43 protein-coding genes (2 of these 43 only partly in view) are annotated in these 57,671 nt (G+C 65.5%); 18 read left to right on the top strand and 25 right to left on the bottom strand.

From position 1 onward, the window contains the following. From F1609_RS02795 to F1609_RS02785, 3 genes are all read left to right on the top strand, one after another. Positions 1-1,560, top strand: partial view of a sensor histidine kinase gene (locus tag F1609_RS02795; RefSeq protein ID WP_167074395.1) — the 3' portion only. Its footprint begins 222 nt before the window's first position; only the last 1,560 of its 1,782 coding nucleotides appear in the window; the start codon falls outside the window, past its left edge; its stop codon occupies positions 1,558-1,560. Further along, positions 1,557-2,897, top strand: coding sequence for a sigma-54-dependent transcriptional regulator (locus tag F1609_RS02790; protein ID WP_370661589.1), 1,341 nt, complete (start codon positions 1,557-1,559; stop codon positions 2,895-2,897). The genes F1609_RS02795 and F1609_RS02790 overlap by 4 nt, the downstream gene beginning before the upstream one ends. Before the next feature lie 113 nt (positions 2,898-3,010). After that, positions 3,011-5,728, top strand: coding sequence for an alpha-1,6-glucosidase domain-containing protein (locus F1609_RS02785; RefSeq protein WP_167074393.1), 2,718 nt, complete (start codon positions 3,011-3,013; stop codon positions 5,726-5,728). A 2-nt stretch (positions 5,729-5,730) separates the two neighbouring features. On the opposite strand, the gene F1609_RS02780 is transcribed toward F1609_RS02785, so the two are convergent. From F1609_RS02780 to F1609_RS02765, 4 genes are all read right to left on the bottom strand, one after another. Further along, on the bottom strand, positions 5,731-7,584 hold the full coding sequence (locus F1609_RS02780) for a glucokinase (RefSeq protein WP_167074391.1): 1,854 nt from the start codon (positions 7,582-7,584) through the stop codon (positions 5,731-5,733). Positions 7,585-7,774: 190 nt separating this feature from the next. After that, positions 7,775-9,427, bottom strand: coding sequence for an alpha-amylase family glycosyl hydrolase (locus tag F1609_RS02775; RefSeq protein WP_167074389.1), 1,653 nt, complete (start codon positions 9,425-9,427; stop codon positions 7,775-7,777). A gap of 35 nt (positions 9,428-9,462) precedes the next feature. Beyond that, positions 9,463-11,094, bottom strand: a complete 1,632-nt coding sequence (locus tag F1609_RS02770) for an alpha-D-glucose phosphate-specific phosphoglucomutase (RefSeq protein WP_167074387.1) — start codon at positions 11,092-11,094, stop codon at positions 9,463-9,465. Positions 11,095-11,151: 57 nt separating this feature from the next. Beyond that, a complete protein-coding gene (locus F1609_RS02765; RefSeq protein ID WP_196785389.1) occupies positions 11,152-12,483 on the bottom strand; it encodes an MFS transporter in 1,332 nt (443 codons plus the stop codon). 166 nt (positions 12,484-12,649) lie between these two features. Between F1609_RS02765 and F1609_RS02760 the strand changes: the two genes are divergently transcribed. From F1609_RS02760 to F1609_RS02750, 3 genes are read left to right on the top strand one after another with little or no spacing between them, the layout of a single operon-like run. Continuing rightward, positions 12,650-13,939, top strand: coding sequence for an MFS transporter (locus F1609_RS02760; protein WP_229421581.1), 1,290 nt, complete (start codon positions 12,650-12,652; stop codon positions 13,937-13,939). 51 nt (positions 13,940-13,990) lie between these two features. Further along, positions 13,991-14,539 (top strand): hypothetical protein, encoded by a 549-nt coding sequence (locus tag F1609_RS02755; protein WP_167074386.1) that lies wholly within the window; start codon positions 13,991-13,993, stop codon positions 14,537-14,539. After that, positions 14,505-15,140 carry a hypothetical protein gene (locus F1609_RS02750; protein WP_167074384.1) on the top strand — a complete coding sequence of 212 codons (636 nt, stop codon included), beginning with the start codon at positions 14,505-14,507 and terminating at the stop codon, positions 15,138-15,140. Before F1609_RS02755 ends, F1609_RS02750 begins: the two co-directional genes overlap by 35 nt. A gap of 137 nt (positions 15,141-15,277) precedes the next feature. Here the strand turns inward: F1609_RS02750 and F1609_RS02745 are convergent, their stop codons facing one another. Both F1609_RS02745 and F1609_RS02740 read right to left on the bottom strand, forming a co-directional pair. After that, the gene (locus F1609_RS02745; protein WP_167074382.1) at positions 15,278-17,137 is read right to left on the bottom strand and encodes a DEAD/DEAH box helicase; all 1,860 of its coding nucleotides are present in this window, start codon (positions 17,135-17,137) and stop codon (positions 15,278-15,280) included. 256 nt (positions 17,138-17,393) lie between these two features. Beyond that, positions 17,394-20,129: a TonB-dependent receptor gene (locus F1609_RS02740; protein ID WP_167074380.1), complete on the bottom strand. Its 2,736-nt coding sequence runs from the start codon at positions 20,127-20,129 to the stop codon at positions 17,394-17,396. Positions 20,130-20,713: 584 nt separating this feature from the next. Here F1609_RS02740 and F1609_RS02735 point away from each other — a divergent pair. Both F1609_RS02735 and F1609_RS02730 read left to right on the top strand, forming a co-directional pair. Beyond that, positions 20,714-23,020, top strand: a complete 2,307-nt coding sequence (locus tag F1609_RS02735) for an amylo-alpha-1,6-glucosidase (RefSeq protein ID WP_167074378.1) — start codon at positions 20,714-20,716, stop codon at positions 23,018-23,020. After that, positions 23,020-25,866: an MGH1-like glycoside hydrolase domain-containing protein gene (locus tag F1609_RS02730; RefSeq protein WP_229421579.1), complete on the top strand. Its 2,847-nt coding sequence runs from the start codon at positions 23,020-23,022 to the stop codon at positions 25,864-25,866. The genes F1609_RS02735 and F1609_RS02730 overlap by 1 nt, the downstream gene beginning before the upstream one ends. Positions 25,867-25,927: 61 nt before the next feature. Here the strand turns inward: F1609_RS02730 and F1609_RS02725 are convergent, their stop codons facing one another. The 9 genes from F1609_RS02725 to F1609_RS02685 form a co-directional block, all read right to left on the bottom strand. Next, complete coding sequence (locus tag F1609_RS02725) at positions 25,928-27,439, bottom strand: ATP-binding response regulator (RefSeq protein ID WP_167074571.1); 1,512 nt, start codon at positions 27,437-27,439, stop codon at positions 25,928-25,930. A gap of 17 nt (positions 27,440-27,456) precedes the next feature. Beyond that, a complete protein-coding gene (locus F1609_RS02720; protein WP_167074376.1) occupies positions 27,457-28,848 on the bottom strand; it encodes an ATP-binding protein in 1,392 nt (463 codons plus the stop codon). Continuing rightward, the gene (locus tag F1609_RS02715; RefSeq protein ID WP_229421575.1) at positions 28,848-29,864 is read right to left on the bottom strand and encodes an ATP-binding SpoIIE family protein phosphatase; all 1,017 of its coding nucleotides are present in this window, start codon (positions 29,862-29,864) and stop codon (positions 28,848-28,850) included. The genes F1609_RS02720 and F1609_RS02715 overlap by 1 nt, the downstream gene beginning before the upstream one ends. Then, positions 29,861-30,274, bottom strand: coding sequence for an anti-sigma regulatory factor (locus tag F1609_RS02710; protein WP_243492266.1), 414 nt, complete (start codon positions 30,272-30,274; stop codon positions 29,861-29,863). Before F1609_RS02710 ends, F1609_RS02715 begins: the two co-directional genes overlap by 4 nt. Before the next feature lie 28 nt (positions 30,275-30,302). Beyond that, positions 30,303-30,659, bottom strand: coding sequence for an STAS domain-containing protein (locus F1609_RS02705; RefSeq protein WP_167074372.1), 357 nt, complete (start codon positions 30,657-30,659; stop codon positions 30,303-30,305). Positions 30,660-30,662: 3 nt separating this feature from the next. Beyond that, positions 30,663-31,529, bottom strand: a complete 867-nt coding sequence (locus F1609_RS02700) for an STAS domain-containing protein (protein WP_167074370.1) — start codon at positions 31,527-31,529, stop codon at positions 30,663-30,665. A gap of 354 nt (positions 31,530-31,883) precedes the next feature. After that, positions 31,884-33,608 (bottom strand): methyl-accepting chemotaxis protein, encoded by a 1,725-nt coding sequence (locus tag F1609_RS02695; protein WP_167074368.1) that lies wholly within the window; start codon positions 33,606-33,608, stop codon positions 31,884-31,886. 126 nt (positions 33,609-33,734) lie between these two features. Then, on the bottom strand, positions 33,735-34,256 hold the full coding sequence (locus F1609_RS02690; protein WP_187362891.1) for a GNAT family N-acetyltransferase: 522 nt from the start codon (positions 34,254-34,256) through the stop codon (positions 33,735-33,737). A gap of 18 nt (positions 34,257-34,274) precedes the next feature. Continuing rightward, the gene (locus tag F1609_RS02685) at positions 34,275-35,549 is read right to left on the bottom strand and encodes an amidohydrolase family protein (RefSeq protein ID WP_167074366.1); all 1,275 of its coding nucleotides are present in this window, start codon (positions 35,547-35,549) and stop codon (positions 34,275-34,277) included. Positions 35,550-35,771: 222 nt separating this feature from the next. Here F1609_RS02685 and F1609_RS02680 point away from each other — a divergent pair, with 222 nt between their 5' ends. The 3 genes from F1609_RS02680 to F1609_RS02670 all read left to right on the top strand — a co-directional run bounded on the left by F1609_RS02680 (position 35,772) and on the right by F1609_RS02670 (position 40,179). Further along, on the top strand, positions 35,772-36,533 hold the full coding sequence (locus F1609_RS02680; protein ID WP_167074364.1) for a phasin family protein: 762 nt from the start codon (positions 35,772-35,774) through the stop codon (positions 36,531-36,533). Positions 36,534-36,641: 108 nt separating this feature from the next. Beyond that, the gene (locus F1609_RS02675) at positions 36,642-38,393 is read left to right on the top strand and encodes an ABC transporter ATP-binding protein (protein WP_167074362.1); all 1,752 of its coding nucleotides are present in this window, start codon (positions 36,642-36,644) and stop codon (positions 38,391-38,393) included. Then, a complete protein-coding gene (locus F1609_RS02670) occupies positions 38,383-40,179 on the top strand; it encodes an ABC transporter ATP-binding protein (protein ID WP_167074360.1) in 1,797 nt (598 codons plus the stop codon). Before F1609_RS02675 ends, F1609_RS02670 begins: the two co-directional genes overlap by 11 nt. Here F1609_RS02670 and F1609_RS02665 read toward each other — a convergent pair. Together F1609_RS02665 and F1609_RS02660 are read right to left on the bottom strand one after the other, a co-directional pair. After that, positions 40,176-41,750 (bottom strand): hypothetical protein, encoded by a 1,575-nt coding sequence (locus tag F1609_RS02665; protein ID WP_167074358.1) that lies wholly within the window; start codon positions 41,748-41,750, stop codon positions 40,176-40,178. The two genes, F1609_RS02670 and F1609_RS02665, sit on opposite strands and share 4 nt — an antisense overlap. Further along, on the bottom strand, positions 41,750-42,616 hold the full coding sequence (locus tag F1609_RS02660; protein WP_167074356.1) for an ABC transporter ATP-binding protein: 867 nt from the start codon (positions 42,614-42,616) through the stop codon (positions 41,750-41,752). Before F1609_RS02660 ends, F1609_RS02665 begins: the two co-directional genes overlap by 1 nt. A 293-nt stretch (positions 42,617-42,909) precedes the next feature. Here F1609_RS02660 and F1609_RS02655 point away from each other — a divergent pair, with 293 nt between their 5' ends. Beyond that, positions 42,910-45,006, top strand: a complete 2,097-nt coding sequence (locus F1609_RS02655; RefSeq protein WP_167074354.1) for a tetratricopeptide repeat-containing diguanylate cyclase — start codon at positions 42,910-42,912, stop codon at positions 45,004-45,006. Between the two features lies 1 nt (position 45,007). Further along, positions 45,008-45,757, top strand: a complete 750-nt coding sequence (locus tag F1609_RS02650) for a hypothetical protein (protein ID WP_167074352.1) — start codon at positions 45,008-45,010, stop codon at positions 45,755-45,757. A gap of 7 nt (positions 45,758-45,764) precedes the next feature. Here F1609_RS02650 and F1609_RS02645 read toward each other — a convergent pair whose 3' ends face one another. Next, the gene (locus F1609_RS02645; RefSeq protein ID WP_167074350.1) at positions 45,765-46,088 is read right to left on the bottom strand and encodes a hypothetical protein; all 324 of its coding nucleotides are present in this window, start codon (positions 46,086-46,088) and stop codon (positions 45,765-45,767) included. A gap of 120 nt (positions 46,089-46,208) precedes the next feature. On the opposite strand from F1609_RS02645, the gene F1609_RS02640 reads away from it, so the two are divergent. Beyond that, entirely contained in the window at positions 46,209-48,449 is a 2,241-nt protein-coding gene (locus F1609_RS02640; RefSeq protein WP_167074348.1) for a molybdopterin-dependent oxidoreductase, read from the top strand. A gap of 273 nt (positions 48,450-48,722) precedes the next feature. After that, entirely contained in the window at positions 48,723-48,950 is a 228-nt protein-coding gene (locus F1609_RS02635) for a hypothetical protein (RefSeq protein ID WP_167074346.1), read from the top strand. 24 nt (positions 48,951-48,974) lie between these two features. Here the strand turns inward: F1609_RS02635 and F1609_RS02630 are convergent, their stop codons facing one another. The 4 genes from F1609_RS02630 to F1609_RS02620 all read right to left on the bottom strand — a co-directional run bounded on the left by F1609_RS02630 (position 48,975) and on the right by F1609_RS02620 (position 50,898). After that, a complete protein-coding gene (locus F1609_RS02630) occupies positions 48,975-49,898 on the bottom strand; it encodes a hypothetical protein (protein ID WP_167074344.1) in 924 nt (307 codons plus the stop codon). Between the two features lie 4 nt (positions 49,899-49,902). Beyond that, positions 49,903-50,028: a hypothetical protein gene (locus tag F1609_RS35000; protein WP_267876763.1), complete on the bottom strand. Its 126-nt coding sequence runs from the start codon at positions 50,026-50,028 to the stop codon at positions 49,903-49,905. 64 nt (positions 50,029-50,092) lie between these two features. Beyond that, positions 50,093-50,284, bottom strand: coding sequence for a hypothetical protein (locus F1609_RS02625; RefSeq protein WP_167074342.1), 192 nt, complete (start codon positions 50,282-50,284; stop codon positions 50,093-50,095). 146 nt (positions 50,285-50,430) lie between these two features. After that, a complete protein-coding gene (locus F1609_RS02620; protein ID WP_167074340.1) occupies positions 50,431-50,898 on the bottom strand; it encodes a cache domain-containing protein in 468 nt (155 codons plus the stop codon). Between the two features lie 189 nt (positions 50,899-51,087). On the opposite strand from F1609_RS02620, the gene F1609_RS02615 reads away from it, so the two are divergent. Continuing rightward, complete coding sequence (locus F1609_RS02615) at positions 51,088-52,152, top strand: M29 family metallopeptidase (RefSeq protein ID WP_167074338.1); 1,065 nt, start codon at positions 51,088-51,090, stop codon at positions 52,150-52,152. Position 52,153: 1 nt separating this feature from the next. On the opposite strand, the gene F1609_RS02610 is transcribed toward F1609_RS02615, so the two are convergent. Next, positions 52,154-53,083, bottom strand: a complete 930-nt coding sequence (locus F1609_RS02610) for a LysR family transcriptional regulator (RefSeq protein WP_267876762.1) — start codon at positions 53,081-53,083, stop codon at positions 52,154-52,156. 109 nt (positions 53,084-53,192) lie between these two features. On the opposite strand from F1609_RS02610, the gene F1609_RS02605 reads away from it, so the two are divergent. Both F1609_RS02605 and F1609_RS02600 read left to right on the top strand, forming a co-directional pair. Next, positions 53,193-54,032 (top strand): phytanoyl-CoA dioxygenase family protein, encoded by an 840-nt coding sequence (locus F1609_RS02605; RefSeq protein WP_167074336.1) that lies wholly within the window; start codon positions 53,193-53,195, stop codon positions 54,030-54,032. A gap of 13 nt (positions 54,033-54,045) precedes the next feature. Further along, a complete protein-coding gene (locus F1609_RS02600; RefSeq protein ID WP_167074334.1) occupies positions 54,046-54,864 on the top strand; it encodes a sugar phosphate isomerase/epimerase family protein in 819 nt (272 codons plus the stop codon). A gap of 14 nt (positions 54,865-54,878) precedes the next feature. Here F1609_RS02600 and F1609_RS02595 read toward each other — a convergent pair whose 3' ends face one another. Further along, entirely contained in the window at positions 54,879-57,191 is a 2,313-nt protein-coding gene (locus F1609_RS02595; RefSeq protein WP_167074332.1) for a sensor histidine kinase, read from the bottom strand. Between the two features lie 296 nt (positions 57,192-57,487). Continuing rightward, positions 57,488-57,671: the 3' portion of an HD-GYP domain-containing protein gene (locus tag F1609_RS02590; RefSeq protein WP_167074330.1), read on the bottom strand. 902 nt of this gene lie beyond the right edge of the window; 184 of the gene's 1,086 nt are visible here — the last part of the coding sequence; its start codon lies off the right edge, out of view; the stop codon is at positions 57,488-57,490.

The raw sequence follows: 57,671 nt of genomic DNA, 5'->3' as shown, positions 1-57,671 counted from the left end.
GCGCAACCCGGCGAGCGCGCGCGCATCGACCAGGTCAACCGCAGCTTGCAGGCGATTGCGCGCCAGTCGCGGGTCGGCGCGATCTACCTGATGGACCGCGACGGCAACACGCTCGCCGCCAGCAACTGGGACCTGCCGCTTACCTTCGTGGGCCGCAACTTCGGCTACCGTCCGTATTTTCGCGAAGCGCTGGCCGGGCGCGCCGGCCGCTTCTACGGCATCGGCAGCACCACCAGCGAGCCAGGTTACTTCATCGCCCAGCCGGTGATGCGGGGCGCGCGCGTGCTGGGCGTGGTCGCGGTCAAGATCAGCCTCGACGAATTCGCCCGCAACTGGGCCGGTGCCGAAGACACGATCGTGCTGGCCGACCGCGCCGACGTGGTGTTCCTGTCCAACCGGCCGCAATGGAAGTACCGCAGCCTGCGCGCGCTCTCCGCCACCACCCAGCGCGAGCTGGCCAGCACCGATCAATACGCGCGCCGTCCAATCGCGCCCATCGACGGGCAGCTGCCGCCGCACGCGGCGCGCCAGAGCGGCCCCCTTGGCTGGAAGCTGATGCTGTTCCCGGCGCCGGAGCGGGTGCGGCGCACGGCCGCCTTGTGGGCGCTGGCCGCCGCGCTGGTGGCGGCCAGCGCCATCGTCGCCGCCTGGGCCTTGTACCAGCGCCATCGGCGGCTGGAAGAGCGCCAGGCAGCCAGCGCCGCCTCGCAGCGCGCCGCCGGCGAACTCGATCTGCGGCTGGCCGAGCGCACCGCGCTGCTGCGCCAGGCCAACGACGACCTGGAAGCGCGCTACGCCACGCTCAAGGAAACCGAGCAGGTATTGCGTTCGACCCAGGACCAGCTGGTCCAGGCGGGCAAGCTGGCGATGCTGGGCCAGATGGCGGCGGGCGTCACGCATGAACTGAACCAGCCGCTGGCCGCGATCCGCGCGTTCGCCGACAACGCCCGTACCTTTCTCGAACGCGGCCAGCAGGCGCAGGCCAGTGCAAACCTGACCCACATCAGCGACGCCAGCGCGCGCATGGGCGCCATCATCGGCCAGTTGAAAGGTTTTGCGCGGCGCAGCGACGCCGTGGCGACGGTCGACATCGCCCAGTCGCTGGCCGCGTCGGCGTTTTTGCTGCAGGGCGAATTCAAGCGCCTCGGCGTCGCGCTGGCGCTGCCGCCGCCGGTTCCACTGCTCATCACCGGCGACGCCGTGCGCATCGAACAGGTCATCATCAACCTGCTGCGCAATGCGCTCGACGCGGTCGATGCGGTCGAAAATGCCCAGGTGCGCGAAGTGTCGGTCACGCTTGCGCAAATTGACGGTTACGCCGTGGTGCGCATTACCGACAGTGGCGCAGGCTTGTCCGACAGCGTGGCCGCGCACCTGTTCGAACCGTTCTTTACCACCAAACCATCGGGCAAGGGCCTCGGGCTCGGGCTCGCGATATCATCGTCGATCGTGCAAGCGATGAACGGCCAGCTCGAAGGCAGCAACCGCCCCGACGGCGGCGCCCGGTTCGACGTGCGCCTGCCGCTGCCGGGCCGGGAAAACAAGGAGGGAAACGAATGAAGACCATGCAAGCCATCCTGGTGGAAGACGAAGCGCCGCTGCGCCTGGCCACGACCCAGACGCTGGAACTGGGCGGTTTTTCCGTGAACGCCTACGCCAGCGCCGAAGAAGCGCAAGGCGCGCTCGATGCCGCGTTCGATGGCGTGATCGTCAGCGACGTGCGCCTGCCCGGGCGCTCGGGCCTGGACCTGCTGGCGCAAGTGGTGGCGCTGGACGCGGAACTGCCCATGATCATGGTGACCGGCCATGGCGACGTGGCGATGGCGGTCGGCGCCATGCGCGCCGGCGCCTACGACTTCATCGAAAAACCGTTCGGCGCCGAACGCCTGCTCGATGCGGTGCGGCGCGCCCAGGAGCGGCGTTCGCTGGTGCTGGAAAACCGGCGCCTGAAAACCGCGTGGGCGCTGCATCCCGACACGCCGCAACTGGTGGGGCGGTCCGACGCCATCGAACGGCTCAAGGTATTGGTGCGCAATATCGCGCCGGCCGGCGTCGACATTTTGATCCACGGCCAGACCGGGACCGGCAAGGAAGTCGTGGCGCGCCTGATCCACGCGGCCAGCGCGCGCAAGGGCAATTTTGTCGCGATCAATTGCGGCGCCCTTCCCGAGTCGGTGTTCGAAAGCGAGATGTTCGGGCACGAGGCGGGCGCGTTTACTGGCGCGCACAAACGCCGCATCGGCAAGCTAGAATACGCCAACGGCGGCACCCTGTTCCTCGACGAGATCGAAAGCATGCCAATGGCGCTGCAGGTCAAGCTGCTGCGCGTGCTGCAAGAGCGCCAGCTTGAGCGCCTGGGCGGGAACGAGGCGATCGCCGTGAACTTTCGCATCATCGCGGCGAGCAAGGCCGACCTGCTGGAACTCAGTAGCGAGGGGCGCTTTCGCGAAGACCTGTACTACCGGATCGGGGTGGCCACCATCGATTTGCCGCGCCTGAACGAACGGCGCGACGACATTGCGCTGCTGATGGCGCATTTTACGCAGGATGCGGCGCAGCGCTACGGGCGCGCGGCGCCGCAGTGGAGCAGCGAGCAAATGCGTCAGTGGCAGGCGGCCGAGTGGCCGGGCAATGTGCGCGAACTGCGCAACTTCGCCGAACGGCTGGTGCTCGGCATCGTCGCTACGCCGGCACCGGCGCCGCTCGTCGATCCTCCTGGCGAGAACGCCTTGAGCCTGCCGCAGCAGCTCGACGCGTATGAGCGTGAACTGATCTCACGAAAGCTCGACGCGGTCGATGGCAACGTCTCCACCGCCGCCGACCAACTCGGGATACCGCGTAAAACCCTGTACGACAAACTGAAAAAATATCAGCTCGCCCCCGGAAAGAAAATGTAATTTCACTACAACGTCGCCGATAATATGCAAAAATCGGGGGCTTGGGCGAAATCGAGGTGTAGCAAAGATACTCGCCGTCCCGGCGCTTCCATAACGATGACACCGGACGCCAGATGACCTTTTCACTTTTGAGTGCCGCAGTTCTCGCCGGCGCGAGCGCGTCGGCATCGGCCGCGCAGACCACAGCGCTCTGCGACAGCGATCATTTTCAAACGATCGTGCAGCCGGCTCCCGGCCGCATCGAGGCGCGCGCCGTCTGGCTGGAGCGGCGGCTCGCGCAGTGGCCGGGCGTGCAGGACACGGGGCGATTCAGGCTGTATCACGCTCCCGGCGGGAGCATCGTGGCGCCGGTAGGCGGCATGGTCAGCGGCGCCTCCGGCGCACTGTCGCTCAGCGCGTTCGGCGGCGCGCTGGCGCCCGAGGTGGCGCAGCGCTTCAAGTACGTCGGCAAAGGGGTGGTGCTCGCCGTGGCGGCATCCGACCTGGCGCGCCTGCCCGGCCTGCACCGCCAGCAGCTGGTGCTGGTGCAGGAAGACGCTGACGGAAAGGTACGCGCAGCGACAAGGCTGCAAGCGGCCGGCGCGCTCGACGATCTTTACGCGGCGGCCGAAGCGGCGGCCGATCTGGGCGCCGTGCCGTCGCGCCGCCGCACCACCTTCAAGCTGTGGGCGCCGACCGCGCAACGCGTGTCGCTCTGCACCTACGACAGCGGCGAGGGGCGCGCAAAGGCGCTTGATGCGATGCGGTTCGACCCTGCCACCGGCATTTGGAGCGCCACGCGACAAGGCGATCTGTCCGGCAAATACTATACCTATGACGTCGAGGTGGTGGCCGACGGCACGGGCCTGGTCCGCAACAGGGTGACCGATCCGTATTCGGTCAGCCTGGGCACCGACTCGAAGCGCAGCTATATCGCCAACCTGTCGTCGGCGCGGCTCAAGCCGGCCGGCTGGGACAGCTCGGCGCCGCCCGCAACCGTGAAGGCGCAGACCGACATGGTGGTGTACGAGCTGCACGTGCGCGATTTTTCGATCAACGACGCCAGCGTGCCGGCAGCGCAGCGCGGCAAGTACGCCGCCTTTTCCCATCCCGGCTCGAACGGCATGCAGCACCTGAAAGCCCTGGCTGGAGCCGGCATGACCGACATCCACCTGCTGCCGGTGTACGACATCGCCACCATCCCGGAGCGTGGCTGTGCGCAGCCTGCTCCCACGGGCGCGGCCGATGGCGAAGCGCAGCAGGCGCTGGTCAGGCAGACGGCGGCGACCGACTGCTTCAACTGGGGCTACGACCCGTATCACTACAACGCGCCCGAAGGCAGCTATGCCAGCGACGCGGCTGACGGCGCACGCCGCATCGTCGAATTGCGCGCCATGGTCATGAACCTGCACCGGGCCGGCCTGCGGGCCGGCATGGACGTGGTCTACAACCACACCTACGCCTCCGGCCAGACAGAGAAATCGGTCCTCGACCGCATCGTGCCCGGCTACTACCACCGCTTGAACGCGGCCGGCGGCGTGGAGCAATCGACCTGCTGCGACAACACCGCGACCGAAAACCGTATGATGGGCAAACTCATGATCGACTCGGCCGCCTTGTGGGCGCGCGAGTACAAGATTGATTCCTTCCGCTTCGACTTGATGGGCCACCAGCCGCGCACGGCGATGGAGCGGTTGCAGGCGCGCGTGAACGCGGCCGCCGGACGCCACGTGCAATTGATCGGCGAAGGCTGGAACTTCGGGGAGGTGGCCGACGGCGCGCGCTTCGTGCAGGCGTCGCAACTGTCGCTGGGCGGCAGCGGCATCGGCACCTTCAGCGACCGCGCCCGCGACCATGTGCGCGGCGGCTCGGCGGCCGATGCCGGGGCGGACATGATCCGGCGCCAAGGTTACATCAACGGCCTGGTGTACGACCCGAATGCGTTGGCCGGCGAGCGCCCGCTGGCGGACCTGATGCAGGCAGCCGACATGGTGCGCGTCGGGCTGGCCGGTTCGCTGCGCAGCTACGCCATGCAAACGTACAAGGACAGCACGCTGCCACTGGCCGCCATCGACTACAACGGCCAGCCGGCGGGGTATGCCAGTGAACCGGGCGAGGCGGTCAACTACGTCGAGAACCACGACAACCAGACCCTGTACGACATGAATGTGTTCAAGCTGCCGCTGGCGACCAGCAGCGCCGAGCGCGCCCGGGTGCAGGTGCTGGGGGCGGCGATCAATGCGTTCAGCCAGGGCGTGGCCTACTTCCATGCCGGGATCGATACCTTGCGGTCGAAGTCGATGGACCGCAACAGCTTCAATTCAGGCGACTGGTTCAACCGCATCGACTGGACCTACCAGGACAACTACTTCGGCACCGGCGCACCACCAGCGGACGACAACGGCAAGGATTACGCGCTGATCAAGCCCCTGCTGGCCAATGCCGCGCTCAAACCCGCGCCGGCCGATATCGCCTTTACGCGCGATGCGTTTCGGGACCTGCTGACAATCCGCGCCAGCTCCACCTTGTTCCGCATGCGCAGCGCGCACGATATTGGCAAGCGCCTGCGCTTCCACAACACCGGGTCTAGACAGGTGCCGACCGTGATTGCGGCGCACATTAACGGCACGGGCTACGCCGGCGCCGGTTTCGCGGGTGTGGCCTACTTCATCAATGTGGACAAGGTGGCGCACACGCTGGATGTGGCGCAACTGCGCGGCAGGCGCCTGCGCCTGCATCCTGTGCATGCAGCGCCCACAGCGGCAGACCAGCGCGCCGCCGCCAGTACCTACGACAGCGCGACGGGACGGTTTACCATCCCGGCACGCACCGCCGTGGTGTTCGTGGAGTAGACCTAGATATCCAGGTGCGAGATCAGCGAGCGCTTTTTATCATGATCCGACAAGTCGTCGCCCTGCGCGCCGAGCGAAATGCCTACCGACAGGATGTCGATCAGCAGTAGCTGAAGCACGCGCGAGATCATCGACAGGAAGCTGGTGCTGTCTTCGCTGTGATCGACCGCCAGGCAAATGGTGGCGCGCTTGGCCAGCGCCGATTTGCTGCTGGTGATCGCAATCACGTCGGCGCCGGTGGCGCGCGCCGCATCCACCGCCGCCAGCAGTTCCGGCAGCTGGCCCGAGGTGGAAATGGCGATCACCACATCGCCCGGCTTGAGCAGTTCGGCGGCCAGGCTGAAAAGATGCGAGTCGCCGTACGACGACGTGGGAATGCGGAAGCGGAAGAACTTGTGCTGGCCGTCCAGCGCCACCACGCGCGCATTGCCCATGGCGTAGAACTCGACCCGGTTGGCCTTGCGCAGCAGCGCGATAGCGCGGTCGATGGAGACCACGTCGAGCTGGTCGCGAAATTTCAGGATCGCCGAGACGGTGTTGTCGATCACCTTGGCCGACAGGTCGTGCGTGCTGTCGGACACGCGCACCTGGCTGTGGCGCACGGGGATGGTGCCGGTCAGGCTGCTGGCAAACTTGAGCTTGAAGTCGGCCAGGCCCAAAAATCCCAGCGAGCGGCAGAAGCGAATCACGGTCGGCTGGCTCACGTCGGCCAGGCGCGCGATTTCGGCAATCGGCTCGCCCAGCACCTTGCGCGGATGTTCCAGCACCAAGGTGGCCACGCGCTGTTCGGCGGGCGACAGCTCGTGCTGCAAATGCTGCACGCGCTCCATCAGCGTGTTGGCGCCGCTGCGCCCGCGCAGGTGTTCCGACAGGATGGTCGCCACGCCGATGAAGGCCGGGTTGGGAATCATGATCACGTAGGTCGGGATCTGGCCCAGGTAGGAACTGAAACGGCCCTTGGCCTCGAAGCGCGCGCGGAACGGCGAGGTGACGAACCACTCACCCATGCGCGGCACGATGCCGCCACCGATGAAGATGCCCCCAAAAGCGCCGAGCGTGACCGCCAGGTTGGCGGCGGCGCCGCCGAGCATGCCGCAGAAGCACTCGAGCACTTCGAGGCAGAGCGCGTCCTTGTCATCGAGCGCGCCGGCGATGATCTCGGGCGAGCTGCGTGGCGCGGCCTGCACGCCGTTGCGCTGGGCCAGCGCGCGGTGGATCAGTTCCATGCCGGGGCCGGAAATCAGGCGCTCGTTCGACACGTGCGGCCACTCCTTCCATGCATACTGCAGGATCGCGAATTCGCGCTCGTCGGCCGGGGCGAAATTGACGTGGCCACCTTCGCTGCCAAGGGTCACAAAACCGTCGACGGTCGGGATCATGCCCGACACCCCAAGGCCGGTGCCCGGCCCCACCACGCCGATGACGGCGTTGGCGGCCGGGGCGCCGCCGCCGACCTGCATCAAGTCGGCGCCGGACAGGCCGGGCAGCGACATCGCCAGGGCGGTGAAGTCGTTCACGATCAGCAGCGTGTTCAGGCCAAGTTCGCGGCGCACTTCATCGGTGGAGAATTGCCAGTCGCGGTTGGTCATGCGGATCATGTCGCCGCTGATCGGATTGGCCAGGGCGAAGGCGGCGTGATTGATGCGAATGCCGGCGTGGTCGGCCAGATAGGTATGCAGCAGCGGGACAATGCCGGGGAAGTCGTCGCACTTGAGCACGCGCACCGAGCGCAGCACGCCGGGCGCGGTTTCAAGGGCAAAGCGGGCGTGGGTCGCGCCGATATCGGCCAGCAGCCGGGGGCCGTCGGCGTAGGCGGTACGGCTGTACTTTTGTTCTGATTCGTTTTCTTTGGTCATCGCGGTCAGGTCGGACAGTTCGGGCAGTCGCGCGTAGCATACCCTATTGCGTGAAATGTATGAAATGCCAGCACCGTCGTTCCCGCGGAGGCGGGAACCCATAGCACCTCGGCTCATAGGTGCTATGGATCCCCGCCAAGGGGGCCGCCAAGGCCGGGGACGACGGCTCCTATATTAGTGGTTTGAAAAGTCAGTTCGCAATCAGCACAATCCCATTCTTCGTGTGAAAATCGACCTTCCCGCCCGCCACCACGGCCTTCTTGCCCGAGTAGTAATCGGTCACCGACTCGCCATCGCGGAAAATCGGCGCCACCACGATCGGCGCCGACTTGTCGGTCGGCAGATCCAGTCCCACCACCACCCGGTCCTTTTCGTAGGTGCGCGCAAACACATACGGCGTCGCCTGCAGCTTGCGGTGCTCGCCCGCGCCGACTGCCGGATGCATCTGGCGGAAGCGGCCGATGATGCCCCAGTGCTTGCGCACGTCCGCAATCCGATAGCCGTCGCGCTGCGCATTGCTGGCCAGTTCATCCCAGTTCATGAAGGAGCGCAGCACCGCGTCGCCCTTCGCACCCGCATGCGTGAGCAGGCGCGCGGTCTCGTCGCCATAATAGATCTGCGCCGCGCCAGGCGAGAGCAGCAGCTTCACCGCCGAGTCGAAAGGACGCGTGCGCGCCGGATCGAACGGCGCCGCGTCGTCGTGCGAACTCAGATAGTTCATCACCGAATAGCCGCGCAGTGGCCCGGCCAGCAGCGCCGCGTAACGGCCGAACATGGCGTCGTAGCCGCCCCGGGCGTCGGACGTCATGCTGAAATTGATAACGCTGTCGAAGCCGTTGTCGTAAAAGTCGACAAAGGTTTCGCCACCCATGTCGAACTGGTGCGCATGGCGCAGCGAGTAGTTATAGACCTCGGCCGTCATGTAGAACTTGGCGTCGCCAAGACGCTTGGAGGGATTGTCGCGCTTCCAGTCCTCGAACGCCTTGCTGGCGACCTTTTTCAGATCCTTCCACACGCGCGGTTCCACATGCTTGGCCGTGTCGGCCCTGAAGCCGTCGAAGCCGTACTTGCGCACCCAGTCCGCGTGCCATTTCATCAGGTAGTAGCGCGGCGCGCGCGGGTAACCGGTCTCCTTGAAAAAGACGTCCAGGCTCGCCACTTCGCGCTCGTAGCGCCCTTCTTCCTTCCACTTTGCCACCAGCGCCGGCGGCAGCGCAACCGGGCGGTCAACGTCGGTACGGAAGTCCGGCAGGTTCTTCACGATCGTGCAGTCGACCGTGGTGCGCGCATCCTTGAAAGCGCACACCGGTGCGGTGCGCACCCAGTCCTTCGGCCACACCGGATCTTGCGCCGTCACCGGGCCGGTATGGTTCATTACCACGTCGAGCAGCACGCGGATGCCGTTGGCGTGGGCCGTATCGACCAGTTCCTGCAGGTCCGCCTCGGTGCCGAGGTTGGCGTCGACGCTGGTGAAGTCGCGCGCCCAGTAGCCGTGAAAGCCGTAGGATTTGCCGGTACCTTCGTCGGTGCCGGCGTGAATCTGCTCGACTGGCGGCGTGATCCAGATGACATCGACACCCAACTCCTTGAAGTAGCCTTCCTTGATCTTGGCCGTCACCCCGGCCAGGTCGCCACCCATGTAACCGCGCAGCGGCGCCGCATCGGCCTTGCGCCCGTAGGCCAGGTCATTGGCCTTATTGGCGTTGTTGAAGCGGTCCGTCAACAGGAAATACACAGTCGCGTTTTCCCACACAAACGGGGTACGCGCCACCGGCGGGGCGGCGCTGACGTGGGTGGCGCCGAAGGTCAGCGCCAGTGAGACTGCAAGTGCGGAAAATTTCATGTATTCCCTGTTGGCTGTTGATGATAAAAAGTGAATCAGGTGGTGACGGTCGGCCGGTCGCGCCCCGTACGCTGGTGCAGGCCGGCCAGCCGGTCGGCAATCGCCGCCAGGCCCGCCAGCGCTTCCTGCGCCGGCATGTCGTGCATGGCCACGTCGGCCTCGTAGCGTTCGAGGTAAAGACGGATGGTGGCGCCTTCGGTCCCGGTGCCGGACAGGCGGAACACGATGCGCGAACCGTCCGTCATCACAATGCGCACGCCCTGCTTGCTGGCGATGCTGCCGTCGACCGGGTCCTTGTAGACAAAATCGTCGGCGACATCGACAGTGTAGCCTTCGATGACCTGGCCGGCCAGTGCGGGCAGCTGTTCGCGCAGATGGGTCATCAGGCCTTCGGCCGCCGTGGACTCGACCGCTTCGTAGTCGTGGCGCGAGTAGTAATTACGGCCAAAGCGCGCCCAGTGCTCGCGCACCAGCGTCTCCACCGGCTTGCCGCTGGCGGCCAGCAGGTTAAGCCAGAACAGCACCGCCCACAAGCCATCCTTTTCGCGGATATGGCTCGACCCGGTGCCGTAGCTTTCTTCGCCGCACAGGGTCACCATGCCGGCGTCCATCAGGTTGCCGAAGTACTTCCAGCCGGTCGGCGTTTCGTAGCACGGCACATTGAGCGCTTGCGCCACGCGGTCGGGCGCGGTGGAGGTGGGCATGGAGCGGGCAATGCCCTTGATGCCGCCCCGGTAGCCCGGTGCGACTGCCGCATTGGCGGCGATGATGGCCAAGCTGTCGGATGGGGTAACGGCGATGCCGCGCCCGACGATCATGTTGCGGTCGGCGTCACCGTCCGACGCCGCGCCGAAGTCCGGCGCGCCCTGCCCCGACATCAGCGCCACCAGTTCGGCCGCGTTGACCGGATTCGGATCGGGATGATGGCCGCCGAAGTCTTCCAGCGGGGTGCCGTTGATGACGGTGCCGGCTGGTGCGCCGAGCAAGCCTTCGAGAATCGCATGCGCGTACGGCCCGGAGACGGCGTGCATGCCGTCGAAGCGCATGGTGAAGCCGCGCGCGAACAAGGCCTTGATGGCGGCAAAATCGAACAGCTCGCCCATCAGCTCCGCATAGTCGGCCACCGGGTCGATCACTTCCACCTCCATCTGTTCGATGCGCGCGTGGCCGACAGCGTCGAGATTGAGGTCGGCGGCGTCGCTGGTGCGGTATTCGGTGAGAACACGGGTCTGCTCGTAGATGGCGTCGGTGATTTTTTCCGGCGCCGGGCCGCCGTTGGCGATGTTGTACTTGATGCCGAAGTCGCCATCGGGTCCGCCCGGATTATGGCTGGCCGAGAGCACGATGCCGCCCGACGCGCCGCGCTTCCTGACTACGCAGCTCAGGGCCGGCGTGGACAGAATGCCGCCCTGCCCGACCAGCACTTTGGCAAAGCCGTGGGCCGCCGCCATGCGCAGGATGACCTGGACGGCGTGGCGGTTGAAATAGCGCCCGTCGCCGCCTAACACCAGCGTTTGGCCGGCGCAGTCGCCGAGGGAATTGAAAATCGACTGCACGAAGTTTTCGAGGTAAGCGGGTTGCTGGAACTCGCTGACCTTCTTGCGCAAGCCGGAAGTACCGGGGCGTTGTCCGGCAAAAGCCGTGGTATTTACTGTGTGGATGGTCATTTTCACTCCTGTCTGTTAACAATACGATACGACAGTTAGCAAAATTTCGACGCCACCTTAAGCGGTTTGCTCGCCTTTGTCGTTCACAAACACGGTCAGCAAGCCGCCGATGGCCATGCAGGCGCCGGCCAGCAGCAAGGTCGCCACCGGACGCCCGCCCAGCAGGGCTGCGCTGATCGGACCCAGAATCAAGCCGCCGATGATCTGCGGGATCACGACGAAGAAGTTGAAGACGCCCATATAAAAGCCCATGCGCTGCGCCGGCAGCGCGCCGGCCAGGATCGCGTACGGCACGGTGAGAATGCTGGCCCACGCGATGCCCACGCCGATCATGGGAATGAGCAGCATCTCTTTTTGCGTGATGAAGAAAATGCTGGCCAGGCTGATGCCGCCGATGACCAGGCAGGCCAGGTGCGTCATCTTGCGGTTGGTGCGGCGCGCGATCACCGGCAGGATAAAGGCGGCAATGGCCGAGACGCCGTTATACACCGCGAACATCACGCCGACCCAGTTGCCGGCGCTCTGGAATGCGGCCGACTGCGCGTCGACCGTGCCGAAGACATTTTCGGCCACGGCCGGGGTGGTGTTGACCCACATCGTAAACAACGCCAGCCACGAAAAAAAGCTCACGCTCGCCAGCTGCACCATGGTGCGCGGCATGGTGGTAAAACCCTTGAAGATTTCGCGCAGCGCGCTCAAGGTGCCCTTGCGCTTTTCGACCTCTGCGCGGAAGGCCGTCATGTCTTCCGGCGGCGTCTCGCGCGTGGTGATCACGGTCCACGATACCGCGCCGATAAAGGCCAGGCCGCCGGCATAGAACGAATAGCGCACCGTGTCGGGAATGCCGCCATTGACCGGGATGTTACTGACGTTGAACCACTCCGTGAAAATGGTCGGCAGCAGCGAGGCGATGACCGAGCCGCAGCCGATGAAGAAGGTCTGCATCGCAAAGCCCGAGGTCTGCTGGGTGGGATGGAGCTTGTCGCCCACGAACGCGCGGAACGGCTCCATCGACACATTGATCGACGCGTCCATCATCCACAGCACGAACACCGCCATCCACAGGGACGATGAATTGGGCATCATGAACATGGCGACGGTGGCCAAGATCGCGCCAAGGAAGAAGAACGGACGGCGGCGGCCCCAGAACGGGTGCCAGGTGTTGTCGCTCAGGTAGCCGATGACCGGCTGCACCAGCAGGCCCGTGACCGGCGCCGCGAGCCAGAACAGCGGCAAGTCGTCGGCGTTGGCGCCCAGGGTCGAAAAAATGCGGCTGGTGTTGGCGTTTTGCAGGGCAAAGCCGAACTGGATGCCAAAGAAGCCGAAGCTCATGTTCCACAACTGCCAGAAGCTCAGGCGCGGTTTGATCGGCGGGAATTGCATCTGCATCGGGAGTCTCCAGGCGTTTGGCTACGCGTTATATTTGTAGGAAAATAACATGGCGATTTCTAAGTGTCAATCTAAACAATTCCATAGTAGAATCCCCGCAGGAAGCCAGTTGAATCACACAACAAATTCATGATTTTGTAGTCAAATAACAGAACAAGATGGGGACATGATGCTGGACATGCAGAAGCGCCTGAACAAGCTTTTTTACGCTACGCTGAGTTTGCCGTCGACGGCGATGGGATTCGCGCTCTGCATCCAGATTTCGGCGCTGAGCTGGATTTTGAGCACGCGCTTCAATCTCCAGATCCATGAAATCGGCATCGTCTGGGCGGCGGGACCAATGGCCGGGATTTTCGGCCAGGTGGTCATCGGCTTGATCAGCGACGACGCCTGGTTCTGGGGTGGGCGGCGCCGGCCCTTCATCCTGATCGGCGGCACCCTGGCCGCGCTGATGGTGTTCCTGCTGCCGCGCATCGACGTAGTGGGCGACTTTTTGGGCATCAAGAACATTCTCATCGTGGCGGTGATCGTCGCGCTCACGCTGGACCTGTCGATCAATATCAGCTTCAACCCGACCCGCTCGATCATCGCCGACGTGACGCCGGAAGGCGAAGCGCGCACGCTCGGCTACACCTGGATGCAGACCATCTCGGGCTTCTTCGGCGTGATGGCCTACCTGATCGGCGCGACCCTGGGCAACGACCTGCTCATTTCGGTCGGCGCGGGCATTGTATTCGTGTTCTCGGTGGTGCCGTTGTTCTTCATCAAGGAAGAACGCGAGATGGTCATAAACACCGAGACCGCGACCGAGACCGCAGCGGCCACCAAGGCCGACTGGGGCCAGCTGTGGCGCATCTATATCGCGCACGGCTTCGCGTGGCTGGGCGTGCAGTCGATGTTCGTCTACACGTATGGATTCATTCAGCAGCAGCTGGTGCCGGCGGGCCTGGCAACCAAGGCGGCCAACGACATGAGCGGGCAGATTATCGGCTTCGCCTTCGCGATCATGAATACGGTCGGCTTCCTGCTGCCGGCGCTGGTGCTCGCACCGCTGGCGCGCAAGATCGGGCGCGTGCACACGCAGGCCGGCTGCGTGGCCATCATGGCGGCCGGGTACTTCTTGATTGCGACCATGGCGCGCACGCCGATAATGCTGTACGCGCTGATGGCGGTGGTGGGCATCGGCTGGAGCGCGATTGTCAGCCTGCCGTTCGCGATCATGAGCGACAAGGTGGACAAGAGCCGCATGGGCTTTTTCATGGGCGTGTTCAACCTGTCGGTGGTGCTGCCGCAGTTGATGTCCACGGGTGTCGGCTTCGTTCTGAAACGGGTGCCGGACCAGAGCACCTTGTACATCATTTGCGGCGCCTCGTTGGCCATCTCGGCGGCCTTGTGGTGCCTGGTGAAGGACGAAGCGCCGGCCACCCAGGCCGCGATGCCCGCTTCCGCGCACTGACGTCAGCCCACCGCTTGGCGGCAAGGCAGTTACAAGAATTATGAAGAAACCATGACGATATCGTTTTTAGAAGAACACGATGTATCCTTGTTTACCAGATCCCTTCTGGTAGGGGCTGATCGCCCTGGCGCCGCGATCGCCACGAGCGTTGCAGTAGACTGGAATTGCGGCGCTCGCCTGCGAATCGATGTGGCTTCGGCTGTCGAATGCATCTGCTTCCAGGCAGTCCGGATGGACGGTACCAAAGCGTATATCGGCTACGGAGGACGCATCTTCATTGTCGATTGCGTGACAGAAGACGTGGTGATACACCAGATGGACGGGTATTTTTGCGACTTCTACGATGCTGCGCAATTGCAAACGTCCGGCGAGGATTTCCGCATCCTGGCAAGCTCCGAGTCCGAGCTGTTCGCCTTCGGGCCGGACGGCGCGCTGCGATGGAAAACCGCCGATCTCGGCATTGACGGCGTGCTGGTACACTGCGTCACCCCGACGCATATCGAAGGCTGCGGGCAGTGGGATCCGCCAGGCGGATGGCAGCCGTTTATCCTTGCAACGCGCACCGGTGAACGCATCGGCGGTGGTGTCGCTTCGCAGTGACAGAGCGGGCGATCACCTATTGAATCCACAAGCAACAGCGGCGATTCGGCAAATTGCCGGCAGCGCAGCACCATGGAAGAATCCAGTCATGAAATCAGCCTCAATGAATTTGAAAGCCTGTGCGGTCTTTATCACGATCACCCTCGCTTGCGTCTCTGGAGCGCAGGCGGCGGACAGGGTGACGATGAGCGGCTTTTCAATAGCGCCACAGCCTGGGTGGCATAACAAGATAGATAAAGCAGGGCGCTTCTTTTCAAAAAAGACAAAGGGGGAGGAGCTTCCAATGCTGGTCCTTGAGGCATGCAAAGTGGGACGTGAACATTCCTGCCCACCAACGTGCGACTATGCGGATCTCAAACGGCTGCACATCTTGACCAAAACGCCGCTGGACGCGCATACACCGGTCAAGCGCACGGATGCTTACGTCGAGTATGAGTCATCGGACGAGATGACCACATCTGAAGGAAAATTTTACGCATCCACTCGCCTGATTTGCGGGCCTGCCGCGTTCATTTATGCGGTGCAACTGGACATGGGTTCCACGCAACAGGCACGCCGGGATCTGGAAGCAGTCATCAGCACAATCAAATGGCGCAAATAGGAGCCCCATTCAATGGCGGATGCGCAGCAAGCCGTCGCTGACAGTGCGCTTGCGCGCCAGTCGCCCGGATCGCTGCGAAGTGACACCCAAGCAAAATGGGCAGCCGAAGCTGCCCATTTTTTTACCCGCCTGCCGCCTTACTCCGGCTTGGCCAGCTTGCGTGCTTCCTTCTTGGCCTTGGTGGCCGCGTCGTACGGCTTTTTAGGTCCGAGCTTTTTCTCTTCGAAACGACGGTCGCCGGCTTTTTTCGGAGCCGCCGCCTTCTTGACCGCCGGCGCTTCGCCGTCACGGGTGATGTTGAGCTGCTGGCCCGCGACCCACACACCCTTGAGGTGGTCGATCAGGTCGGCCGGCATGTCGACCGGCAGGTCGAGCGTGCTGTAGTCGTCGTAGATCTCGATGCGGCCGATGAACTTGGACTCGATGTTCGCTTCGTTGGCAATCGCGCCGACGATGTTGCCCGGCTTGACGCCGTGCGCATGACCGACTTCGATGCGGAAGGTACCCATGCCTTCTTCCGACGGACGCGAGACGCGTTCGCGCTTGAAGGCCGGCGCATCGCCACGGTCGCCACGGTCGCTGCGGTCGAACCGTGCAGGCGGCGCGTCCGAACGCGGTGCGCGCGCGGCAGGGGCGTTCTCTTGCCACGAAGGCGCACTCTTGGCGTCGCGGTTCGGTTTTTCCAGCAGCAGCGGAATATCGCCGCGCGCCAGCTTGGCCAGCGCCGCTGCGATTTCGACAGCGGGCACGTTCTGCTCGCGCTCATACTCTTCGATCAGCGAACGGAAGACATCGAGTCCGCCGGCCGCCAGCACTTCGGTGATCTGGTCCTTGAATTTGGCGATCCGCACGTCGTTGACGGCTTTCACGGTCGGCAAGGTCAGTGGCGCCACCGGCTGGCGCGTGGCGCGTTCGATCGCCTTGAGCAAACCCTGCTCGCGCGGGGTGATGAACAGAATCGCTTCGCCGCTGCGGCCCGCGCGGCCGGTACGGCCGATGCGGTGGGTGTAGCTCTCAGGGTCCGACGGCACGTCGTAGTTGATCACGTGGCTGATGCGTTCCACGTCCAGGCCGCGCGCGGCGACGTCGGTGGCGACCAGGATGTCGATCTTGCCGTTCTTGAGCTGTTCGATGGTGCGCTCGCGCTGCGTTTGCTGCATGTCGCCGTTAATCGCGGTGGCCGCGAAGCCGCGCGCCTGCAGCTTGGTCGCCAGTTCTTCGGTACCGAGCTTGGTGCGCGCGAAAATGATCATGCCGTCAAACGGCTCGGCTTCGAGGATGCGGGTCAGCGCTTCGAGCTTCTGCATGCCGCTCACCATCCAGTAACGCTGGCGGATGTTGTCGGCGGTGCCGGTTTTTGCGGCGACCGTCACTTCGGCCGGATCGCGCAGGTAGGTCTTGGCGATGCGTTTGATCGCGGACGGCATGGTGGCCGAGAACAGCGCGGTCTGGCGCGATTCCGGGGTTTTTTGCAGGATCTGTTCGACGTCGTCGATAAAGCCCATGCGCAGCATCTCGTCGGCTTCGTCGAGCACCAGCGTCTTGAGCTTGGACAGGTCGAGCGAGCCTTTTTCGAGGTGGTCGATGACGCGGCCCGGGGTGCCGACAATCACGTGCACACCGCGGCGCAGCGCCTGCAGCTGGGGACCGTAGCTCTGGCCGCCGTAGATCGGCAGGACGTGGAAATCTTTAATGTGGGTTGCGTACTTCTGGAATGCTTCGGCGACCTGGATCGCCAGTTCGCGCGTAGGCGCCAGCACCAGCGCCTGCGGGGTTTGCTGCTTGATGTCGATGCGCGACAAAATCGGCAGCGCGAAGGCCGCGGTCTTGCCAGTTCCGGTCTGGGCCTGCCCCAGCACGTCGCGATTGGCCAGGAGCAGCGGGATGGTGGCAGCCTGGATCGGCGACGGCGTTTCGTAACCGACCTCTTTCATGACCTTCAGCACCTGGGCGCTCAGGTTGAGTTCGGAAAACAGTAGTACAGGGGTTTCAGACATAGGACACTCACAATTTGACTAGCTAGCCCGACGGGAAAGCATCCTCTAGTTTACTCTCTTGTAGTCCAGAATGCGATTTTTTGTCACGGCGTTGCGTGCAGGTGGGGTGTAATTGAGGCTATTTGTGCAATCCGGCGTTGCTGGCCCGGTCCGTCGCCCGCCCCCGCCAAACGACGCAAGCCCGCCACACTCGCGTGCAACGGGCTTGTTTCCAGGGCCGGGATCACCCCGGCAGCCTGCGCATCAGAACGTGTAATCAGAACTTGTAGTTGGCGCCCATCAGGAAGGTGCGGCCATACTTCTGGTATTCCAGCGGCTTGTTGCGGTCGCCGCCATAGGTTTCATACGCGGTATCGCCAACGTTATTAACCTGCAACACCACGCCCAGGCCCTTCAAGCTGCCTTCGGTGAAGTTGTAACCGACCTGGAAGTCGACCACGTCCTCCCCGACCACGTAGCGCAAGGTGCGGTCATTGGCAAAGTTGCCGATTTCACCAACGAAGTCGGAGCGCTTGCGCTGGCTGACGCGGGTCTCGAAACCATTCTTTTCATAGTACAAGGTCAGGTTGGTCACGCGCTTCGACAAGCCCGGCAGCGGAATATTCTTGCCGATGCTGCTGTCCGGATCTTCGATCGCGATCGAGCTCTTGCTATGCGTGGCACTGGCCGAGACGCCAAACCCGTCAAGCACCGGCGTAAGCAGGGACAGCGGCAGCGATGCCGACAGTTCCAGGCCCTTGAGCTTGCCGCCATTGCCGTTGTACGGTGCCTTGTAGTTACCAATGGCGGTAATCGCATTGGTTCCCGGAATATATTTAGAGAAATCGTAATCCAGGGTCTGCGTAAAGATGTAGGTATCGAGTTTTTTGTGGAAAGCCGCGACCGCAAAATACGCCTTGTTGCCGAAATATTTCTCGTAGGACAAGTCGAGTGCCTTGGCGCGCCATGGATCGAGGCGCGCGTTGCCGCCGTTGGCGCTTGGCTTGAAGTCGGTGGTGCCGACGTTGAAGTCGAGCGCCGAGCGCAGCTGGTCGATACGCGGACGGGCCAGTTGCTTGGCGGCGGCGAAGCGGATGGTCTGCTGCTTGCTCAGGCCAAACGACAGGTTCAGGCTGGGCAGGTAATCGGTATACGTCATGCCGTCATGGACCGGCTTGACCTGGCTGCCGACCGGCGCGGTGCCATCAAAATAGTTCGCTTGCGACGACTGCTCGGTGCGCTGCACCTGGACGCCCACATTCCCCTTGACCGTGACCGAGCCGATTTCGCTGTCGATATTGGCCTTGATGAAGCTGGTCGTGATCTTCTCATTGACTTCCCAGGCCTTCGAAATGAGGAAGGACTCGGTCGAGCTTGGCGCGAAGTTCATTTGCTGGCTGACCACGCCTGGCACATTCCATGAAGGAATCATGCCGGTGCCGGCAAAGCCGAGGTCGACCTGGCCATACAGATACTCGCCCGGCACCGGTCCCGGTGCGCCGCGCAGGGTGATCGCCCCCTCCGGCTGGACCTTGTTTTTGGTGCGGTCGGCGTAGTTAATGCCCACATCGACGCCCGAGAAATAGCTTTCCAGCACGGTCGGCACCGGCATCGAAACGACCAGCTTGAAACCCTTGAGTTCGTCTTCGATCTGTGGCGTCTTGCCGTAGCCCGAACCGTAGATCGTGTTGCGCAGGTACAAATTCTTCGCGTCGGTATAGTTCAGGCGCCCGGCGATCTGCGAAAAGCCGCCGGTGGCAAACTTCAGGTCGACCGTATCGAGGAAAGGATCGGCGGCAGCGTTACTCAGTTGCAGGTTGTTTTCCAGGTTGACTTCATCCCGCGTCGCTTTCGAGAAACTGGCGTCGGCAAACAGCGACCAGCCGCCATCGAGGCGCAGGGTATTGCTCCAGCCAATCGCCTTGATCTCATCCTTGCGGTCGTTGTACATGCCGCGCACCAAGGGATACACGCCGCTGGCCGAGCCGCCGGTCAGCACGCCGTTGGCGGTGGTTGCCGGCGAGTACAGCAAGCCTGGCTTGTAGCCACCGTTGTAGTCGTTCAGCGCCACTTCGAACTGGTTGGCGGTTTCTTCACGCTTGAATTTCGATGCGTACACATCGATCATGCTGGTCCAGGTCTTGTTCGGGCGATATTGCAGTACGCCCATGACGCCGTCGCGCTTGTTGGTGCCGCTGCGCGCGACCGATTTCAGGCCGTCCATCAAATAGGTGCCGCCCGGCACGCCAGGACGCGCATCGGTTTTCCACGGCTCGTACAGGCCGGTTTCGTTCGACAGTACCGGCGACGCCAGATGGGCGTAGCCGATCGCAATCCCGATCGTGCGGTCGGCGAACTGGTCGATATAGCTGACGCTGAAACGGTTGCCGCTGTCTTTCGCATTGGCGATGCCGCCGAGCGAGTTTTTCTCGCCGCGCACGTTCATGGCGATGGTGCGCTTGCCGAACGACAGCGGACGCACGGTTTGCATGTCGATCGTGCCGGACAGGCCCTGGCCGACCAGGCCGGCGTCCGGGGTCTTGTAAATGGTAACGCCGCTGAGCAGCTCGGACGGATACTGGTCGAACTCGACGCTGCGGTTGTCCCCGGTGCTGACCTGTTCGCGGCCGTTAAGCAAGGTGGTAGAAAAATCCGGCGACAGGCCGCGCACGCTGATCACTTGGGCACGGCCGCCGACGCGCTGCGCCGCCAGGCCTGGCAGGCGGGCGATCGACTCGGCGATGCTCACGTCGGGCAACTTGCCGATATCTTCCGCGGAGATCGCCTCGACGATGGAAGACGCATCCTTTTTCACCGAAATCGCATCCTCGATACCGCGCCGAATGCCGGACACCTTGACCGTGGCAATCGGTTGCTCGCTCGCTTGCGGGGCCGCGCTCGCTTGCGCGTACACATTGCCCGACATGGCCGAAACGAACAAGGCGCAGCCGGCGGCGACCGGGCTCAGTGGAAATGCGGCACTTCTGGTACGGGTATTGGCGAAAAATTTCATTCTGTCCCCTCATCTCATCATTACTACACAATTCCCGTATGTTCAGTATGGCGGCGACTGCACGGGTTCCAAAGGCAACGTTCTAATGACGTCTGAGCCCGATTCTGTACTAAAACTAGATGCACTGTCAACGAGAGTTGCGCATGACTACGGCAAAGTGCATTTTTTCTATTGGACGCCCATCAAGAGGGGTACGCCCGTTGTATTTCGGCTACAGAACACTGCATCATGAACTGTAGTACGACTACAAATACAGCGATTTTCTATGCTTCGAACCATTTTCGCACCAGCACAGCGCAACTTTGCTTTTTAGAAATTTATCATTACTACATTTTTGTAGGAATTTCGTAGTAAAACCAACAGGTCTGGACCGCCGCGCCATTGCCCGCAACGGAAAAAGCGCCGCATGCGGGGCGGCGTCGGCCTCGGCCAGGCTGATCCAACGCGTATTGACTCAGGATGTAGCAAAACTAGCACTAAAAACATGGACCCGGCAGTATCGCAGCGCGCGCTTTGATCGACATCCTCATCTGTAGTATGCTTTATCGATAACAAGACGATGTAGCCATACTACGGGAGATTGAATGAAGTACCTGCTTACCCTGGCGGCGGCCATCGCCATGCCGCCCGCAGCCATTGCCGCCAAACCCGGCGTGGATGCCTTTTTCGACGCCATGGCGATCAGCGTGGCACCGGGCCAGCAATCCCGCTACGTCGTCGGCGACAACCTGGCCGGCTACTTCGAGGGCTACACGCAGAGCCATGACCGGGGCGCCGGCTACACCATCAAGAATGCGTCCGTGTTCGAGGGCTACGCCACCCTGGTCAACGGCGTGGCCAATGAACGCGCCCAATCCAGCGAGCAGGTCCTGCCCTACGGCCACCGCGTACGGCACGCCGGCGGCGCCCTTGAAGAAATGGCGCTGCTCTCCAAACAGCACGCGCTTGCGATCCGCCTGGCCAATCCGGCCGACGCCATGCTGACTGTGCAAACCCTGTTCAAGGACCCGGGCGCCATCTCCCGCGACGGCGACGTGGTGCTGATCGCGCCCGCCGGCGCCAGCGGCCTGTTCACCGCGATTGCCGCCGACCAGCCCTTTGTGGTGGACGCGGCGCTCACGCTGCGCAGCGCGCACGCCGTGCGCAGCATGACCGTGGTGGTGGCCTTTGGCGACAGCGCCGCCCAGGCCAGCGGGCGCGCGCAGGCGCTGGCAAAGGCCGACCCCATCGGCGCCGAACGCAAGGCGCTGTACGAGGCGCTGACCAAAAGCTATCTCTCCACCAGCGACGCCGACTACAACAAGGCCCTTAACTGGGCCAAGGCGGCCAGCCGCATGTTCGTGGTGGAGGAATTCGGCACCGGCATCTGGGCCGGCCTGCCATGGTTCCGCGATAACTGGGGCCGCGACACCTTCATCGCACTGCCCGGCACCCTGCTGGTGTCGGGCCAGTTCGACGACGCCAGGGCCGTGCTGGCCAATTTTGCGCGCTACCAGAACCTGCGCCAACCGCGCGACAAGGACTACGGGCGCATTCCCAACCGCGTCTCCGCCAGCGACAAGACCATCTACAACACCGTCGATGGCACCCCGTGGATGCTGCGCGAAGCCTTCGAATACATCCAGTACAGCGGCGACAAAGCCTTTGCGCGCCAGATGTACGAGCTCGCCCTGCCCTACTTCGACGGCGCCATCGCCAACTACGCCGACCAGGATGGCCTGCTGGCGCACGATGCGGCAGACACCTGGATGGACGCGCGCATCGACAACCGCGCCCCCTGGTCCGAGCGCGGCCCGCGCGCCGTCGAAATCCAGGCCCTGTGGCACACCGCCCTCAAGACCGGCGCCTGGCTGGCCACCCAGGCCGGCGACCATGCCAAAGCGCGCCAGTGGAATGCGCTGGCCGGCAAGGCGCAGCGCAGCTTCCTCAAGCTGTACTGGGACGGCAGAATCATGGCCGACCGCCTGCGCGGCGACGCCAGCCGCGACACCAGGGTCCGCCCCAACCAGCTGATGCTGGTCTCGATTCCGTTCGCCGATTTTGTGCCGCCCAGGGTGCAGGCGCGGGTGACGCGCAATGCGGTGTCCGAACTGCTCTACCCCTACGGCATCGCCTCGCTGAGCCAGAACGATCCCTACTTCCATCCGCGCCATGAAAACCCGGACTTCCACCACAAGGACGCCGCTTACCACCAGGGCAGCATCTGGGGCTGGAACGCCGGCTTCACCGTCACGGCCCTGAACAAGTTCGGCTACCAGGACCTGGCATGGAAGCTGAGCCGGAACCTCGGCCAGCAAATCCTCGGCCTGGGAACGCTCGGGAACATGAGCGAACTGCTCGACGCCCTGCCCGGCGACGACGGCACACTCAAACCATCAGGCACCTGGGCGCAGTCGTGGAGCGTGGCCGAATATGCGCGCAACGGCTACCAGGACTACGTCGGCTTCCGCCCCCGCCTGCTCGACAACACGCTGGCCTTCGTGCCGGCTATTCCCGCCGCATGGAGCCAGTTTTACGCGGCCCTGCCGTTCGGCGCGGACGAGCGCATCGAAGTCGATTTCCAGCGCGTGGGCAAACAGCAGCAGTGGCAACTGCGCCTGCACGGCGGCGCACAACGCAAGGTCGCCTTCAGCATCCTGAACGACGACAAGAGCCGCTCGCAGCTCGCCTTCGACCTCGCTCCCGGCCAAGCCGCCACGCTGGTCACGGGCGGCGGCAAGGCCACCGTCAACGGCAAGCCGCTGGCGCTGCGCGCGCAACAGGCCAGCTACGCCGCCGACATCGGCGAACTGGTTTTCCAGACGCCGAAGCGCTACCGCGCTGGCGACTTCCCCATGCTCGAATCGAAGGATGTCCTGAAAGGCATCGTCGAACGCAGGCAATACCGCTGATGTTGACCACCTCCCACCTCCTGGGCGCAGCCGCCCTGTTCTCGGCCAGCGCCGCCTGCATCGCCGACAGCGGCACCCTGGCCGCGCCCATGTACCTGCGCGGCGGCTTCAATGGCTGGGGCATCGAGCACCCGCTGGCCTACAAGGGCAAGGGCGTGTATGAAGCCGAGATCCTGGTCAGCCCCGGCTACCACGGCTTCAAGGTCGGCAGCAAGGACTGGTCGGCCGAATGGGTGATCGACCCCACCGCCAGCGTCAGCGTGGCGGCCGGCGCCAGCTACCAGATGCACACCCGGCCCGGCCCCGAGGACTACCTGTTCGTCAGGCAGGCCTCGACCTGGCGCTTTTCGCTCGACGCATCCGACCCGGCGGCGCCGCTGCTGCGGGTCACGCAAACCGGCGTGGCGCCCGCCAGCAAGGAAGACCCGCACCAGGGCCATGCGCTCAGCGTGGCCAGCCAGTACGGCGCCAACACGGTGCGCTGGTCGACGCCCGACCCTGCGGCAGCGCTGCGCAGCTACACCCAATCGAGCACGATGGCGCTGCGCGATCCGGGTCCGCAATCGACCACCTACCAGGAAAGCCCGGACGCACCGGCAGTGCGCAGCGGCAGCCTGGCTTTCGATGCGCTGTTCGCGCTCGCGGTCACTGAAATGCGGCAGAACGCGGTCGCGCAGATCAAGGACGGCAACTACAACGGCGGCGCCGCCATCGACTGCGCCTGTTTCGAAACCGGCGAGAAGTGGCATTACGTCTGGACGCGCGACCTGTCGTACGCCGCCGACCTCGGGCTGGCCATGCTCGACCCGGAACGGGTGCGCAATTCGCTCGACTTCAAACTCTCGGGCTATCGCGCCGGCATCGAGCGCGCGCCGAACGTGGCGGGCAGCGCCGACGGCCTGCAGATCATCCAGGATACCGGAACCGGCGGCAGCTGGCCGGTCAGCACCGACCGCGTGGCATGGGTTCTCGGGGCCGAGGCTGCCCTCAACAACCTGGCGCCGGCCCGGCGCGCGCCGTTCGCCGCACGCGCCTTGCGGGCGCTGGTCAACACACTCGAGAACGACCGCCAGGCCGCCTTCGACGCCGCCTCCGGCCTGTACACGGGCGAACAATCGTTTCTCGACTGGCGCGACCAGAGCTACGCCGCATGGATCGTGAACGATCTCGCTTCGCTGGCCAGCTCGAAAGCCCTGTCCACCAACGTCCTGCACTACAAGGCACTGACCTTTGCCGCCTCGCTCGCGCATGACGGCGGCGAGCAGGCGCAGTCGGCCAGGTACGCCGGCTGGGCCGCCGCACTCAAGCGCAGCATCAACGAGCGCTTCTGGCTTGAGGATGCGGGCATGTACAGCAGTTTGAGCGCGCCCCACTTCGACGGCGCGCCGCTGCACAAATTCGACTGGCTCGGACAAGCGCTGGCGGTGGTTACGGGCGTGGCCGACGCCAGCCGCGCGCGCCGCATCCTGGCCAGCTATCCGCACGGCCCGATGGGCGCGCCGGTGATCTACCCGCAGCAGCAAGGCATGCCGGTGTATCACAACCGCGCCATCTGGCCGTTCGTGACCGCGTATGGCCTCAAGGCCGCCGCCATGCACGCCAACGTCAGCGTGGCCGACGCCGCCTACGACACCCTCATGCGCGGCGCCGCGCTGAACCTGTCGAACATGGAGAACCTGGAATGGATTACCGGCCAGCCGCTCCTGCTCGACGAACAGCAGCCGGCGCTGATCGGCCCCGTCATCAACTCGAAGCGCCAACTATGGTCAAGCGGCGGCTACCTCGGCATGGTGATCGGGAACGTGTTCGGCGTGAGCGTGACCGACAGCGGCATTGAGCTACGCCCGTTCATCACCAGCAAATTGCGGCGCGAAGCGTTCGGCGCGGCCAGGGGCATCAGCCTCGATAAGCTGACGGTGCGCGGCAAGCGCATCAACGTGCGCATCACGCTGCCCGATGCGGCCAGCGATACCGGCTGGTTCCCTGTCAAGGCCATCACCGTCAACGGCAAGCAAATGGCGCAGTCGATCGGCTGGCAGCAGTTGCACGACAACGCAAGCATCGATATCACGCTCGGCGCACTGCAACAAGGCGAACAACAAATCCACCGAGTCGACGCCGAACCGTATGCGGAGGGACCTGGCGTATTCGGCCCGCGTGAACCGGCCATCAGCAGCATCACGCCATCGGCCACGCTGCGCATCGATGCCAACGGCAACGGCGCCGGCACCGTGTACAACGTCTACCGCGATGGCAGGCTGGTGGCAGCCAAGGTCGGCGCCGGCGCCTGGACCGACCGCAGCGCGCCCACTGCCGCCTGCTACGCCGTCGAAGCGCAGTTTTCCGCATCGGGCAACCGCAGCCACCACAGCGTGCCGCGCTGCACAGGCGAGGCGATCGGGATTCCGGTGATTGGCGACGGCGTGGCGCAGGCGTCCATCAAGGACTGGGGCAAGCCGGGCGCGCGCCTGCGCTTCGGCGCGGTGAACATCGCGCAGGCCGGCGAGTACGGCCTGCAGGTGCGCTACCATAACAGCGCCAACCAGATTAACCTGGGCATCAGCGGCGGCGTAAAATGGCTGGCCCTGAAAGAGGCATCGGGCCGCATCGCCGCGCAGGGCGTGGTGCAGCTGCCGCACGCGCGCATCGACAGGACTGGCGCGCGGCCGGTGATGTCGACACCGCTGGTAGCGCGCCTGAAACCCGGCCGCTACTGGCTGGAGATGAGCGACTTCTATAATATGAGCTACCTGCAAAGTAACAGCAGCTTCAGCGCGGCCGGTGGCGCCGCAGGGCCATCGAACAGATTCGATGTGCATGGCGCGCGCCTGCTGCGCCTGAAGTAAACACGGAAGACGCCTGCCGCCGCGCTACCACGGGAGCGGCCAGGCGAGCATCAAAGCCCGGTCAGCGCTTGCGGCGCTGCAGGTCGAGCGAAGTGACCTTGGCAAAGTCGATCGGCTTGACGATATGATCGTCGAAGCCCGCTTCCATGGCCTGCTCGCGGTCGCGCGCCTGGCCGTAGCCGGTCAGCGCAACGAGCACCGCGTCGTCCATGGTGGGCAGCTCGCGCATTTTCGCCGCGACCTGGTAACCGCTCATGTCGGGCAGGCCGATATCGAGGAACACGTAGGTCGGCTTGAACTCCGCCGCGCGCTCGAGCGCCTGCTGCCCGGTGTAGGCCACCTTCACATCGTGGCCGCCGATACCGAGCAGCTCGGCCAGCATGTCGGCCGCATCGACATTGTCATCCACCACCAGGATGCGCGTGGCGGCGCTGTCGTCCGCGACGCTCACCTGCGCAACATCGTCGCTGGCGCCGACGGAATCGATCGGCAGGCGCAGTTCGAACACGCTGCCCTGGCCTACCCCGGCGCTCGCCGCGCTCACGGTCCCATGGTGCAAGGTAACCAGCGTGCGCACCAGCGACAGGCCGATGCCCAGGCCATCCTGCACCCGGTCGGGCGTAAAGCCGTCTTGTGCGAACAGGTCGAAAATCACATCGAGCTTGCTGGCGTCGATGCCGATGCCGTTGTCCGCCACGCGGATCAGGATCTCTTGCCCGGTCACCTCGGCGCTGAGCTTGACGATGCCGCCCGGCGGCGTGAACTTGAACGCGTTATGCAGCAGGTTACCGACGATTTGCGCCAGCCGCACATGGTCGCCGCTGAGCCACACTTCGTGCGCCGGAAGCGACACTTCCAGGCGCTGGTTGCGGCTTTCGGCGATGTGCGCCACCGACTCGCGCGCGCTGCCGATGAAGGTTTGCAGTTCGACCTGCTCGTCGTGCAAGGTGATCTTGCCCTTCGAAATACGCGCCACATCGAGCAGGTCTTCGACCAGCCGCACCAGGTGGCCGGTATGGCGCAGGATGGTCTGGCGCGCCTTGTCCTGGCGCTCCGGCACGTTGGGGTCGAGGCGGCACAGCAGCTCGACCGCGTTGCGGATCGGACCAAGCGGATTGCGCAGCTCATGCGCCAGCGTGGCCAAAAACTCGTCCTTGCGCCGGTCCACATCGCGCAGCTCGCGCTCGACCTTACCCAGGCGTAGCAGCGCCTTGACGTTGGCGACCAGTTCTTCCGGTTCGATCGGCTCGAACAGATAGTTGTCGGCGCCGCCTTCGAGGGCCCGGATCTTGTCGGCCACGCCGATGTACGACGCCGACGTTTGCAGCACCAGCACGGCGCGCGTTTCCGGGTCGGCCTTGAGCAGGCGGCACACTTCAAAGCCGTTGATGTCGGGCAGCTTGACGTCGAGCAGGACCAGGTCAGGTTTATCTTCGCGCGCGCGCAACAGGGCCGAGTTGCCGTCGGCAGCCTCGATCACCGTGAAACCGGCACGCGTGAGGATGCGCGACTTGGCGTAGCGCGCCCCTTCGCTGTCGTCGACGTTAAGGATCAGGGAATCGGCAAATGGCATGGACTGCATGGTGGACCTCAATCCGGTGAATGTGAATGTGGCGGCGCGGGGGCGTCGCCTCCCTGCGCGGCATAGTTGAGCGGAACCGACACCCAGAACACCGAACCGGCGCCCGGCGCGCTGTCCACGCCGACCGAGCCTCCCAGCAAGTCTGCCAGCTTGCGGCACAGCGGCAAACCGAGGCCGGTGCCCTTGACGCGTGTCTGCAGGCGGTGCTCGACCTGGCTGAATTCTTCGAATATGAACGCATGGTCGGCGGCGGCGATTCCCAGTCCGGTATCGGTGACGCTGATACGCATCATACCCTTCCCGGGAACGAGGGCGGCGCGGACCGCGATCTCGCCCTGCTCGGTGTACTTGATCGCATTCGAAATGAAGTTGCGCAGGATTTGCGACAGCTTGCCCTGGTCGCTCAACAGCGCCAGCCCGGCGTGCGGCTCATGGAAGGTCAGCGCCACGGCGGAACTGCCCAGCAAAGGCCGCAGCAAGCCGCGCAGGGTGCTGAACATGTCGGCCACCAGGAAGCGCTCGGCGCGCACATCGACCTTGCCCGCCTCGATCTTGGCCAGGTCGAGCAGGTCGTCGACCATCTCGTTGAGGGCCACGGTGCCCTGCAGGATGTACCTGACCTGCTTCTCCTGCTCGTCCGACAGCTCGCCGTCCGAGCGCGCCAGCAGCAGCTTGGCCAGCGCCCGGATGGAACTGAGCGGCGTGCGGAATTCGTGGCTCATGTTCGACAGGAAGCGCGACTTGGCCTGGTCGGAGCGGCGCAGGTGCTCGGCTTTTTCGTCAAGCTCCGCATACAGCACCTTGACGGCGCGGTTGTTCTCTTCGAGCTCGCGGGTGAGCTGCAACAGCTCTTCCTGGCGCGCCTTGAGTTCATCGAGGGTGCCGAGCAGTTCCTGGTTCTGCTGCTGCACTTCACCCAGCATCGAGTCGGGCGTGTGCGCGGTGAGATGGGCGCACATGTCGCCAACCATGCGCGCCGTCATGCGCGGCGCGTCGCCGGGAAAGCGCTTTTGCAGCACAATCTGGGTCCCGCTGCCGGGCGCCGAGCGGATATCGCACAGGTCCATCAGGCGCCGCGCGCCCAGGATGCCCAGGCCCATGCCGGTAGTCGACTGGTAGCGTCCGGACAGCACCAGCTCCAGGTCGGCGATGCCGGGACCCTGGTCCTCGATGCGGATCTGGAGCGACTGCACGCCGGCGCTTTCTTCGATCGAAAACTCGACCCTGCCGCCGTGCGCATAATTGAAAACGTTACGGACGAACTCCGACACCGACGTGGCGATGCGTACCTGATCCTGCATGGCGAATCCGCACAGTACCGCGATCTCGCGCGCGCGCTGGCGGGCGCCGACCACATCGAGCTCGGAGCCGATGGCGATCTTGAGGATCCGCAGCGACATTACGCAAGTCCCCGCTCGCGGATCACCAGCACGCTGGCGTCGTCGCGCTGGCGCGCAAAGTCGCGGTACAGCACCGCCGCGATCAGGGCGGGATGGCGGAACACCAGGCCCGGATAGGCATCGAGGTCCCAGCGCGTTCCCAGGCCGTCGGAATGCATGATCAGCATGGCGCCGGGCGCCCACGGATGGGAGAACTTCTGCACCTTGCGCAGGTTGCTGCCGACGATGCCGTTGTGCGACATCAAATGGCGGCGCGAGGGGCCATCGACAATGCAGCCGGCGATATTGCCGATGCCGGCAAACGTCAGTTCGCCGGCATCGCAGTCGATGGCCGCAATCGCCACTGCGGCGCCACGCGTGCCGTGCAGCGCGCCGTGCGCCAGCTGCATCAGTTCCGACACGCCCACCGCCGGCCGCTCGGCCACCAGCGCGACCGCCGCTTCGGAGGCGACCGCCGCCTCAGGACCGTGGCCGAGACCATCGGCCATGCCGACCGTGACGCCCCAGTTCGCAATACCGACATCCCAGGCGTCGCCGCAGACTTCCTCGCTCGGAATCGGCAGGCATACCGCGCCCACTTCCCAGTCCGACATTGGTGCGCCGGCGGCGCCGCTCCAGACGGTCATGAACAGCACCGTGCCCTGCCGTTCGGCCGAATGGATATCGAATTCCGCAGCCAGGCGGCCGATCGCGCCTAGGCCCACGCCGTAGGTGCCGGCGGTGGAGTTGCCGTCTTCCATGCGCAGCGCCACGTTGGCCATGCCGGGACCGCGGTCGAGCGCGATCACCTCGACGCCGGCGCGCTCGCCCGCATGCAGTGCGCGCAGCAAAATCTCGCCTTCGCCGGCATGCTTGACGATGTTGGTGGCCGCCTCGGTAATGACGATGGCCAGCTGGCCGGCGCGCGTTTCATCGAAACCGAGCTGGCGCGCCAGGGTGTTGCCGGCGCGCCGTGCCGCCGCGATCTCGCTCGATTCACCTACATGAAACGTCGCCTGCCTGCCTAATCTGTTCAAAACAACTTCCATTTCGCGATGGTGACGGTGGTGCCCTTGCCTGGCGCGCTGTCGAGGATAAAATCGTCGGCCAGGCGGCGTGCGCCGGACAGGCCCAGGCCCATCCCGCCGCCGCTGGTGTAGCCGTCGGTGAGGGCCAAGTCGATGTCGGCGATGCCGGGACCTTCGTCGATGAAGCTGACGCTGATGCCGCGCTTGCCCCCGCGCTCGACCAGTTCGAGTTCGGCGCGTCCGCCGCCGCCGTAGCGCAGCGTATTGCGCGCCAGTTCGCTGGCGGCGGTGACCATCTTGGTTTGCTCGATCAGCGAGAATTTGAGCGCGACCATTTCATCGCGTACCAGCTTGCGCAGGCGGACCACATCTTCATCTGTGATTAAAGGCGCATGAACCAGGCCGTCGGCGGCGCTCACGGCACGCCCCGCCGTTGATCCGGGGCGCTCATTCCCGTTCCTGCTGCAGCATGGCTAGGCCGCGTTCCACATTGAGCGCCGTGCTGACGCCTTCGAGCGTGAGTCCCAGTTCCACCAGGGTGATGGCCACGGCCGGCTGCATCCCCACCAGCACCGTGCGGGCGTCGAGAATGCGGGCCATGGCCGCCGTGTGGCTGATCATGCGGCCGATGAAGGAATCGACGATGTCGAGCGCCGAAATATCGATCAGCACGCCGGTGGCGCGGTCCTTGACGATGCGCGCCGTCAGATCGTCCTGCAGGGTCATGGCCAGGCGGTCGTGCATGTCGACCTGGATGGTCACCAGCAGCAGACGGCCCATTTTGAGGATGGGAATACGTTCCATGGCTTAGCGCGCGTTGTGCGGATGGGTGATGGTCGAACCGGTGCGCTTGAGCGCGACCACGAAGGCGTCCGCCAGGGTGGCCTTGGTGACCACGTCTTCCAGGTTCACGCCAAGGTGCACGATGGTCTGCGCGATCTGCGGGCGGATGCCGCTGATGATGCAGTCGGCGCCCATCAGGCGCGCGGCGGCGATGGTTTTCAGCAGATGCTGGGCCACCAGGGTGTCGACGGTCGGCACGCCGGTAATGTCGATGATCGCGATCGAGGCGCCGGTGTCGACGATTTTCTGCAGCAGGTTCTCCATCACCACCTGGGTGCGGGCGCTATCGAGGGTGCCGATCAGCGGCAGGGCCAGTACGCCTTCCCACAGCTGCACCACGGGGGTGGACAACTCCAGCAGTTCCTGCTGCTGGCGCAGGATGACCTGCTCGCGCGCCTTCTGGTATACCTCGATGGTGAACAGGCCGAGGCGGTCGAACAGCGCGCTGGTGGTGGCGGTTTCCTCGACCAGCTGGATCGGGTTCCCGGCCAGGGCGGTGCGCAGGTAGGCGAATAGCGGCTCTTTCAGGGCGAAGATAAAGCTGGCCGTCTCGATCGACGAGAAGCCCTGGCGCACGCGCGCCTGCGAGATCTCGGTCAGCATGTGGCGGGTATCGTCCCAGGCTGCGCCTTCGATGTCGGTGGTGGCGCCGCGTTCGAGGGCCTGCACCAGCAGGGGCAGGAAACGGGTGGCTTGCTGGCGCAGTTCGGCCTCGGCGTTCTTGTCGCGGCGGATCATGCGCGTCATCAACCCCGACAGCCACACTTCCAGCAGCTCATGTTCGAACTTGGTGATAATCAGGGCTAACTGCGTGCTTTTGTCGTTGCTCATTGGATCCTTAGGGATAGTTCGGCTAAGAGTGGGAAAGGCATAGGCGGACCGGTCCCGGTCACGGCGATACCCCTGACATTATATAGATACTCAACAACACGCCGTGCACAATTAGTAAACCACCCCCCAACCACGGCAAACTCCCACAAGCGGGCTCAGAGCTCTGAACAGAAACATTGTTTAGCCGCCGTAGCGGTTGACATCCGACGTCGGCAGAAAGCATATTACTCAACGATATTGGTGTAAAAGCGACGGCTGCACGGGTAGTTTGCGTAAAAAAACCGGGCTCGCCCCGGTTTTTTTGACACTACCTCGTGAAATGTGTCGAGCCAGAGCCCTGACCCCGCTTGGGGCTCAGAACTCTTCCCATTCCTTGTCGCCGGCGGCGACCGGGCGGGGAGCGGGGGTGCGGGCTTTGCCGCCCGGCAGGCGAACCGGCGCCGGCGCGCGCGCCGCCGGTGTCGTCCGGTGCCGCGCGGCGCGAGGCGCCGGCGCCGCCGCCAGGTGCTCGTCACTGATCTTGAAGACGCTGACCGCTTCGGCCAGGCTGGCCGCCTGATGCTTCATCGCTTCGGCCGCCGCCGCCGCTTCTTCGACCAGCGCCGCATTCTGCTGCGTGACCGTGTCCATCTGGCTGATCGCGTCGTTGATCTGGTCGATGCCCACGTTCTGCTCGCCACTGGCGACGGCAATCTCGCCAATGATCGCCGTCACCCGCTGCACGCTGGCAACCACCTCGTTCATGGTGTTGCCAGCCTGCCCCACCAGCTTGCTGCCGGTATCGACCTTGTCCACCGAGTCGTTGATCAGGGCCTTGATTTCCTTGGCCGCAGCCGCCGAACGCTGGGCCAGGTTGCGCACTTCGGACGCCACCACGGCGAAGCCGCGCCCCTGCTCGCCCGCCCGCGCCGCTTCCACCGCCGCATTCAGCGCCAGGATATTGGTCTGGAACGCGATGCCGTCGATCACGCCAATGATGTCGACGATCTTGCGCGACGATTCGTTGATCGAGCCCATGGTGTGGATCATCTGCGCCACGGCGTCGCCGCCGCGCACCGCCACCGTCGAGGCGTCGCTGGCGAGCTTGCTGGCCTGGCTGGCGTTCTCGCCGTTCTGCTTGACGGTCGAGGTCAGTTCTTCCATGGCCGAGGCGGTCTCCTCAAGCGAACTGGCCTGCTCTTCGGTGCGCGAAGACAAATCCTGGTTGCCGTCGGCAATCTCGCTCGATGCGCTGGCAATCGCATCGGTCCCGGCGCGCACCTTGCCGACAATCGCGGCCAGGCTGTCGTGCATGTCCTTGAGCGACTTGAGCAGCATGCCGATTTCATCGCTGCCGCGCGCTTCGATCGAGGTCGACAGGTCGCCGCTGGCGACGATGCGGGCGATGTTGACCGCTTCATTCAAGGGTCGGGTAATGCTGCGCACCAGCCACACCATGATCACCGCGCCGACCACCACCGTTACCAGCACGATCACCAGCAGCTGGATCGACGCGCTGCGTTCGCCGGCGGCCTGCTCCTTGACCATGGCCAGGGTCAGCGCCCGCGCCTGGGTATCGATGTACGCGACGATGGCGTCGATTTTCTGGGTCGGCTCGCGGTCCATGCCCTTGACCAGCTTGTCGATCTCCTTATAGCTGTCCGGATTGGCACCATCGAATTTTTTCAGCGCGCCCAGGTAGCTCTTGCCCAGTTCGCCGGTGGCGTTGATGGCCTCGTCGACCAGCGGGGTTTTCAGGCCCAGCTCGCCCAGCAGCGAATTGACCTTGGCCAGCTCGACGCGCGTGGCCTCGCCGCTCTTGACGAACGAGGCGCTGTATTTTTCGAGCTGGGCCGGATCCGAGCCGCGCAACAAAATGTTTTTCCATTCCTGCACCTGGATCTTGAATTCGACCTGGGCGCTGCGCGCCGTGTCCACCGCTTCGGTCAGCTTGGTGGCCTGCTGCATGGCCAGCGCGCTCCTGGCGTTGGCGCCAGACAGGGCCGACCAGGCACCGATGCCTACCAATAGCAAAGCGGCAAAAAAGAAGGCGCCGAGCGCGCCAAGGCGCACGGCAATTCGGAGGTTGGCCAGTTTCATATGCTCTCTCGGGGTGGTTGCGTGGATACCTGTCGCAGCGCCTGTAAAGACGCTTGCCCTGCCGATTAATCATGCACCTGTGAAAGATAAAAAGAAATACGTTTCAGTTAACTGACAACAAGTATTTCAGCCAGTTGCACACAGTTGCATCGCATACAGCCTGGTACCGGGGTCTTCCGGTGCAAGGTGGACAATCTTGTCGAAACGCAGGCCGAGTTTTTCGAGCAGCGCGCCGGACGCCGTGTTGTGCGGCGAGGTGATCGCCAGCAGGCGCGCCAGTCCCAGCGTGTCGCGCGCGTACCCGACCACGGCGCGGGCCGCCTCGAACGCATGGCCCTGGCCGCGCCAGGCCGGCAGGAAGGCGTAGCCGAGGTCGACCCCGGGCAAGCTGTCGCGCTTGATCAGGCCGCACATGCCGATTGCCGCGCCGCTGTCCTTGCGCGCCACCAGCCAGATGGCGTGGCCCAGCGCGGCCTGCATGCGCACCGGGCCGTTCTCGATGTGGACCCGCGCCGCCGCCAGCGTGCGGATGCCGCGGTCGCCGATGTGGACCACGAAATCGGGATCGTTGACCAGCTCCAGGTAGAACGGCGCATCGGCCGCCTCGATGGTGCGCAGCACCAGGCGCGCTGTTTCGAGGATCTTCATCGGGGAGCCAAGCGGCGCTCAGCGCCCGAGCCGGAACCCGGTGCTGGCCGGGCGTCCCGGCAGGTTCAGGGTGGCCCGCGCGGACGGCGCTTCGCTCACCACCACGCCGCGCCGGATCACCATGCGGCGCGCCGCGCGCAGGCGGATCGCTTCGACCGTGCTGGCGGCGTCGAGCAGCACCAGGTCGGCGTGGCAGCCGGGCGCGATCCCGTAGCCTTCCAGCCCGAGGATGCGCGCCGGGACCTCGGTCACCGCCAGGAAGCACTGGTGCATCGCGTCCTGCCCCGTCATCTGCGCCACGTGCAGGCCCATATGCGCCACTTCCAGCATGTCGCCCGAGCCCAGGCTGTACCACGGGTCCATCACGCAGTCGTGGCCAAAGGCGACATCGACCCCGGCGGCGATCAGCTCGGGCACGCGCGTCATGCCGCGCCGCTTGGGGTAGGTGTCGTGCCGCCCTTGCAGGGTGATGTTGATCAGCGGGTTGGCGATCGCCGCCACGCCCGCCTCGCGGATCAGCGGCAGCAGTTTGCTCACATAATAGTTGTCCATCGAGTGCATCGAGGTCAGGTGCGAGCCGGCCACCCTGCCCTGCATGCCGAGGCGCTGCGCCTCGAACGCCAGCGTTTCGATATGGCGCGACAGCGGGTCGTCCGATTCGTCGCAGTGCATGTCCACCCGCAGCCCCTGCTCCGCCGCGTATTCGCACAGCAGGCGCACCGAGGCCGCGCCTTCGCTCATGGTGCGCTCGAAATGGGGAATCCCGCCCACCACGTCGACGCCCATGCCAATGGCGCGCTTGAGGTTATCGAACGCCGTGGCGCTGCGCAAAATCCCATCCTGCGGAAAGGCCACCAGCTGCAGGTCAAGATAGGGCGCCACCCGGCGCCGCACTTCCAGCAGCGCTTCCACCGCCAGCAGGCGGTCGTCGCAGATGTCCACGTGCGAGCGGATCGCCAGCAGGCCGCGCGCCACCGCCCAGTCGCAGTACTGCATGGCGCGTTCGACCAGCGCGTCCTGGGTCAGGCCCGGTTTCAGTTCGCCCCACAGCGCGATCCCCTCTAACAGCGTGCCCGACGCGTTTACCCGCGGCAGGCCGTAACTCAGGGTGGCGTCCATGTGGAAGTGGGCGTCCACAAACGGCGGCGTGACCAGGTCGCCGCCGGCGTCGATCTCGCGCGCGCCGCGCAGCGGCAGGCGCGCGCCGACGGCGGCGATGCGCCCGTTCTCGAGCGCGATATCCATGTGGAGGCGCCCGTCGGGCAGGCTGGCGTTGCGCAGTACGAGATCCATCGTGAACTCCTGGGAACGGCGGTGTGTCCGATTGTAGCGAGTTCGGCGCATATTGGGGCGGGCGCGCACGTGTTTGTCATGGCGCCGTCATGCCAATAAGATAAATGCTGCGATGCAAGATAATTTCCTGAGCACGGTTGAAAAACTGCTTTTCAAGGCAGTCAATCATGGATAGACTTAGCAATATTGCAGCGCGTCATAAAACACTTCCAAGGAACCCAGATGAGTAACCTTCCAGAACAGTTTTCCGCAGCACGCAAGGCCCAGCTCGAAGCCCAGCTCGACGCTTTTCGCCATTTCTCGGGCAAGGCGGTAGAAAATACCGAGAAGCTGATTGCCCTGAACCTCCAGACCACCCGCGCCAGCGTCGAAAAATCGACGGCGGCCATCCAGCAGTTGCTGACCGCCAAGGATCCACGCGACCTGTTTGCGCTTACCGCGCACAGCCGCGACGGTTTCGACACCATGCTCGCCTATGGCCGCGCCCTGTTCGGCATCGCCGGCAGCGCGCGCGCCGCTGCGCCCGGCTCGTCGATCCTGTCGGCGCTGGCCGCGCCGGCAACGCTGCGCCAGCCGCCCGCCGATGAAGCGCACCGCGCCGACGACGAGGACTACAGCGAGGATTACGACGAACAGGCCGCCGGCGACGACAGCGACGCCGAATCCGAATCCGAACGCGCGGTGTCCCCGGACGCGCGCGACGAACCGATCATCGTCAGCCTGCGCGCGGCCGACGAACCCGAGGCCGATCCCTTGCCGCTGGCCGAGGCCTCGCCGATCGCGCGCGCCGCCGCCAGCGTGGCCGCCAGTCCGCTGCACGAGACGCCTGCGGCCGCGCCGCTGGCCGCCGACGACGCCATCCAGATCGACGTCTCGGGCATCAAGCCGGTCGACGCCACGCCGCCTGTGGGCACCTATCCGGGCAAGCCGGGCAACGGCAAACCGGGCGAATCGGCGCCGTCGAAAGGCGCGCGCAGGAAGTGACAGCACGGCCGGCCTCTGCGCCAAGTTGCCAAAAGTAGTAAATTGACGGGCTTCGGCCCGTTTTTTTCGTCCGGGCGCAACTGACAAGAACACCCAAGGAATGCATTAATGACTTTATCGCGGCTCGTTGGCAGCTTCGTGCGCCGCCATTGGCGCTCCTATATCTCGTCGGCCTTCATGCTGGCCGGCGTGGCGGCCCTCACGGTCTGGATCCCTCGCAAGATCGGCACGCTGATCGACGGCCTGGCCGCCCACAGCCTCACGCGCGACGACCTGCTGCTGGGACTTGTGCAACTGCTCGGCATGGGCGTGGCCATCTACCTGCTGCGGGTCGGCTGGCGCCTGCGCCTGTTCGCCGCCGCCTACCGCCTCGGGGTCGAACTGCGCACGCGTTTTTACGCGCGCCTGTCGGCCCAGGGGCCGGCCTTCTACCAGAAGCAGCGCACCGGCGACCTGATGGCGCTGGCCACCAACGACATCGACGCCATCGAAATGGCCGCCGGCGAAGCCATGCTGGCCGGTTTCGACGGCACCCTCACCCTGGTCATGGTACTGGGGATCATGACGCTCGGCGTCGACTGGCGCCTGGCCTGCGTGGCCCTGCTGCCGTTTCCGTTCATGGCGTTCGCGTTCTGGCGCATCTCGAGCCATATCCACGTGGCGGCCACCGAATCGCTCACGCGTTTTTCAAACCTGAACGACCATGTGCAGGAAGCCCTGTCGGGCGTACGCACTCTGCGCGCACTGGGCCTGGAGCAGCGCAGCGCCACGCAATTCGGCCAACTGGCCGCGCAAGCGGCCGACGCCAGCCTGCGCGCGCAAAAATGGGAAGCCGCCTACGAGCCGGCCGTCGGCCTGACCCTCACCGCCGCCAGCGCGCTCACGCTCGGCCTGGGCGGCTATCTGGTGTGGCAGAACCAGCTGACCATCGGCGCGCTGACCAGTTTTACCATGTACCTGGGCCAGTTGATCTGGCCGATGTTCGCGGCCGGCTGGGTGCTCTCGCTGATCGAACGCGGGCGCGCGGCGCTGGCGCGCGTGCAGCCCCTGCTCGACACGCCCCTGTCGGTGGACGACCATGGCAAGCTCGCCACCCTGGCGCCCGGCGCGCTGGTGCTCGGGCATGTCGGCTACACCTACAGCGGCCAGACCACCCCCGCGCTGGCCGATATTTCATGCCGCATCGCGCCCGGCCAGACCCTGGGCCTGGTGGGGCCGACCGGCGCCGGCAAATCGACCCTGCTGCGCGTGCTGCTGCGCCAGGCCACGCCGCAAACCGGCAGCGCCACCTGGGGCGGCCAGCCGCTGGCCGACTACACCTTGGCCACCTTGCGCTCGGCGATCAGCTGGGTGCCGCAGGAGTCGTTCCTGTTCTCGGCCACCATCGCCGAGAACATCGCGCTGGCGCGGCCCGACGCCTCGCGCGCGCAGATCGAACATGCGGCGCACATGGCGGCCATCCACGAAGACATCTTGCGCTTCCCGCAGGGTTACGACACGCCGGTGGGCGAACGCGGCATCACCCTGTCGGGCGGCCAGCGCCAGCGCGTGGCGATCGCCCGTTCGCTGCTGGCCGACAGCACCCTGCTGCTGCTTGACGACGCCCTCTCGGCGGTCGATACCGGCACCGAAACGCGCATCCTCGAACACCTGGAGGAACTGCGGCGCGCGCGCCCCGAGCGCAGCGTGATCATCGCCAGCCACCGCCTCTCGGCCGTGGTCAACGCCGACTTCATCGTGGTGCTGCGCGACGGCCGCATCACCGAGTCCGGCACCCACGAGGCCCTGCTCGAACGCGACGGCTGGTACGCCAGCCAGTGGCGCTATCAACAACTGGAGGCCAGCCTCGATGCAATCTGATTCAACGCCTGATACAAGCACCAAGGACATGCGGGTCCAGGCCGCGCAAGCGATCGGCCTCTTGCGCCGCGCCGCCCATCCCGAGCGCCGCCATTTGCTGTGGGCCACCCTGTGGCTGATCCTCGCGGCCGCCCTGGAAGTGATCGGCCCGATCCTCGGCAAGGCCCTGATCGACGAACACCTGCTACCGCGTAACCTCGATTTTCCGCGCATGGCCATGCTGCTCGGCGCCCTGCTGGTGAGCGGCTGGATCTCCACCTGGCTGCGCTACCTGCAACTGGTGCGCCTGTCGGGCCTGGCCATGCGTTCGGTGCAGCGCCTGCGCGAATGGGTGTTCGGCCATGTGCTGCGCCTGCCGATGGCGTTTTTCGACCGCGCCATCACCGGCCAGTTGATCAGCCGCGTCACCAACGACACCGAGGCCGTCAAGACCCTGTACATCCAGGTGCTGTTCGTGATCCTCGACAGCAGCATCGTGCTGGTCGGGACCATGATCGCCATGGCCTGGCTGGACTGGCGCCTGATGCTGATCGTGCTGGCCCTGGTGCCGGCGGTGGTGGCCATCGTATTCGTCTACCAGCGCCTGTCGGCGCCGGCGGTAACAAAAGCGCGCGCCCTGCGCAGCGACATCAACGGCCAGATCGCCGAATCGATCGGCGGCATGAGCGTGCTGCAGGCGAATAACGCGCAGGAACGCTTCGGCGCGCGCTTCGCCGCCACCAACGACGCGCACTACAAGGCGCGCCTGGCCGAGCTGCGCGCCAACGCCTTTTTGCTGCGCCCCGCGCTCGACCTGCTCAACGTGATCCTGCTGGCGGTGGTGATCTACAGCTTCGGGCGACGCGAAATGAACGCGGTCGAAGTCGGCGTGCTGTACGCCTTCATCAGCTACATCGCGCGCGTGGTCGAACCGATGATCCAGATTACGATGCAGTTCAGCGGCTTGCAGCAGGCCGTGGTGGCGACCGCGCGCGTGTCGGCCCTGCTGGGCGAAGCCGGTGCGCCCGAGCACGACGTCGGCCGTTCGCCGCCCCCGCAGGCTGCCGCGCCGGACGCGCCGGCGGTGCGCATCCGCGCCCTGACCTTTGGCTACGCCCCCGGCCAGGATGTGCTGCACGGCCTCGACCTGGACGTGCCGCAGGGTGCGTTTTTCGGCATCGTGGGCCACACCGGCAGCGGCAAGTCGACCCTGCTGTCGCTGCTGCTGCGCTACTACCCGTCGCGCCCCGGCGCCATCGAAGTAAATGGCCAGCCGCTGGCGGCCATCGACAACGAGCGTTTCCGGGCCGAAGTGGGGCTGGTGCCGCAGGACCCGTTCCTGCTGGCGGCGTCGGCGCGCGAGAACATCGACATGGGACGCGGCCTGTCGCAGCAAGCCATCGAAACGGCGGCGCGCGCGGCCCATGCGCACGACTTCATCGCGGCGCTGGAAGAAGGCTACGACACGCCGCTCGGCGAAAGCGGCTCGCGCCTGTCGACCGGCCAGAAACAGCTGATCGCGATTGCGCGCGCACTGGCCGGCCAGCCGCGCATCCTGCTGCTCGACGAAGCGACTTCGCACATCGACAGCGCCACCGAACAGGTGGTGCAGGAGGCGCTGAACGAACTGCGCGGACGGGTGACCATCATCGCCATCGCGCACCGCCTCTCGACCATCCGCGAAGCCGACCGCATCGTGGTGCTCAATCACGGCCGCATCTCGGAAGCCGGTTCGCACGACGAATTGATGCAGGTCGACGGCGGCCTGTACCAGCGCCTGTACCTGTTGCAGCAGCTGGCGGCCTAGGAGCCTGCGCGCCTGGCGTTGTACAGGTAGCCGCCGGCCAGCGCCAGCACGCCCACCAGCGCGTACAGGCCGATCGAATCCAGGTTGGCCACGCCGTTAAAACCCACCGCGTCGATCCTGGGCGCGCCGCTGGCGTTGAGGGCGACGTAGAACCCGAACAGGAACAGCGACAGGAACAGGCGCGCGGTCCTGCCGCAGCGGCCGAACAGGCTGGCCAGCGCGGCCAGGCTGGCCACGCCGACCACCAGCGCCAATGCCCGCAGCGGCTGCGTTTGCGGCCCCACCACGGCCCAGCGCAGCGCCACCGGCCCCATGAACATCAAGCCAAGCAGCACGCTGGCGGCGTACTGGCGCAGGTAGCGCAAGGCCACGCCGCCGCTCACCGTGCCGCTCAGGTCTTCGGTGGCGGCCGCGTAGTCGCGGGTACTGACGTCGCTCACCAGGATGCCCCAGAACGCCACCGCCGCCATCAGCACTGCCGGCAGCGCGCTTGCCGGTGCCAACACGGCGGCGCCCGCGCACAGGACCAACGCCAGCAGCGCCGACGGGGCGATGAGGAAGGTCAGCGCGATATCGGCCAGCACCTGGCCGGCCAGCCCCGGCACGCGCGCGGCCAGCGCCAGCAAGGGATTGGCCAGCACGGCCAGCGGGCGCAGGGCGGCGTTGAGTAGTGCCAGCGGGGTGCGGCGCAGGCGCGCGCGCCCCGGCTTGACCCGGTCCGGCGAATAGCGGTGGAACAGCCACCAGGCCGGCAGCAGCGGCAGCAGCGCCAGCACGGCGGACGCCGCGCGCAGCCCCATCATGCGCGCGTTCCACAGCAGCGGCAGCGACACCGGCGCCAGCGCGGCGTCGAACGTGCTGGACCCGATCGAGAGATCGACGCCGCTGGCAAACCCGTGCACCGCCGCCACCGCCACCGCCAGCCCCGAAAAATCGAAGACCATGATCGCCGGGACCTCGCTGCTGCCGCCTTGCGTCATCAACACCAGCTGCGCTACCCACAGCATGAAGAACAGCAGATCGCCACCCTTGCCCATCAGCGGCGCCCAGCTGTCGAACAGGATCGCGCAGCTGGCGCCGAACAGCACCATCGGCCCCATCAGCAGCACGTAGGTTTGCAGGTAAACCAGCGCTTGCAGCGGGCCGTCGCCGCGCAGCGCGTGCAGCACCAGCATGGTGAGCATGAAGGCGGCCACCAGCGCGCCGAGGTAGGCGCAGGCGCCCAGCCAGCGCCCGGCCAGGAACAGCGCGCTGCCGACCGGGGTGGCGCCGATCACGCCGCCGATGCCGCTGCGCAGGTCTTCGCTCATGCGCCCGCGCACCAGGTAAAAACCGCCAAGGCCGAACAGCAAGGCCCCCAGGGTGGCGCTGCCCAAGGCCAGCGCGGAACTGGTGTACAGCACGCGCGCCTTGTTCAACACCAGCAGCGCATTGCCGCTGGCAGGGTCGGCGATCATGGCCCAGCTGACCGCCACCACCGCCAGCAGCGCCACCATGGTCGAGGTGCGCCGCATGCGCAGGCGTACCTCGTTGAGCGCCAGGGCGCGCAGGAGGTATACATTCGAGAGCATCACGCCGCCTCCTTGACTGCGTAGCGCTGCGCCATCAGCGCTTCTTCCAGGGTCGGTTCGGCCACCCGCGCACCCGCACACGGCGCCACGCCGTGCACGATGCGCAGCGCCACCTGCGCACCCTCGCGCTGCGCGTGCAGCACATTGACCCTGGCGCGCAGCTGCTCGTAGTCGGCCGCGTCCACGGTGGCCGACCAGACGCGCCCGCGCGCCTGCGCGAGCAGGGTGCGCGGGGTTTCGCAGGCGATCAGCCGGCCCGCGTCCATGGTGGCCAGGCGGGCGGCGATGGTTTCGACGTCGGACACGATGTGGGTCGACATGATCACCAGCTTGCTCGCTCCGAGTTCGCCCAGCAGGTTGCGAAAGCGCAGGCGTTCCTCGGGATCGAGGCCGGCGGTGGGCTCGTCGACCACCAGGATATCCGGGTCGTTCAGCAGCGCCTGGGCGATGCCGAGGCGGCGCCGCATGCCGCCCGAGAACGAGGCCGCCGGGCGCCTGGCCTGTTCGTGCAGGTTGACCAGTTCGAGCAGGTGCTTGATGCGGCCCGGGTCGCGCACGCCCTTGAGGGCAGCGAAATACTGCATGAATTCGAGGGCCGACAGGTTCGGATACACGCCGAAGTCCTGCGGCAGGTAGCCGAGGCGGCGCCGGATCTCCTGCGGGCGGGCGACGATATCGGCGCCGTCGAACAGGATGGTGCCGCTGCTCGGGCGCGTGAGGGTGGCGATCATCTGCATCAAGGTGGTCTTGCCGGCGCCGTTGTGGCCGATCAGGCCGACCACGCCGCGTTCCAGCGACAAGGTCACGCCGTCGACCGCGCGCACGTCCTTGCCGAATGTTTTGACTACATTGCGCAGCTCGAGCATGGTGTTTCCTGACATGTTAATAGATGGGCTTGTACGGAATGTAAGTGAAATCCGCAGCCGGCGGCGGCAAATGCGACAGACGGCAAAATCCAGGGCGTCAAATGCTGCCGCGGGCGTCGTATCGGACCAACACTTCCGTGCCAAAGCGTCATCGAAACGCCTCTGCCTGCCAGTTAAATGTGCATTTGGAGGCACAATCTATGTGCGCCTTGGGCTTTCCCGGCTGCAACAAGAATATAATTGCCTGCTGTTTTCCCGTTCGGAAAACAACGGTTTTCTCATGAAGGATCGCGATGTTGGCAGGTTTATCAGACACCCCGCCGGGCCGCAAGGCCCGCGTGCTGCTGGCATCGTTATGCCTGGTGGCCATGGCCGGTGTCGCCCATGCCCAGCATCCGGCGCTCGATGCGCGCCTGGTGGAGATCCGCGAAATCAACCGCTACGTGCCGCCGCGCGCGCTGGCCGAACTGCGCAAGATCGAGAGCGAGGCGCGCGCCGCGCCGTTGCGCACCAGGGCCGACTTCCTGGTCCAGCTATGCCTGGCCCTGCGCGGCTTGAACCAGGTGCCCGAAGCGCTGGCCGCGGCCGAGGAACTGATCGCCTTCGGACGCGAGACCGGCGACAATGTGGTCATCGCCAAGGGGCTGCTGACCAAGGCGTATGTGGTCTCGCGCATGGAGCAGCTGGCGCTGTCGCACCAGCTGGCGTGGGAAGGCGAAAAAATCGCCAACAGCACCGGCGACATGATGCTGCGCGTGCAGGCGGCGATCACCTCGGGCCAGTCGTATGCGGAAGACGGTAATTTTCCGGCCGCGATGGGCAAGATGCAGACCGCGCTGACCCTGGCGCGCCAGTCCGGCCAAGCGATTCCCAAGGTCCAGGCGCTCAACGCGCTGGCCATCCTGTACGGGCAGTTGAACGAGCATGACAAGGGCTTCGAGGCGCTCGACGAAGCGACCGCGCTGGCCGAGCAGACCAATTCGCCGGGCCGCCTGGCGACCCTGAAAGATACCGAATACGGCCTGGCGGTCGACACCAACCAGCCGCAGCGCGGCCTGCGCGCCCTGCTGGCGGGGCTCGAGTACGAGCGCCGGATCGGCGCCGAGGCGATGATCGCCGGGACCCTGGTGAACCTGTCCGACAGCTACCTCAAGCAGCACGATTATGCGCGCAGCCTGTCGTACGCCAACGAAGCCCTGAAGGCCGGGCGCAGCCTGAACGACGACAGCACCGTGGCCACCGCGCACCTGAACCTGGGCCAGGCGCACCTGGGCCTGGGCAGCCTGGCCGAGGGCAAGCGCCATTTCGAACTGGGCCTGGCCTGGTACGAAAAGGTCGGCGACAAGCCGGAACTGCAGGAAGTGCTGATGGAATACGGCGCCGCCCTGGAACGCGCCGGCGACATGGCGGGCGCGGTCAAGGCCTATCACCGCGAACGCGCGCTGTCGAACGAGCTGTTTGAAAAACAGCGCCAGAAAGCCACGCTGGAACTGCAGGAAAAGTACGACACCGAAAAGAAGCAGCGCCAGATCGAACTGTTAAGCCGCGAGAACCAGCTCAAGACCACCGAAATCGACAACCGCCGTCTGCAACAGCGCGTGTGGTGGCTGCTGGCGGTGGTGTTTGCGCTGGCCGCGCTGGTGGTCGGGATTTTGTACCGCAAGGTGCGCCACGCGAATGCCCAGCTCAAGGTCAAGAACCTGGAACTGAAGCAGCAAAGTGCGCGCGATCCGCTCACCGGCTTGTACAACCGGCGCCACTTCCAGGAATTCATGCGCGGCCACCTGCAGGTGGAAAAACGCGGCGCCGGCACCTCGGGCGAGGAAATCGTCGGCGCCCTGTTCCTGCTCGACGTCGACCATTTCAAGCACGTCAACGACAGCCATGGCCACGCGGCCGGCGACGCGGTGCTGAAAATGATCGCCGACAGCCTGCGCGACATCCTGCGCGAGACCGACATGATCGTGCGCTGGGGCGGCGAGGAATTCCTGGCCTTCTTGCCGGCCATCCCGCGCAGCGGCGTCGAGGAAATCGCGCGGCGCCTGCTCTCCGGCATCTCGCAGGAGAGCATCGGCTACCAGGACAAGACGCTGTCGGTCAACGTGTCGATCGGTTTTGCCCCGTTTCCGCTGGTGCCGGGCACCGATGCGCTACCGTGGGAGCGCGCGGTCAACCTGGTCGACATGGCGCTCTACCTGGCCAAGGCGCACGGGCGCAACCGCGCCTACGGCGTGCGCGGCTTCGCCAACTTCGAGCAGACCACGATGGAAAACATCGAGCAGGACCTGGAGCGCGCCTGGGGCGCCGGCCACGTGGACATGTCGATCGTGCTGGGCACCTGGCCGGAATCGAAAAACGCGGGCACGCCACCGAAGCTGACCATCGTCTGACATGCCGCACACCCACCCTTCGTTCGCCAGGCTGGGCCTGGGCCAGGACGCCGACACGCGCACGGTGCGCCGTGCCTACGCGCGCGAACTCAAGCAGATCGACCAGGAACGCGACGCCGCCGGCTTCCAGTACCTGCGCGAGGCGTATGAACTGGCGCTGGCGTGGGCCGAACGGATGATGGCCGCCGTGCCGGCCGCGCAGCCGCCGGCTCAGGGCAGCGGGCCGGTCGATCCGCAGCATCTGTGCGACCTGGCCCTGGCCCAGTACCGCGCCGCGCTACCGCACCTGACGCAGGGCCACATGGCCGGCGACGCGGCGGCCTGGCGGCGCGAGATGCAGCGCATCCTCGACGGCGAGGCCCTGGTCAACATCTGCGCGCGCACCTTGTTCGAGGAAGTCATGGCGCACCTGCTGGCGGCCGGCTGGAAGCCGGGCCACGAAACGCTGCTGCCGGTGGCGGCAGGCCTGTTCGACTGGAGCTGCGACCGGGCGCGCCTGCTGCGCTTCGGCGCGGCCGGGCGGCTGGTCGACCGCGCCGTCGGCGAACTGGCGCTGTTCAATGGCGCCGGCCAGCCGGAGCTGGCACGGCGCCAGCGCGTCCTGGCACGCCTGCGTGCGCCGGCGCCGCCCGAGCGCGGGCAGTTGATGCAGGACCTGCCATGGCTCGAGCAGATGCTCGAACGCTTTCCCAACCTGGTGGCGCTGGTGGTCAACCTGGACGCGCTCGACGACTGGCGCCAGTGCGCGTAGCAGGGTCTTATTTGCGCGCCGATTCCTGGATCTTCTCGCCCGCTTGTTCCACCTTCTTGCCGACGTTCTCGGTGGCCCGGTCCAGCCCCTTGCTGGCGTCCACGGTCGCTTCCTCGATCTGGTCGCCGGTGGCCTTGGCCGCGTCGGTGATCTTCTTGCTCGCTTCCTCGGCCTTGTCGACGTTGGCCTTGAGGTTGGCGCCGACGGTGTCGCCGGCCTGATCGAGCTTGGCGCCGGCCTTCTGCGCCGGTCCCACGCCCTGCTCGTCTTTCTGGCAGCCGGCCAGCGCGGCGAGCATCATGGCGCAGCCGATGAGCGATGTGATTTTCATGATTTCCCCTATGGTTGTTGTTGCCCAATAGCATACACCGGTGCCCGACATTTCGGTTGACAGTTCGGCCACGAGTGCACACAATCGCACGACCGTTCGATTTTTTGGAAAGTGCTCGCCATGACCTTGTCCACCCCCCTCCCCGCCGCCGTGCCTGGCGCTGTCGCGCACCGTATCTGTCCGTTTTGCGAGGCCTGTTGCGGGCTTGAACTTGACCTCGAAGAGAACAAGGTGGTGCGCATCCGCGGCGACGCGGCCGACGTGTTCTCGCATGGCTTCCTGTGTCCCAAGGCGATCGGCCTGAAAGACCTGCACGACGATCCCGACCGCCTGCGCACGCCGCTGATCAAGCGCAATGGCGTGTTTGAAGAAGCCACCTGGGACGACGCCTACGCCGAAATCGAACGCCGCCTGCCGCCCGTCATCGCCGCTGGCGGCGCCAACGCCGTGGCCACGGTACTGGGCAATCCGGTGTCGCACAAAATGAGCCTGCTGCTGTATTTTCCGCGCCTGGCGCGCGCGCTCGGCACGCGCAATATGTTTTCGGCGTCGAGCGTGGACCAGGTGCCGAAGATGCTGTCGGTCGGGCTGATGTTCGGCAGCTGGCTGTCGGTGCCGGTGCCGGACATCGAGCGCTGCGACTTTTTGCTGATCCTGGGCGCCAATCCGATGGTCTCGAACGGCAGCCTGTGGACCGTGCCGGACTTTCGCGGCAAGGCCAAGGCCCTGCGCGCGCGCGGCGGCCAGCTGGTCGTGGTCGACCCGCGCCGCACCGAAACGGCCGACGTGGCCGACGCCCATCACTTCATCCGCCCCGGCGCCGATGTCTTCTTTTTACTGGGGATCGCGCACGCGCTGTTCGACGAACAGCTGGTGCGCCCTGGCCGCCTGGCGCAGCACACGGTGGGCCTGGAACAGGTCGAAGCGGCGGTGCGCGCGTACGCGCCCGAACTGGTGGCGGCGCGCTGCGGCATCGACGCGGCCACCATGCGCCAGCTGGCGCGCAGCCTGGCCAACACCCCGCGCGCGGCCATTTACGGGCGCATCGGCACCTGCACCCAGCAATTCGGCACCTTGTGTTCGTGGCTGATCGATGTGATCAACGTGCTGACCGGGCACCTGGACCAGGAAGGCGGGGCCATGTTCCCGAAAGCGGCCGCGTTTTCGGCCAACACGCGCGGCGCGCCCGGCATCGGACGCGGCGTGGTCACGGGGCGCTACCGCTCGCGCGTCTCGGGCGCGGCGGAAGTGTCGGGCGAACTGCCGCTGACCTGCCTGGCCGAAGAAATCGACACGCCCGGACCCGGCCAGGTGCGCGCGGTGATTGCGATTGCCGCCAATCCGGTACTGTCGGCGCCGAACGGGGCGCGCCTGGCCAAGGCGCTCGACGGGCTCGATTTCATGGTCAGCATGGATATCTACCTGAACGAAACCTCGCGCCACGCCGACGTGATTTTGCCGGGGCTCTCGCCACTGGAAGACGCGCATTACGACGTCAGCTTCACCCAGTTCTCGCACCGCAACCACGCCCGCTTCAGCGCCCCGGTGCTGGCGCCCACGGCCGACCAGCCGGAAGAATGGCAAAGCATGATGCGCATCGCCGCCATCGTCAAAGGCCTGGGCGCCGCAGCCGACGTCGACGCGCTCGACGACGAGCATATGCGGGAAGACCTGGAGCGCGCGGCGGGTGCGGCGGCGCCGGCGCTGATGGCGGCCCTGGGCCAGCAACGCGGCGCCGAACGCATGCTCGACCTGGCGCTGCGCAGCGGCCCGTACGGCGACCAGTTCGGAAAGAACCCGGAAGGCCTGACCCTGGCGCGCCTGAAGGCGGCGCCGTCCGGCATCGACCTGGGGCCGATGACCAGCCGCATTCCGGAAGCGCTGCGCACACCCTCGGGCAAGATCGAACTGGCGCCGCAGGTGCTGCTGGACGACCTGGCCAGGGCCAGCGCCGACCTGCGGGCGCCCACGCCGGAGCTGGTCATCGTCGGCCGCCGCCAGCTACGCTCGAACAACAGCTGGATGCACAACCTGCCGGTGCTGGCCAAGGGCGCCTACCGCTGCACGGCGCTGGTCCATCCGCTCGACGCCGGGCGGCTTGGCCTTGTTGACGGTGCGATGGCGCAGATCCGCAATGGCGAACGCATGATCGAAGTGCAGGTGGAGATCTCGGCGCAGATGATGCCGGGCGTGGTCAGCCTGCCGCATGGCTGGGGCCATGACCTGGAAGGCACGCAGATGCGCGTGGCGGCCGAGCGGCCGGGGGTGAACCTGAATGCGCTGCTCGATGAAAACCTGCGCGATCCCTTGTCGGGCAACGCGGTGTTGTCGGGGATTGCGATCGAGATGCGACCGCTCTGACGTCCTAACGCAGTTCGACCGCGTATTCGACCGGGGTTTGTTCGACGAAGCGCACGGTCTGGCTCTCGCGTCTTCCGCGCGCGACCCGGGCCGGCGCGTCGGCATTGCGCGCGCGGCGCGCTGGCCGGGTTTGGCGCGCCCGCCGCGCGCGAGAGCGCGATCCAGCGTTCAGCGCCGGCCGCCACTTCGTCGTTCTGGCGCGCCGCATCGATGCTCCAGTGGCTGGCGCGGAACTGGGCGTAGCATTTTTCCCATGCGCGCACCTGGTCGTCGATGCGGCGCGCGGCCTGGCTCGATACCAATTTATCGGGAAACTCGGGCGACACGCAATCGAAGCTGGCCGCCTGCACCGAGGCTGCGCCGCAGGCCAGCGCCAGCGATGGAAAAATTCTGCTGAGAGCCATCGACGTCTCCGGTGAGGTGGAAAACGTCGATCGTAGACCAAGCAGCAACATTTCGGCAAGGACTTTGACAATCTTTACAAAAAAGATACATGTCTGATGAGTTGCCGCAGCCAATTTGTGTTTACATGCAGCGCTGGTTCATCCAGTCTCGTCCGCTCGCCACGCAATGCTGCATGTCCTTGAGCAGGCGGTCGGCATGGACTTTGTAGGCGGCGCATTCGCGGCTGCCTTCCACCATGGCGATGCAGGTTTCGAGCTTGTTGGAGGCGGCCCTGTAATTGCCCTGGGCGATGTCGCGCTCCGCCTCGGCGATCAGGCTGCGCGCCGACTGGCCAGCCGCACGCTCCACCGCCGGCCGCTCCACCGAGCGCTCGATCACCGGCACCGCCGGCTTGACCGCGGCGGGCGGGCTCTCGCGTTTGGGCTTGGTCTTGGTGGCGCTCTTGCGTTTGCGCTCGCACGCAGTGACCGCCGCGCTGATCGACGACTGCAGGCGCTCGATCTGGGCGGCGCCGGCGTTGTCGTTCCTGAGCGCTTGCAGTTCGGCCTTGGCCTCCTTGATATTACAATCCTCGGCCTGCAAAATCGCCTGCTCGATGCGCGCCTCGAACTTCTTCGGCTCGGGCCTGGCGGTATACCAGATCCCGGCCAGGACGGCCAGCGCCAGCAGCCAGTAACGCAGGCGGACCGGTTTGCGCAGTCCGGGGCCGGCCGGTGCGGCCTTGGGCGACGGCGGCACGGCAGCGCCGCCCGCCGCCCAAGGCCGCGCCTGGGGTGGCGCAGCGGCCGCTGGCGCGGGCATGGCTGGCGCGGGCGGCACTTGCTGCGCGAACGCCGGCGGCTCGACCGGCGGCGCCGCTGGCGCCACAGGCCTGGCCACCGGTTCAGGCACGGGCACGGACTTGATCACGGCGGCGCGCGCAGCCCGCAGCGCGCCCTCGTGCTGGGCGCTGCCGCAGTAGGGGCAGAAATCGACCCGGCACGGCATCGGCCGCACGCAGGCGGCGTTCAGGCAGCGGTAGGTCACTTGGTCTTGCAGGTTCATGGCGTCAGTCAGGATCGGGGAGGTCGTTGTCAGGGTCGGGGATGGCTTCGTCGAACAAGGCGGCCAGCGCCGGCAGCCGGGCGCCGGTGTCGCGCTTCGGTTCCTGCACGCGCTGCTGGCAGTGGCGCATCAGGGCGCCGGCATGGTTAACTGCTTCGGTCCGGGCCTGGCCAGGCGCTGCCGCAGGGCGCCGATCATTTGTTTGCGACAAGCAGACCGTGGAACACGGTCTCGGTGCGGCTGCCCTGCAGCGGTGCGCCGGGCAGGTGCGCGACAGCGGGCAGGCGCGCGATGCGGCCCGGCCCCTCGCTCGGCGCCAGTTCAAACTGCGCCGTGTGTTCGTGTTCCAGCCATATGCCGCCGGGCGTTTTCCATCGGTGTGCCATGTCGCTTGCCGCCCTATGTATGTATCAGAGTTGCGGCCCGTCGATGCGGGCCGCTGTTGCTCTTGAAATCATAGCGCAAACGGATTATCCACGTGGTCTATTTACGGCGTACCGTCTCGTGGCATGGCCGGTAGCGCAACGAGGCGCTACTTATAGGTACCGACGCCGATCAGCACATCGCCATTGCGCTCGACGTAGGTATTTTTCTCTTCCATGGCCTTGGTGATCGAATTGGGCCACTTGTAGGCGAACCAGCCGGTGCCCGCAGGGCTCTTGGCGATCTTGATGAATTCACGGATCGGGAACACCTCGCCGGCCTTCAGGTCGATCAGGTTCTTGCCGACCATCTTGGCATTCTGGCCGTGCGCCAGCGCGGTGCCGTCGAAGGTAAACATGAAGACGTACAGATCGCCCTTGATGAACTCCCCCTTGGGATCGTTGAAGGCGGCGATCGCCTTGTCGCGCCCGTTCTCGGTCAGGTAGGCGGTCGCCTTCTTGACCATGGCCACCGCTTCGTCGGCCGTGCCGCGCTTGGTGGCGTCCTGCGCGCTGGCGGCGCCGGCGAGGGTGAGGGCAAAGACCGCGAACATGAGTTTCTGGAACAGTGATTTCATCTTTATCTCCTGGAATTGTCAGATGGTTGGGTCCGGCTTTGAGCCGTGTAGTTTTACCTGACGTTAACACATGCCCATTCCGTTATCGCAATAAATTACACAAAGCATTATTGCTTCGACAAGGAAGTGTGGCTCCCAAGCAAAACCGGGCACGTATAATGGACGCTACTCAATACCTTGCACCGCACCATGACCTCCCCTGACCTGACCACCGCCCCCTGGGGCGCCATTCCCGCGCACGCCGTCGATGCCGCCAGCGCCCACCTGCGCGAGGTGCTCGCCACCGTGGTCGAACACGGCCCGGCGCAGCGCGCGCTGGTGGTCTACGATTGCCGCTCCGACCTGGCGCGCGCGCTCACCGAAGGCTACCGCCGCAACCTGCCCGGCGCCGTGTTCATCGACTTCGACACGGTGGCCGCCGACGACGTGCTGGCCGCCTTCAAGGGCATGGCCGCGCACGACCTGGTGGTGCTGATCCAGTCGACCAACTTCCGCCTGGAAGCCTTCCGCATCCGGGTCGAGCTGTTCAAACTGGGGCTCAAAGTGATCGAGCACGTGCACCTGTCGCGCATGCCGGGCGCGCAGGGCGAGCATTACATCGCATCGCTGGCCTACGACAGCGCCTATTACCGCGGGGTGGGCAAGGCGCTCAAGCGCCGTATCGATGCCGCCTCGATGGGCGTGGTCCACAGCGGCGACGAAACGCTGGTGTTTGCCTCGCCGTTTGAGGCGGCCAAACTCAATGTGGGCGACTACAGCGGCATGAACAACGTCGGCGGCCAGTTCCCGATCGGCGAAGTGTTCACCGAAGCGCAGGACCTGGAAGCGGTCAACGGGCGCGTGCGGATTCACGTCTTTGGCGACACCTCGTATATGGTGAACCGCCCCGCGACCCCGATTACCTTGATCGTCGAACGGGGGCGCGTGGTCGGCACGGAAAACGCCACCCCGGAATTCGACCAAGTGCTGGAGATCATCCGGCGCGACGAAGGCGAAGTCTGGCTGCGCGAACTGGGCTTCGGCATGAACCGCGCGTTTACGCGCGAGCGCCGCGTCAACGACATCGGCACCTATGAGCGCATGTGTGGCATCCACCTGTCGCTGGGGGCCAAGCACGGCGTGTACCAGAAGCCCGGCTTCAAGCGCAAGGATGCGCGCTACCACGTCGACATCTTCGCCGTGACGGAAGCGGTGTACCTGGACGATGAACTGGTCTACCAGGATGGCGCCTGGCTGGTCGGCGCCGAGGCCTAAGCTACAGCAGGATGCCGGCCTGCGCCAGCGCCAGGTCCCACGGCGCCACGCGGTACTCCTCCACCAGGAAATCGACCAGCGCCCTGACCTTGGGCGAGAGCTGGCGGCTGGCCGGGTACAGGGCCGAGAGGTCGTTGAGCGGCAGCTCCCAGTCCGGCAGCACCGGCACCAGCGCCCCGTCGATCAGCTTTTGCCAGGCCAGGAACGTGGTGTTGTAGACGATGCCCAGCCCGCGCTCGGCCGCCTGCTGCAGCACCAGTCCACTATTGGCGGTAAACCCGGCGTTGACCCGCACCGTGCGCCGCTCGGCGCCGCGCGTGAAGCGCCAGCTGGTGCCGTCGGTCAGGTGGGAAAAGTGCAGGCACTGGTGATCGAGCAGTTCTTCGGGCGTGTGCGGCGCGCCCCATCTGGCCAGGTAAGCGGGACTGGCGCACAGCACGCCCCGGCACGGCGCCAGGCGGCGCATGGCCAGGCCGCTGCTGTCCGGGATGCCGCCCACACGGATGGTCAGGTCGAAGCCATGGCGGATCGGGTCGAGCAGCGCATCGTCGACGAACAGCGACGGCGTGAGCAGCGGGTGGCGCAGGCTGAAACGCGCCACCGCGTCGGCCAGCCACGCGACCCCAAAACCGGACGGCGCCTGGATCCGCAGCGCCCCCGCCAGCTCGGCGCCGGCCGGGCTGATGGCGCGCGCCGCCTCGCGCGCCTGCTCCACCGTCGCCAGGCACGGGGCCAGGTAGGCCTGGCCGGCGTCGGTCAGGCTCACTTCACGGGTCGAGCGGTGCAGCAGGCGCGCATCGAGCATCGCTTCCAACTGCATGATCTGTTTGCTGACCATGGCGCGCGTGACGCCCAGGCGGCGCCCGGCGGCCGCAAAGCTGCGCAGGCGCGCCACCTCGACAAACATCTCCATTGCGCGCAGTTGATCCATGCGGCCGATTGTCAACCGGACGGCGACAATCTGTCAACCGATCCGGCAATTGCCGCGCTGCCGGGCCAACCCTACAATGGCAGCTTCCATCATGGCAGGAGCCACACCCATGCTCAGTACCGAACAACGCGACCAGTTCCAGCGCGACGGCTACCTCGTCGTCCCCGGTTTCAAGACGATGGACCAGATCGCCCGCCTGCGCCAGCGCGCTGGCGAGATTGTCAACGAATTCGATCCATCCCAGGGCCGCTCGATTTTCACCACGCGCGACCAAACCACCGCCACCGACGAGTACTTCCTGCGCTCGGATAACACCATCCGCTGCTTTTTTGAAGAAGAAGCGTTCGGCCCGGACGGCCAGCTGCGCCAGGAAAAGGCTCTCTCCATCAACAAGATCGGCCACGCGCTGCACGATCTCGATCCGGTGTTCGAGGCCTTTTCGCGCGACGCCAAACTGGCCGCGGTGGCGCGCGACCTCGGCCTGGTGGACCCGAAGGTGTGGCAATCGATGTACATCTTCAAGCAGCCGGGCATCGGCGGCGAAGTGCGCTGGCACCAGGACGCGACCTTTTTCGAGACCACGCCGGTCAGCGTGACCACCTTCTGGTTCGCGCTGGAAGACGCCACCATCGACAACGGCTGCCTGTGGGTCGAACCGGGCGGCCACCGCGGCCCGATGCGCGAGCGCTTCGTGCGCAACGGCGACGACATCAAGATGGAAACGCTCGACAGCATGCCCTGGCCGGACGACAGCAGCGCCGTGCCGCTGGAAGCGAAAGCCGGCAGCCTGGTTTGCTTTCATGGCCTGCTGCCGCACTACAGCGCGCCGAACCGCTCGCCGGTGTCGCGCCACGCGTACACGCTGCATGCGACCGACGGCACCACCACCTACTCGCCGCACAACTGGATCCAGCGCGACGCCAGCTTTCCGGTGCGCGGCTTCGAGTAATCAAGAGCAATCCATGGACATCCGCATCTTCGCCCCCCACTGGGGCAGCAACGAGCTCGCGCCCGACGTATTCATCGCGCGCGTCAAGGAAGCCGGTTTCGACGGCATAGAAATGTCGCTGCCGCTCGATGGTGCCGAGCGCGACGACTGGAGCGCGCGCATCGCCGAGGCCGGCCTGCTGCTCATCGCGCAGCAGTGGGAAACCGTGTTCCACCCGCAGTTCGAGGCGCACCGCGAGGCCCTGGCGGCTTACCTCGCCAACGCCTGCGCCGCGCGCCCGCTGTTCGTCAACACGCACACCGGCAAGGACTTCTACACGCATGAACAGAACCTGGAACTGATCGCGCTGACGGCGGCCATCGCGCGCGAGCACGGCGTGCCGATCGTGCACGAGATCCACCGCAGCCGCTTCTCGGGCCACCCGATGCTGCTGCTGCCGTACCTGCGCCAGCTGCCCGGCCTGGAACTGACGGCCGACCTGTCGCACTGGTGCTGCGCCTGCGAATCGCTGCTGGAAGACCAGCCGGCAACGCTGGATGCGACCCTGCCGCACGTGCGCCACATCCACGCGCGCGTCGGCCATGCGCAAGGACCGCAGGTGAGCGACTTCCGCGCACCGCAGTTCGGCGCCGAACTGGCGCGTCATCTTGGGTGGTGGGACCGCATCGTGGCGCTGCGCCGCGCCGCCGGCGCCGCGCTCGTGACGATCACCCCCGAATTCGGACCGGTGCCGTATACCCAGACCATGCCGTTCAGCGGCGAGCCGCTCTCGAACGCGTGGGACCAGAACGTGGCGATGCTGCGCCTGCTCAGGGAACGCTACGCCGCCTGACACCGGCTGGTTACTTACATCAGCAGCATATTCACCTCGGCCGCCTCGCTCTCGCGGTTGGGCGCCTTGCGCGGAATGCGCACCGTGACGCTGGTGCCATGCTCGGGCGAGGATTCGATCTCGATGCTCCCACCGAGCATGCCGGTAATGATGTTATAGACGATGTTCATCCCCAGTCCCGAGCCACCCTGTCCCATCTTGGTCGTAAAAAACGGATCGAACACCTGGTGCAGGATCTTGGGCGGCATGCCCACCCCATCGTCGCTGAAAATGAGCAGCAGCTTGTCGTCCTCGACCTCGCGCGCGGTGATCGTAATGAGTGCATTCGCGCGTCCCTCGAAGGCGTGCAGCAGCGCGTTGTTGATCAGGTTCGACAGCACCTGCCCCACGCTGCCCGGATAGGAATCGAGCAGCAGGCTGGCCGGGCCGTCGAAGCGCGTTTCGCAATTGGCGCGGCGCAGCTGCGCCGCGTAGGTGGCCAGGGTGTCGCGCACCAGGTCGCACAGATCGAAGCGGCGGCGCTGGTCGCAGGTCTGGTCGACCGCCACCTGCTTGAACGAGGTAATCAGGTCGCCCGCGCGGCGCAGCGAGCTGGCCATGATGTCGCATGCCAGGCGCGTATCGGCCATGTGCGCCTCCAGCGCCGAACGCTTGATGCCGCCGCCGGCGTACTTGCGCTCGAAGTCGGCCACCATGTCGGCCAGCGCGGTGGCGGTCAACAGGCTGTTGCCGATCGGGGTATTGAGTTCGTGCGCGATGCCCGCCACGAGCGACCCGAGCGAGGCCATTTTTTCGGACGTGATCAAGTTGGTCTGGGCTTGCTTGAGCGTGGCCAGCACCGTCGACAGGTCGCGGTGCGCGCTTTCGACGTTGGCCTTCTGCTGTTCGAGTTCGGCCAGGCTGTGCTCCAGGCCATCCTTGGCGTCGACCAGCGCCGCCTCGGTGTGTTTGCGGTCGCTGATATTCTGGATCACCCACACGCCGCCCTTCGACAGGTCGGATGCGTCGAGCGCCTTGCCGTTGATCAGGCACCAGATCGTGCTGCCGTCCTTGCGCAGCAGTTTCAGCTCGCCCTGCCAGCGCCGGGTGTGCGGATCGACCGCAAACGGATCGGGCGCGCCGGCCGCCGCCGCGCGCGAGAGCACCTGCGTCTGGCAGCCAGCCAGCTCGCCCGGCGCGTAGCCCATCATCTCCTCCATGCCGCGGTTGCAGCGCATGATCACGCCGTGCGAGAACAGCGCGATGCCGACGTTGGCGCTGTCCTGGAAGGCGCGCTGTTCGTCGAGCGTCACGCGCACCTGTTGTGCCAGGGTGCGGCTGCGGCGCGAGGCGATCATCAGGGCCGCGATCAGGGTGCTGATCACCAGGCCGCCGGCGGCGATGAACAATACCGGCCGCACATCGCGGCTGTAGCGGCTTCCGGGCAGCGCCTCGAAGCGCATCACCCACTGGCGCTGCGCCACGTTCAGGCGCGCCTCGGTGCGCACGCCGTGCAGCGGCAGGATATCGGTGCGGGTGGTATCGAACATCACGTTCGCGCTGTCGAAGGGCGCGGCCGCCCCATCGGCCACATTGCCGGCATCGTGGATGCGAAACGCCATCTGGTTCAACAGCTGCGGCTCGATCACCTCGTGCATCAGGTTGTTCACGCGGAACACGATCGCCACCAGGCCCACCAGCGCGGCGCGCCGTTCGGCCACGGTGGTCAGCGGCATGTTCTGGCGATAGACCGGCGCGCGCGCCACGAAGCCGGGCTGGCCGCTGTCATCCTGCACCAGCGTGATGCGTTCGGTGGCGACGATCTCGCCGCTGTCGCGGCCCGATTCGACCGCCTGCAAGTGCGGCGGCAGCGCGGCCAGATCGAGGCCGAAGGCGATCTCGTTGCCCTTGAGCGGCTCGGTGTATTCGACGATGAAGTGCTCGGCGCGCGTCACCGGCGGATGGACGACGAAGGCCGGATAGCCGCCGGGGACCAGGCTCGTATCGCGCCGCACGGCGTCGGTGAAGCGGGCCAGGCCGGCGGCCGGCACGTAGCGCACGAACTGGATCGCCTGGAAGCCGGGGTAGCGCGTAGTGAGATTGAGTTCGCGCACGAAGCGGGCGAACTGCGCGCGGTCGACCTGGTCGTCGACGGCGAAGGCGCCCTTGATACTGAGCAGCATGTCGAAATAGGTTTGCAGGCGCACGTTGGTATCGGTGGCCACCTTGTCGGCGTCGCGCTGGAAGGCGGCCGCGATGCGCGCCTGCTGCGCATCGAGCACGGCAACGCAGGTCCACATGGTCAGACAAATACCGACTGCAAAGGCCAGGTATCCTTGAGTCCGCATCGGTTCGCTCCACGTTGTACCGAAGGCCCGGCGCGCCCGGGTATGCGAATTGACTATAGCATATTGGTATGCGGAAATCTCACAAATGGCGCGCCCCAACAACACTTCAAACCTGTCCCGACTTCCTACAGCGTTCCCTCTCAACCACCTACAACCGGGGTCAGAGCCTTAAATCGAAACATTGCGCGACATGACGGAGTTGCAAAACCGGGGTCTGTCCCCGGTTTTGCAAGGGTTTAGCCGCACGGAGGATGTGGAGTTGGAAAAAAATTGCAAATTAAAGCTCTGACCCCGGTTCAGGGCGCAGGGAACTCGGTGGCGATGGCTTTGAAGCGTTCTTCGATGGCGAGCATGGCGTCCACGATGTCGGGATCGAAATGTTCGCCGCGGCCCTGGCGGATCAGCTCGACCGCCGTTTCGTGCGTAAACGCCGGCCGGTAGAGGCGCGCGGTGGTCAAGGCGTCGTACACGTCGGCCACC

Source organism: Massilia aquatica (assembly GCF_011682045.1).
Lineage (GTDB): Bacteria > Pseudomonadota > Gammaproteobacteria > Burkholderiales > Burkholderiaceae_D > Telluria_A > Telluria_A aquatica.
The sequence above is the reverse complement of the archived record's forward strand: the minus strand, read 5'-3'. Positions and strand labels throughout refer to the sequence as shown.

Coding starts and splice junctions, on each gene's coding strand:
- F1609_RS02635 (WP_167074346.1), top strand. CDS start 48,723: ATGCGGCGCGCGGCCTGGCTCGATACCAATTTATCGGGAAACTCGGGC.
- F1609_RS02695 (WP_167074368.1), bottom strand. CDS start 33,608: ATGAAACTGGCCAACCTCCGAATTGCCGTGCGCCTTGGCGCGCTCGGC.
- F1609_RS02760 (WP_229421581.1), top strand. CDS start 12,650: ATGATGCTGGACATGCAGAAGCGCCTGAACAAGCTTTTTTACGCTACG.
- F1609_RS02610 (WP_267876762.1), bottom strand. CDS start 53,083: ATGGATCAACTGCGCGCAATGGAGATGTTTGTCGAGGTGGCGCGCCTG.
- F1609_RS35000 (WP_267876763.1), bottom strand. CDS start 50,028: ATGCGCCACTGCCAGCAGCGCGTGCAGGAACCGAAGCGCGACACCGGC.
- F1609_RS02735 (WP_167074378.1), top strand. CDS start 20,714: ATGAAGTACCTGCTTACCCTGGCGGCGGCCATCGCCATGCCGCCCGCA.
- F1609_RS02595 (WP_167074332.1), bottom strand. CDS start 57,191: ATGCGGACTCAAGGATACCTGGCCTTTGCAGTCGGTATTTGTCTGACC.
- F1609_RS02600 (WP_167074334.1), top strand. CDS start 54,046: ATGGACATCCGCATCTTCGCCCCCCACTGGGGCAGCAACGAGCTCGCG.
- F1609_RS02605 (WP_167074336.1), top strand. CDS start 53,193: ATGCTCAGTACCGAACAACGCGACCAGTTCCAGCGCGACGGCTACCTC.
- F1609_RS02785 (WP_167074393.1), top strand. CDS start 3,011: ATGACCTTTTCACTTTTGAGTGCCGCAGTTCTCGCCGGCGCGAGCGCG.
- F1609_RS02660 (WP_167074356.1), bottom strand. CDS start 42,616: ATGCTCGAGCTGCGCAATGTAGTCAAAACATTCGGCAAGGACGTGCGC.
- F1609_RS02650 (WP_167074352.1), top strand. CDS start 45,008: ATGCCGCACACCCACCCTTCGTTCGCCAGGCTGGGCCTGGGCCAGGAC.
- F1609_RS02670 (WP_167074360.1), top strand. CDS start 38,383: ATGCAATCTGATTCAACGCCTGATACAAGCACCAAGGACATGCGGGTC.
- F1609_RS02745 (WP_167074382.1), bottom strand. CDS start 17,137: ATGTCTGAAACCCCTGTACTACTGTTTTCCGAACTCAACCTGAGCGCC.
- F1609_RS02755 (WP_167074386.1), top strand. CDS start 13,991: ATGACGATATCGTTTTTAGAAGAACACGATGTATCCTTGTTTACCAGA.
- F1609_RS02770 (WP_167074387.1), bottom strand. CDS start 11,094: ATGACCATCCACACAGTAAATACCACGGCTTTTGCCGGACAACGCCCC.
- F1609_RS02775 (WP_167074389.1), bottom strand. CDS start 9,427: ATGAAATTTTCCGCACTTGCAGTCTCACTGGCGCTGACCTTCGGCGCC.
- F1609_RS02675 (WP_167074362.1), top strand. CDS start 36,642: ATGACTTTATCGCGGCTCGTTGGCAGCTTCGTGCGCCGCCATTGGCGC.
- F1609_RS02725 (WP_167074571.1), bottom strand. CDS start 27,439: ATGCCATTTGCCGATTCCCTGATCCTTAACGTCGACGACAGCGAAGGG.
- F1609_RS02780 (WP_167074391.1), bottom strand. CDS start 7,584: ATGACCAAAGAAAACGAATCAGAACAAAAGTACAGCCGTACCGCCTAC.
- F1609_RS02720 (WP_167074376.1), bottom strand. CDS start 28,848: ATGTCGCTGCGGATCCTCAAGATCGCCATCGGCTCCGAGCTCGATGTG.
- F1609_RS02730 (WP_229421579.1), top strand. CDS start 23,020: ATGTTGACCACCTCCCACCTCCTGGGCGCAGCCGCCCTGTTCTCGGCC.
- F1609_RS02645 (WP_167074350.1), bottom strand. CDS start 46,088: ATGAAAATCACATCGCTCATCGGCTGCGCCATGATGCTCGCCGCGCTG.
- F1609_RS02630 (WP_167074344.1), bottom strand. CDS start 49,898: ATGAACCTGCAAGACCAAGTGACCTACCGCTGCCTGAACGCCGCCTGC.
- F1609_RS02705 (WP_167074372.1), bottom strand. CDS start 30,659: ATGGAACGTATTCCCATCCTCAAAATGGGCCGTCTGCTGCTGGTGACC.
- F1609_RS02665 (WP_167074358.1), bottom strand. CDS start 41,750: ATGCTCTCGAATGTATACCTCCTGCGCGCCCTGGCGCTCAACGAGGTA.
- F1609_RS02740 (WP_167074380.1), bottom strand. CDS start 20,129: ATGAAATTTTTCGCCAATACCCGTACCAGAAGTGCCGCATTTCCACTG.
- F1609_RS02680 (WP_167074364.1), top strand. CDS start 35,772: ATGAGTAACCTTCCAGAACAGTTTTCCGCAGCACGCAAGGCCCAGCTC.
- F1609_RS02790 (WP_370661589.1), top strand. CDS start 1,557: ATGAAGACCATGCAAGCCATCCTGGTGGAAGACGAAGCGCCGCTGCGC.
- F1609_RS02615 (WP_167074338.1), top strand. CDS start 51,088: ATGACCTCCCCTGACCTGACCACCGCCCCCTGGGGCGCCATTCCCGCG.
- F1609_RS02655 (WP_167074354.1), top strand. CDS start 42,910: ATGTTGGCAGGTTTATCAGACACCCCGCCGGGCCGCAAGGCCCGCGTG.
- F1609_RS02625 (WP_167074342.1), bottom strand. CDS start 50,284: ATGGCACACCGATGGAAAACGCCCGGCGGCATATGGCTGGAACACGAA.
- F1609_RS02640 (WP_167074348.1), top strand. CDS start 46,209: ATGACCTTGTCCACCCCCCTCCCCGCCGCCGTGCCTGGCGCTGTCGCG.
- F1609_RS02685 (WP_167074366.1), bottom strand. CDS start 35,549: ATGGATCTCGTACTGCGCAACGCCAGCCTGCCCGACGGGCGCCTCCAC.
- F1609_RS02690 (WP_187362891.1), bottom strand. CDS start 34,256: ATGAAGATCCTCGAAACAGCGCGCCTGGTGCTGCGCACCATCGAGGCG.
- F1609_RS02765 (WP_196785389.1), bottom strand. CDS start 12,483: ATGCAGATGCAATTCCCGCCGATCAAACCGCGCCTGAGCTTCTGGCAG.
- F1609_RS02700 (WP_167074370.1), bottom strand. CDS start 31,529: ATGAGCAACGACAAAAGCACGCAGTTAGCCCTGATTATCACCAAGTTC.
- F1609_RS02620 (WP_167074340.1), bottom strand. CDS start 50,898: ATGAAATCACTGTTCCAGAAACTCATGTTCGCGGTCTTTGCCCTCACC.